A 56053-nucleotide genomic window follows, 5' to 3' on the forward strand; every position below is an offset into this window, starting at 1 on the left:
ACGGCCAGGGTTGAATTTGACCAGCCAGTTGCGGGTGAAGCTCGGGATGATGCGGCCGCCGATCAGCGAGATCATCAAAACGACCACGCCGATGCCGACGCGGATGCCGAGATCGGCCGCACCCGCATAATGCGCTTCGAGATGGAAGGCGACATTGCCGGCGAGCAGCACCAGTACCAGCACCACCACGGGAAGATTGCGCCAGTTGCCGCCGGCGATGATTTCACGGGTTGCTGCAGCGACGACCAGCGTCAGGAAGGCTGCATCGACGGCAAGCGCAAACGCCCAGCCGATATCGGCGGACACCGTCACCGCGACCCGGCCGGCGAGCCAGACCGCCAGCAGCGCGCCCAAGGACGTCCCCTGGATCGGCAGCCGCCCGGTCCAGTTCGGAATCGCCGTGAACAGGAATCCCGTGATCACCGCCGGCAGGAACCCGTAGAGCATCTCATGGACGTGCCAGTCGCGCGGTGCGAAAGCGGAGCTCACCGACAATTCGCCGTAGAACATCCGCAGCCAGGCCAGGATCGAAAGCCCTGCCTGGATGGCGGCGAGCAGGAAAAAGGGCCGAAAGCTGTTCGCAAACAGCGGCCAGCCCTCAAAGTTACGGGATCGGGCGCCAGCCATGGGTCAACTCCAGTCGATTCAAATCGTCGCCTGGAAAAATACTGCCGTCCGGCCGGCTCGTTTTTGAGCTATCGCAAACACCCTGACGATTGCAGGTGTCATCACACTTTCAGCGCCAAGGAGGCAGGATGGCCAAGGTCGACACATCGCTGGTTGCGCATTTGCCGCTGTTTGGGGGTGTCAAACCGGAGGACCTCGATGAGATCCTGCGCGAAGCCCGCTCGGCGCGCTATCCCAAGAACAGCGCCATTTTCGAGCAGGGCGCGGACGCGCAATCCTTCTTCCTGCTGCTGCACGGCCATGTTCGCGCGGCCAAGACCACACCGACCGGCGAGCAGATCGTGGTCCGCTATGTCGCGCCGGGCGAAACGTTCGGTCTCGCGATGGCGATCGGGGCCGCGCGCTATCCGGCCACGGCGATCGCGGTCGACGACAGCGTCGCCCTGATCTGGCCGACCTCGGCCTGGCCGCGACTGGTCGAGCGATTTCCCTCGCTCGCCGCCAACACGCTCCAGACTGTCGGCACGCGGCTCCAGGAGAGCCACACCCGAATCCTGGAAATGTCGACCCAGCAGGTCGAGCAGCGCGTCGCGCATGCGCTGCTGCGCCTCGCCAAACAATCCGGCAAGAAGCTCGACCGCGGCATCGAGATCGACTTCCCGATCAGCCGCCAGGACATCGCGCAGATGACCGGCACCACGCTGCACACCGTGAGCCGGATCCTGAGCGGCTGGGAACAGCAGGGGCTGGTCGAAAGCGGCCGTCAGCGCATTATCCTGCGCGATCCGCATGGGATCGTCGTGCTGGCGGAGCGAAGCCCGGACAGCGGCGCGGCTTAAGGCCAGGGGTGAGGGTCGCGTCCGCTTACGGCGAAAGCGCCCCTCACCCGGGAATCCGCGCGCGGCCCGCGCGAAGTCCAGACCGGTTCACGCCGGCACGCGGTCGCACAGCGCGGCGAGGAATTTGTCGCGATCGATGCCATGCTCGCGGCAGGCGTCATCGACCGTGTGAAAGGTTGCGATCGGACAGCCCACGCAGGCCATCCTGAAGGCGAGAAACACGCGGATCGTGTGCGGCGCCGTGCGCATGATGTCATCGACCAGATCGTCGGATCCAAAAGGCATGGACACCACCTCCGTTCCGAAACCACGATAGCGGAGCGGGCGGCGGTTTCTTTGTTGGAGCGCAAGCTGGTTGTCATTCCCGGGCGCGCGAAGCGCGAGCCCGGAATCCATCGGGCAGCAGACCAAGAGGTGAAATGGATTCCGGGCTCGCGCCAAGTGGCGCGCCCCGGAATGACGGGACTACACCGCCCGGCTATGCAACTGCTTCGCGGGATCGAGATGCGCGTCGAATGCGGCCGCGACGCTGCGCACGAGAAAGCGCGAGTCCTTGGCGACTGCGATGCGGTCGCCATCCAGTCTCACGACGCCGTCCGAAATCAGCGGCTTCAGACGCGATGCCGACTTCAGCATTGCCCCGGCCTCTGCGCCATGACGCGCGCAGATGTCGCCGAGATCGGCGCTGAACTCGCACATGATGCGTTCGATGATGTCGGCGCGCAGCCGGTCGTCGTCGGTGAGCCCATAGCCTTTCGCGGTGGCCAAATGACCCGCGGCAATGCTCTGCGCATAGGCGCCGATCTGCACCTCGTTCTGGACATAGCCCTGCGGCAAATGTCCGATCGCGCTCGCGCCGAAGCCGAGCAGAACTTCGCCCTTGTCGGTGGTGTAGCCCTGAAAATTGCGCCGCAGCGTGCGTTGCTCGAAGGCCACGGCCATGGCATCGTTGGGCCGCGCGAAATGATCAAGCCCGATCTGCACGTAACCGGCCTCCTTCAACGCATTGGCGATCGCGCAGGCCTGGTCGTGGCGCGCAAGGCCGTCGGGCAGCACCGCCTCGTTGATCATGCGCTGGTGCTTCTTGAAAGCAGGCACATGCGCGTAGCCGAACACCGAGAAGCGGTCGGGCCCAAGCTCGAGCGAACGTCGCACCGTAGCCAGGCATGAGGCAACGGTCTGGTGCGGCAGTCCGTAGATCAGATCGAAATTGATCCCGTTGATGCCGGCACGCTGGAGCATGTCGACCACGGAAGCCGTCTGCTCAAAACTCTGCACCCGGTTGATCGCGCGCTGCACGACAGGGTCGAAGCTCTGCACGCCCAGGCTCGTGCGATTGACGCCGGAGAGCCGCATGGCCTCGACCATGTCGGCGGTCAGCGTGCGAGGATCGATCTCGACTGCAATCTCGGCCGACGGGGCCACGAAGAACGATTGGCGCATCGCCGCCATCAACTCGGCAAAAGCCTCCGGCGCCATGATCGTTGGCGTGCCGCCGCCGAAATGGATGTGCTCGACCTTGATGCGCCGGCCGATGGTCTCGGACACCTGCGCGATCTCGCTGCGCAGCGTACGCAGATAGGCCGCGATGAGACCGTCTCGACGAACGATCTGGGTATGGCAGCCGCAATACCAGCACATCTCGCGGCAGAACGGCACGTGCAGATAAAGCGACGCGCTGGCCGACGACGGGAGCTCCGCCAGCCACCGGGCGTAGGCACCCGCGCCGATCGCCGGCGAGAAATGCGGTGCGGTCGGGTAGCTCGTGTAGCGCGGCAGTCGTTCCTCGCCGTAACTCACCGCAAGATCGGCCCTCATATCCTACCCATTCGTAAATCAATGCTGCGCAGCGGGGCGCATCCCGGATGGCACCAAATTACCCGTTTTCGGGTGCGAAACCTTGCGCTCGCTCAAAGTCCGAGCACGGGATCGGAGCCATGGTGACATTTGATGATTGCCCTCTGGAGACAGGTTATGGCGTCGTTCGCGCTCGATCTCGTTCTGTGGCTCACCGGCGTTCGCGGCCATATCCCGCGCTTCGACGATTTTCGTCCCGTCCCCTCTACGCCCACCATTGGCGCCGGCCACGTGGTCCGCGTGATGATCATCACGGCCGCCGTCTTCGCCGCGCTGTCGCTCGCGGTTTGGGGCACGGTCTGGATTGCGATCCAGCTGCTCTAGTCGACAACAATCCATTCACAATAAACGCAACTGAACATGCGAGCGATTTGCGGCCGATGCGGCTGACGTCGGGCGCCATCGCGTCTTTCGTATCGCCGGTGCGATCTTCAACAAACTGCCTAAGCATTTTACCGGAGGCGAATTCGGCAAAAGCTTGTCGCAGCACAAACACACTTGCCGCGATCGGCGCACACTGCATTCCGTCATCAAGACCATTTCAGATGAAGGATGCTTCCAATGTTCACCCGCCGAGCCGCATTGATCAGCGCCGCCGCAACCGCCCTGATGCTGGCGACCCCCGCCTTGGCTGCCGACGATCTCAAACTGCCGCGCCAGAAGGTCGAGCTGGTCGCTCCGCCCTTCGTGCATGCGCACGAGCAAGCGACCAAGCAGGGCCCCAAGATCGTGGAGTTCACGCTCACGATCGAGGAGAAGAAGGTCGTCATCGACGAGAAGGGCACCACATTCCAGGCGATGACCTTCAACGGCTCGATGCCGGGTCCGATGATGGTCGTGCACGAGGGCGACTACGTCGAAACGACGCTGGTCAATCCCGCAACCAACTCCATGCCGCACAACATCGACTTCCATTCCGCGACCGGTGCGCTCGGCGGCGGCGCGCTCACGCTGGTCAATCCCGGCGAGCAGGTCGTCTTGCGCTGGAAGGCGACCAAGACCGGCGTGTTCGTCTACCATTGCGCACCGGGCGGTCCGATGATCCCCTGGCACGTCGTCTCCGGAATGAACGGCGCCGTGATGGTGCTGCCCCGCGACGGACTGAACGACGGCAAGGGTCACGCGCTGAAATACGACAAGGTCTACTATGTCGGCGAGCAGGACATGTACGTGCCGCGCGACGACAAGGGCAATTTCAAGTCCTATGAATCGCCCGGCGAAGCCTTCACCGACACCGAAGAGGTGATGAGGAAGCTGATCCCCTCCCATGTCGTGTTCAACGGCAAGGTCGGCGCGCTCACCGGCAAGAACGCGCTCACCGCCAATGTCGGCGAGAACGTGCTGATCGTGCATTCGCAGGCCAATCGCGACAGCCGTCCGCATCTGATCGGCGGCCATGGCGACTATGTCTGGGAGACCGGCAAGTTCTCCAACGCGCCGGAGACCGGGCTCGAGACCTGGTTCATCCGCGGCGGCTCGGCGGGAGCTGCGCTGTACAAGTTCATGCAGCCCGGCATCTACGCCTATGTCACGCACAATCTGATCGAGGCCGCCGACCTCGGCGCCACCGCGCACTTCAAGGTCGAAGGCAGATGGAACGACGATCTGATGATGCAGGTGAAGGCCCCTGCCGATATCCCGGCCCCCAACACCAACTAGACGCGACGAGGGGCGGGTGATGACCGGCCCCTTTTTCCTTGGGGAACGACCATGCTGATCGCATTCAAGCTGAAACTGTTCCTCGCCTGCGCCGCCGGGCTCGCAGGGCCGATCGCGGTAGCGCCGCTGGTGTCGGACATCGGGCCTGGCGGCACCGTGACGGAGCCCGCCATCGTCAGGGTCGCACCAGGCAGCCTGTCCTATCGCGAGGCCGGCGATTTCACCCGTGGCGGGCAGCAGGCGGAAGCGCCGCTGAGCGCGATGCGCTTCGAGAGGCCGCTGCACATCATGCGGCATCAGGTCTCGTCATCCGACTACCAGATTTGCGTGCAGGAGGGAGCTTGTCGCGCGCTTGATCGCGACGTGGCAATCGCCTCCGATCGACCCGCGGTGCAGGTGAGCTGGCACGATGCCGAGGCTTATGCCGGTTGGCTCTCGCGCAAGTCCGGTCACAGTTACCGCCTGCCGAGCGACGCGGAATGGGCTTTTGCGGCCGGCTCAAGATTCAAGGATGACGGCCTTCCGGTGGACGCAGCAGATCCATCGAAGCGCTGGATCGGCCGCTACGAGCGTGAATCCGAGCGCGACCTCTTCGACACGACGGCCCATCAGTTCGGCAGGTTCGGTTCGAACGAGCACGGCATCGAGGATCTCGCCGGCAATGTCTGGGAGTGGACCTCGACCTGCTTCGTGCGCTCGCGGATCGACGAGGCCGGCAATGCCGGCCGCCCCACCGTGAATTGCGGCGTGCGTGTCGCCGAGGGTGCGCACCGCGCCTATGTCACCGATTTCATCCGCGACGCCCGCGCCGGCGGCTGCGCGCAAGGCGTCCCGCCCGCCAATCTCGGCTTCCGCCTGGTTCGCGAGGAAACGTCGTGGGTCGCCAGCGTGTCGGCGCGGTGGAGCAAGACGTGGGCAGCGAGGTCGTGAGGGATCGTAGCGTCATGGCCTTCGCCAGCACGACACCGGGAATTCACATCGCCCGCGCGAACATGCGAAAGCCCGGCGCACCGATGATCGCCTCGAAGGCCGGATCGCGCTTCTCCTCGGCAAGGACGAAGCCGGCCTTGGAATAAGCGCGCTCGGCCGGCTCGTTGCCGATCAGGAACGATATCGTCGCCCGGGTAAATCCAGCTGCCCGCCCCTTCTCCAGCGCATGCGCGATCAGTGACTGCACCAGGCCGCGGCCGCGATAGGCGGGATCGGTCGCGACATGCTCGATCATCCAATCGCCCTCGCCGCCCTGAACCCAGCAGGCGCGCGTGTAGCCGCCACGTTGACGAATGGCCTCCAGCTCTGCCGCGGCGAGCCCGGACGCGGCTGCGACTTCCTCGATCGCACGCCAAGCCGCTGGTCCCGTGCCGGCCGCCGGTAGCGCACACAAGGCGGCAGCAGGCTTGCCATCGATCTCGGCGACCAGAAATTGCGAGACGTGCCACATCGACACCGCTCGGGCGGCTGCGACGCGCGCGATGAATTCGCGGCACTGTGTTTCAGGCCAGCCGAGCGCAACGTCGAACCAGCCGCGCTGCCGGTAGCCGCGCTGCGATGACAGGATGGTTTGTGCGATGAAATCAGCGTCTTCGGGACGCGCAGACCGTATCGTCATGCGCGCCCCTTTTGCGAAAACCTTACGTATTCTTCAGCGCGACGCGGAATTCGGCTTCGGTCTTGGCCTTGACCTCGTCGAGCGAGACGCCGTCGGCGAGCTCGATCAGCGCCATGCCGCCGCTGCCGTGCTTGTCGATGGTGAAGACGGCCAAGTCAGTCACGACCATGTCGACCACGCGCTCGCCGGTCAGCGGCAAATTGCACTGCTTCAGGAGCTTTGGACCGTCCTTGGCCGAATGCTCCATCACCACGACCACGCGCTTGACGCCGGCGACGAGATCCATCGCGCCGCCCATGCCCTTGACCATCTTGCCGGGGATCATCCAGTTGGCGAGATCGCCGTTCTGGGCCACCTGCATGGCGCCGAGGATCGACAGATCCATGTGGCCGCCACGGATCATGCCGAAGGAATCCGCGCTAGAGAAATACGAGGTCGACGGCAGCTCGCTCACGGTCTGCTTGCCGGCGTTGATGAGATCGGCGTCCTCTTCACCCTCGTACGGGAACGGGCCCATGCCGAGCATGCCGTTCTCGCTCTGAAGGCTGACGTCCATGCCGTCCGGGATGTAGTTCGAGACCAGCGTCGGGATGCCGATGCCGAGATTGACGTAATAGCCGTCACGCAGTTCCTTCGCGGCGCGCGCAGCCATCTGTTCACGGGTCCAGGCCATGTGGTTCTCCTGATACGCTTAAGCGGCGGTGCGCGGGCGGGTGTTGCGGAATTCGATGCGCTTCTTGGCCGTTCCGACCTCGACGATGCGCTTTACGAAAAGACCGGGCGTGTGAATGTGGTCGGGATCGAGTTCGCCGGCCGGAACAAGATGCTCGACCTCGGCCACCGTGACCTTGGCGGCGGTCGCCATCATCGGGTTAAAATTGCGCGCGGTCTTGCGGTAGATGAGGTTGCCGGCGGTGTCGCCCTTCCAGGCGTGGACGATGGCGAGGTCGGCGAACAGGCCGCGCTCCATCAGGTATTTCTGTCCGTCGAATTCCTTCACTTCCTTGCCTTCGGCGATCAGCGTGCCGACGCCGGTCTTGGTGTAGAAGGCCGGAATGCCGGCGCCGCCCGCGCGGATGCGCTCGGCCAGCGTGCCCTGCGGATTGAATTCGAGTTCCAGCTCGCCGGCGAGGAATTGCTGGGCGAACAGCTTGTTCTCGCCGACATAGGACGAGATCATCTTCTTGATCTGGCGGGTTTCGAGCAGGCGGCTGAGGCCGATGCCGTCGACACCGGCATTGTTTGAGACCACCGTCAGGTCCTTGACGCCGGAGTCGCGGATCGCGTCCGACAGCGTCTCGGCGATGCCGCAGAGGCCGAAGCCGCCCGACATGATCATCATGCCGTCTTTCAGAACGCCCTCGAGAGCCGACTTGGCGTCGGGATAGACCTTGTTCATGCAAAAAACCTCGACTGAACCTTCGGCTTGCAGGCGTCGCGCCTTATTGGCGGCGATTATTAGGCGAAATCGTCCAAAGCCGTCAATGATACGGGGTTCTCCGCTCCGCCGCTGGGTGATAGAAGCGGCCCAAGCCGTGGGCGCAACCGTTCCCGCGGCCTTGAAAGCGACAAGAAAACCCATCAAGTTTCGGTACTTAACACAATAGGGCTTGGGCGTGGGGCGCGCAGGTTTCCCGGCCCCCCTTCTGGCTCCAGCGACCAACTCGATCAGGATATGCCATTGACCATGGCCCAAGGAATGAAGCGCCTCGGGACGCCGATCGCGGCGCTGCTCGGCGTGGCGCTGATCGCCCTGATCGCGACCTCATGGCTCATCAACCGCGACGCGCTGCGCAAGGCCGTGGAAACGCAGATCCGCGACGTCACCGGGCTCGAGGTCAATGTCGCAGGCGCGATCGACATTTCGGTGCTGCCGGCAAGCTACATCTCCTTCCATGACGTCGGCCTGAAGGGCGGCGGCACCAGCGACCCCGCGCTCCGTGTCGACGTGCTTACCGCGAACCTGCGGCTGCTGCCGCTGCTGCTGCAGCGGTTCGAGATCGCCGACCTGACGCTGTTGCGGCCGCGCATCCATGTCAGCCTGAAGCCGGACGGCGAAAGCAACTGGACGCCGTTCATCCAGACCATCGCGCGCACCATGAAGCCCGGCGCCGAGAATCAGGTGTCGTTCTCCGAGATCCGGATCCAGGACGGCGTGCTCAATTACGAGGACGCTGCCACGCACGGCACCGAGAAGTTCGAGGACATCGACCTGTCGCTGGCCTGGCCCTCGATCTCGCGCTCCTTCGCCGCGACCGGACAGTTCGACTGGCGCGGCGAACGGGTCGACGGTTCGATCAGCTTTTCCGATTTCGTCGCCGCGCTCTCCGGCGAGCGCTCGGGGTTGAAGGCGCGGATCGCGAGCGCGCCGCTCAAGCTCGCCTTCGACGGCAACGTCGCCAACCGCACCAGCCCGATGATGGAGGGCACGCTCACGATCGACAGCCCGTCCTTGCGCAACGCGCTGCGCTGGACCGGACAGCCGCAGCCCGCCAGCGGCGGCTTCGGCCGCTTCGCGCTGAGGGCGCGGGCCAATGTCGTCGGCGCCTCGATCGCGCTCACCAACGTCAATGTCGAGCTCGACGGCAACACCGCCGAGGGCGTGATGACCTACGCCAATAACGGCCGGCAGACGCTGCAGGCGACGCTCGCAGCCGACGCGCTCGACTTCACACCCTACATCTCGACCTTCCGCCTGCTCGCGAGCGGCGCGCGCGACTGGAACAGGCAGCTGTTCGACCTCAACGCCCTGTCGACCACCGACCTCGACATGCGCCTGTCGGCAGCCAAGCTGACGGTCGGGGCGTCGAAACTCGGCCGCACCGCCATCGGCGCGAATCTGCGCAACGGCACGCTGGCGCTCTCGGTCGGCGAGGCCCAGGTCTATGGCGGCATCGCCAAGGGCTCGTTCGGCATCGCGCGCTCCGACACCGTCGCCGACATCAAGGCGCAATTCCAGTTCACCGATGTCGACCTTCAGGCCTGCGCCTCCGAGCTGTTCGGTATCAACAAGCTGTCCGGCCGCGGCAACATCAACGTCTCGCTCCTCGCATCCGGCTCGAGCCCGTTCGGCCTCGTGCAGTCGCTCGACGGCAGCGCCACCGTGACCGGGCATGACGGCGCGATCTCGGGCTTCAATGCCGAGCAGCTCCTGAAGCGGCTCGAGCGGCGGCCGCTGTCCGGCGGCGGCAATTTCCGCAACGGCTCCACCCCTTACGACAATCTCACCATCGCGGTGAAGTTCTCCGATGGCGTCGCCACCGCCGAGGACATCCGCGTCGAAGGACCGGCGGCGAAGATCACGATGACCGGCACCGCCTCGGTGCCGACGCGCGAATACGACATGAAGGGCGTGGCCAGCCTCAACAGCGCGTCGGGGTTCGAATTGCCCTTCGTGGTGCAGGGCCCCTGGGACGACCCCCTCGTCTTCCCCGATCCGGAAAGCCTGATCCGCCGCTCGCCGGCCTCTGCGCCCCTGCTCGACATGCTGAAAGACCGCAAGCCGGGCGACGCGGTGCGCTCCGCGATCGAGCGCATCACCGGCACCGGAAAACGTCCCGCACCTGCCGAATCGCCGACGGCGCAGAACGCCAAGGAAGGCGCGAAGTCCAATTGAGGACGGCGATCAAGCGGCACCGGCCGATCGTGCGAATTGATCAGGGCGAATTGATGCAGCCTTTAGATCGATGCGCACATTAAGCATCTCCACAGGGCGATCCCCCACGACCTATGTCTGACAACAAGCCGCTAGATCGTATCACGGCCATGCGCTAGTGTTTTATACGACCGGTTAAAAACACCGGCCGTTTGAGGGAGAAAAACGTGAAATCCAAGGTTATTGGCGCAGTATCACTGGCGGTCGCTGCGGCCGGGCTGTTCGCAGCCGCTGCACCCGCATTTGCGCAGCAGAAGACGATTACGGTCTGGTGGGGCAAAGGCTTCTACCGCTCCGAAGACGACGCGCTGATCGAGACGATCAAGAAGTTCGAAGCCAAGACTGGAATCAAGGTCGAATTGTCGCAGTACGCGATCCAGGACATGATTCCGAAGACGGTCGCCGCGCTCGATGCCGGCACCGTGCCCGATGTCGCCTATTCCGATTCCTATGACGTGCAGGCGCAGGGCAAGTGGGCCTATGAGGGCAAGCTCGAGGACCTCTCGGAAGTCATGGAGCCGATCAAGGGCCGGTTCGTGCAGAACACGCTGGACGCCTCGATCCTTTATAACGACGTCACCAAGAAGAAGGCCTATTACGGCTTCCCGCTGAAGCAGCAGAGCATGCATGTCGAGATCTGGAACGACATGCTGGAGAAGGCCGGCTTCAAGCTCGCCGACATCCCGACCGACTGGGAAGGCTACTGGACGTTCTGGTGCGACAAGGTGCAACCGGGAATCCGCAAAGCCACCGGCCAGCGCATCTACGGCGTCGGCCAGCCGATGGGCGTGGAATCCACCGATGCCTTCCAGTCGTTCTACACCTTCATGGACGCCTACCACGTCAAGCTGGTCGACGACGACGGCAAGCTCACCGTCGACGATCCGAAGGTCCGCGAGAACCTGATCAAGGCGCTGAAGGACTACACCGACACCTATATCAAAGGCTGCACGCCGCCGTCCTCCACGACCTGGAAGGATCCGGACAACAACGTCGCCTTCCACAACAAGACAATCGTGATGACCCACAACTTCACGATCTCGATCGCGGCGAAATGGTTCGAGGATTCCCAGAACCAGGCACTCACGCAAGAGCAGCGCGACGCCGGCAAGAAGGCCTATGAACAGGACATCGTCACGGCGTCCTTCCCCAAGGCGCCGGACGGTTCGACCATCCGCTACCGCTCCGACGTCAAGACCGGGCTGGTCTTCACCGCGGCCAAGAACAAGGCTGAGGCCAAGCAGTTCATCAGCTTCCTGCTCCAGGAAGAGAACGTCCGGCCCTACATCGAGGGTGCGCTCGGCCGCTGGTTCCCGGTCACCAAGGCGAGCCAGGAAAGCCCGTTCTGGCAGGCCGACAAGCACCGCAAGGCGGTCTACGCCCAGTTCACCGGCGGCACCGCCGCGTTCGACTTCACCAAGAACTGGAAGTTCACGATTCTCAACAACGAGAACGTGTGGGCCAAGGCGATGAACCGGGTGGTCAGCGAGAAGGTTCCAGTCGACAAGGCCGTCGACGAACTGATCGCCCGCATCAAGCAGGTCGCGGGTTAAGTCATCATCCCCTCGCCCCGCCCTGCGGGTGAAGGTATAAGAACAGTACCGGCCGCGTTTCGCGGCCGGCAACTCTTTGAAGAGTCCAAAAAGAATGGCGATTACGCTCTCTGGTGATCAGTCGATCCCCGCACCGCCCTTGTCGTCGCGGCTGACCCCGGCGCAAATCTGGGGCATCGTGCTGCTCGCACCCTATTTGCTCGTTTTCCTCGCCTTCGTCGTCTACCCCGTCTGTTACGGGTTATGGCTGGCGCGGGCTCCGTCGAATTATGTCGCGCTCTATCACGACCCGATCTTTGCGCGCGCCGCCGTCAACACGCTGATCTTCCTGGTCATCGGCATCAACATCAAGATGCTGATCGCGCTGTTCCTGTCCGGCTTCTTCGCGCAGCAGCGCACCTGGATCAAATGGCTCTCGGTGGTCTTTATCCTGCCCTGGGCAGTGCCATCGATCCCGACCATCCTGTCGGTGCGGTTCATGTTCAACCCCGAATGGGGCATGGTCAACCACTTCATCTTCTCCTTGACGGGCGATGACGGTCCGAACTGGCTGAACGACCCAACGGTGGCGCTGACCATGGCGATCGGCGTCCACATCTGGAAGTCGCTGCCGTTCTGGACGCTGATTCTGATGACCGGACGGCTTGCGATCGCGCACGACCTGTTCGAGGCCGCAGAGGTCGACGGCGCGAGCTGGTGGCAGAAATTCCGTTACATCACCTGGCCGTCGCTGCAGACGCTCTACATCACCTGCACGCTGCTCTCGATGATCTGGACGCTCGGCGACTTCAACAGCGTCTATCTGCTCACCGGCGGCGGCCCGGCCGACCTCACGCACGTGTTGTCGACGCTCGGCATCCGCTATCTCCGGCTCGACCAGCTCTCGCTCGCGATGGCCTCCATCGTCTGCGCGATACCGTTCGTCCTGCCGCTGATGTACTTCATGATGAAACGGTTGTCGCGATGAAGCTTCCCTCTCTCCGTGACGTCGCGACCGAGGCGCGGCTGCTCCTGATCGGCATTCCCGTCCTGCTCTGGACGATGATACCGATCTATCACATGTTCCTGTTCGCGATCTCGCCGAAGGAGGACGCGTTCTCGGGCAAGCTGTGGCCGGATCATCCGACGCTGCACAACTTCGAAATCGTGTTCAAGCAGCAGCATTATTTCCTGCGCGACTTCTATGTGCAGTTCTGGAATTCGCTGGTGATCGCGGCGGCCGTCGGCGTGCTGACGCTGGTCATCGCGACCGCGGCGGCGTTCTCGATCTCGCGGCTGCGCGTGCCCGGCGGGCGCATCGTGATGAACCTCGCGCTGTTCACCTATTTCATCCCGGCGGCGTTCCTCGCGGTGCCGATGTATCGCACCATGGGCAATTACGGCCTGCTCAACAATCATTGGTCTCTGATCCTGGCCATGGTGACGATCGCCAGCCCTTATGCGATCTGGGTGCTCAAGCAGGCATCCGACAAGCTGCCGGTCGAGCTCGACGAGGCCGCCGTGATGGACGGCGCGACGACCCTCCAGATCTTCCGTCTGGTCTATTTGCCGCTGATGATGCCCTCGCTGGTCGCGATCGGCACCTATGCGGTGCTGCTGGCCTGGAACGAATACCTCTACGCGTTCCTGCTGCTCTCGAACGACCGCGAGATCACACTGCCCGTCGCGCTCGGCAACTTCCTCGCCGCCGACGACTCGCCGTGGGAGCTGCTGATGACGACCGGCTTCATCTACGCGCTACCGCCGGCGGCGATCTACTACGCTTTCCGCCGCTACATGGTGGGCGGGCTCACGGCAGGTGCGGTGAAGTCCTGACGCAACAGGACGGATCGGGTCGCCACAAGCAAGGCGCTTGAGCAGCCCAGCGGACAATTGCAAGTTGTTCGCGTCTGCTCTAACTTGCGTCCCGCAAAGCCGGCGGGGCGCTCATGCGCAGCAACGATGCACTCCATCTTGGCCTGATGCTCGGGGCGCTCGCGGCGTCCTATCTGGTGCCGTTCGAGCTGTTGCTGCTGGCCTATGTTGTGCTCGGCCCGGCGCATTATTTCACCGAGATCTCATGGCTGCACGATCGCAGCTACTATCTGCCTCACCGCGGGATTGCCGCTGTCCTGGCGGTTGTCGCCGTGGTCGCGGCCCTGATCGACAATGCGTCATGGTTCGGCTTTGCGATGTGGGGCGCGCTGATCGTCTGCGCCATGCTGGCGGCGACCACCTCGGCGATCGAGAGCATGCTGCTGTTCATGGCGGCAATCGCGCTGTCCGCCATCATGTATTCGAGCGGGTCGTCACTCGCGGTCATCGGCATCCTGATTCCGACCCTGATCCACGTCTGCCTGTTCACGCTGATTTTCATGGTGCTCGGTGCCTACCGATCCGGCAGCCGCGTGCAGGCCGCGCTGGTGGCTGTCTACCTCGTCGCGATCGCCACGATCCTGCTGCTGCCGCCGACGGCCGAAATCCGGATCACGAGCTTTGCCCGCGTCGGACAGGATTATTTCGGCAATGTCGGCCCGGCGCTCGGCCGGCTGTTCGGCATGCCAGGACTCGTCCTCGACGTCAGGCTGACCAGCCTGCTCGCCTTCATCTACACCTATCACTATCTCAACTGGTTCATCAAAGCCGACGTGATCCGCTGGACCGCTGTGCCAAAGGAGCGGCTGGTGGCGATGGCCGGCGCCAGCGCCGTCTCGACCGCGCTGTACTTCTACGATTACGCCTTCGGCTTCACCTTCCTGCTGGCGCTGAGCCTGATCCACATCCTGCTCGAATTTCCGCTCGACAGCCTTGCGCTGCGGCAGCTTGGAGCTGCGGCTCAGGACGCGTCTCGCGCATGGTTCACCGGACGAACGGCTACAGCGGCGCCGCGCTCTCGCCCTGCGAGCTCGACAATTTCGAGGCGAGCGAGGCGATCACGATGACGACCGCGATCAAGGCGATCACCAGCGTGCAGATCGCGTTGATCTCGGGCTTCACTCCCAGCCGCACCTCCGAATAGATCCGGATCGGCAGCGTCGCCGAGCCCGGGCCGGTGGTGAAGCTCGCGATCACGAGATCGTCCAGCGACAGCGTAAAGGCGAGCATCCAGCCCGCGACGATCGCGGGCGCGATCAGCGGCAGCGTGACGGCGACGAACGCTCGCATGGGATCGCAGCCTAGATCCATCGCGGCCTCTTCCAATGAACGGTCGAGCGAACCGAGGCGGGACTGCACGACGACGGCGACGAAGCACATCGTCAGCGTGGTGTGGGCGATCGTCACCGTCCAGAAGCCCCGCTCGGCATTAAGGGCCACGAACAGCAGCAGCAGCGACAATCCGGTAATCACCTCCGGCATGACCAGCGGCGCGTAGAGCATGCCGGAGAACAGGGTGCGGCCGCGGAACCGCTCGCCGCGCGACAGCGCCACGGCGGCGAGCGTGCCGATCAGGGTCGCAATTGTCGCCGACGAGACCGCGACACGCAGGCTCATCCAGGCCGCCTCGATCATGGCGCGGTCATTGAAGAACTCGTGATACCAGCGCAGCGACCAGCCGCCCCACACCGTCACCAGCCGCGAGGCGTTGAAGGAATAGATGACGAGGATCAAGATCGGCAGATAGAGGAAGGCCAGACCCAGCGCGAGCGAGGCGACGTTGAAGCGGGACAGGCGGGAGACCTTGCGCATCGTCTCACCGACCCTGTTCCAGCTGACGCTTTTGCAGCCGTTCATACAGCAGTAGCGGCACCAGCAGCACCACCAACAGCACGATGGCCGCGGCCGAGGCGACCGGCCAGTCCTTGTTAGTAAAGAATTCGAGCCACAGCGTCTGGCCGATCATCAGGGAATTGGAGCCGGCCAGGAGATCCGGAATGACGAACTCGCCGACGATGGGGATGAAGCACAGCAACACGCCGGCGCCGACGCCGGGCAGCGACAGCGGGAAGGTAACGAGCCAGAACACCTGCCAGCGCGGCGCGCCGAGATCGGAGGCCGCCTCCTCCAGCACCGGCTCCATTTTCGCGAGCGTAGCGTAGAGCGGCAGGATCATGAACGGCAGATAGGAATAAACGATGCCGATATACATCGCGCTGTCGGTCGAGAGCCACACCACCGGCTGGCTGACCAGATGCAGCGCCAGCAGGATCTGGTTGAGCAGGCCGTCGTGCTGGAGGATGTTGATCCAGGCATAGATGCGGATCAGGAACGAGGTCCAGAACGGCACGATCACCAGCACCATCGCCACGGCCTGCCAGCGCGCCGGCAGCCGCGCCATGCCGTAGGCGATGGGATAACCGATCAGGAGCAACAGCGCGGTCGCGGTGACGGCGACGATGAGGCTGCGCACATAGGCGAACACGTAGATGTCGTCGGAGGCGAGCAGCTTGAAATTGTCGATCGACAGCGCGGCAAAGGCGGCCTTCAGCGCCCCCCATCCCGCCATCAGGTCGAACACCGGCTCGTAAGGCGGCTGCGCGATCGCCGTCTGCGACAGGCTGATCTTCAGCACGAAGCCGAACGGCACCAGGAAGAACAGCACCATCCAGACATAGGGCGCGATCGCGGCAAGGCGAGCCGGTCGCGCAAAAATGCGGCGCGCGCTCATGACGGCAGCACCACGCAGTCGTCGGGCGTGAACCAGGCGACGACAGGCTGGTTCAGGCTGTAGGCATCGACGTCGAGGCGCGCGCTGTTGGCGACCGAAGCCTGCAGCATCCCGCCGGCGTCGAGCTTCACCTTGTAAGTGGTGGTGCCGCCGAGATAACAGATGTCGGCGATCACGCCGTCCAGCTGGTTGATCGCCGTTCCATGACCGGCTTCCCTCACCGGACCACGGCGCGACAGCTTGACCTTCTCGGGGCGGATCGCAACCGATAATCTGACCTCACCGAACGGCTCGCGCGGCTCCGCCACCACTAGCGGTCCCGCATCGCGCGTGCCGATGACCAGACGATGACCGTCGCGCAATTTGGACTCGGCGTCGAACAGGTTGACGTCGCCGACAAACTCCGCGATCCAGCGCGAGCGTGGCGCCTCGTAGAGTCCGCGGGGGCTCGCGACCTGCGCGAGCTTGCCGTCCCTCATCACGCCGATCCGGCTCGCCATCGTCATCGCCTCTTCCTGGTCGTGGGTGACGATGATGAAGGTCATGCCGAGCCGGCGCTGCAGCTCCATCAGCTCGCCTTGGGTGCTTTCGCGCAACTTCTTGTCCAGCGCTGCAAGCGGCTCATCGAGCAGAAGGAGCTGCGGGCGTCGCGCCAGTGCGCGCGCCAACGCCACGCGCTGGCGCTGACCGCCGGAGAGCTGGTCGGGCTTGCGCTTCTCGAGCCCGTCGAGCTTCACCAGCGCGACCATCTCCGCCACACGCGTGGCGATGTCGGCGCGTGCCATGCCGGCGCGCTTCAGGCCGAAGGCGATGTTGTCGCGCACCGACAGGTGCGGAAACAGCGCGTAGTTCTGGAACATCATGTTGATCGGCCGCTCATGCGGCAGCGCCTGCGCGATGTCCTTGCCGCCGAGCAGGATGCGCCCTTGATCCGGCGCCTCGAAACCGGCGAGCATGCGCAGCAGCGTGGTCTTGCCGCAGCCGCTCGGCCCGAGCAGTGCAAAGAACTCGCCGGCCTTGATGTCGAGCGACACGCCATCCACGGCACGGAACGTCCCGAACGTCTTGGCGACGCCGTCGATACGCAGCAGCGGCTCGCCGGCCGCGAACTGCCTCTCTCCGACCGCCTCCGCAATGGCGTCTGTTCCGGGCAACTCGTCAGTCATGGTCCCTGCCAACCCCGATCCCGCCGCACGCTAGCGGCCGATCGTTCCTCACTCAACCGGTTAGAGGCGGTTCGTTCACATCGGATTCGCCATGAACGCAGCCAGCACATCGCATTCCTCCGCCGACATCGTCAGGCCGAGCTTGGAGCGGCGCCACAGGATGTCCTCGGGAAAACGCGCCCATTCGTGGGTCATGAGATAGCGCACCTCCGCGCCGGTCAGTTCGGGGCCGAAGGCCGGCCCAAGTTCTTCGCGGGTCTTCGCTTCGCCCAGCAGGGCCGGCAAGCGCGAGCCATAGGCCGCGACGAAGCGTTGGGCCTGCGTTTCCGAGAGAAAGCGCCAGCGATCACGCGCAAGATCGACCTCGGTGTCGAAACGATCCCAGGCAAAATCTCCGCCCGGCAGCGCCGCGCCAGCCGTCCAGGGCGGCGACATCGGATAGAACGGCGTCAACTTCGCCACCGCGCGCTCCGCCCGCAGGCGCGAGGTGGTGACGTCACCGCCGAACATCGTGATCAGCGGCGCCTTGCGCCGCCGCGCGTGGACCAACGTCGTGCCGTCACGCCCGCGCGCGGACGCCAGCGTCAGGTTGACGCCGGAGACCGCGCGCACCACGTCGGTCGGCGCGACGCGCTCGCGGAAATAGCGACTGGCCGCTTCGCAGAGATAGTTGACGTCCGCTCCCGGCATCGCGACGATCGCGGGATCGCCGGTGAAATCGTGCGTGACTGTGCCGATCAGCGTGAAATCGCGCTCGACAGGGCTCGCGAAAATCAACCGGCCATCGCTGTTCTGGAAGACGTAGACGTTATCGGAATCAAAGAGCCGCGGGACGATGATCTGGCTCATCTGCATCGCCGCCATGGCGGGTTGCGGCTGCCGCAGCACGGTCTCGGCGACCATCGACGTCCAGCCGCCGGTGGCGTTGGCCAGTGCCCGGGCCGTGATCGTGCGGCGATGGCCGCGGTCGACCGCCGCGAGCCGCCATGTGTCGGTCCGATCGGCACGCACACAGCGCGCTCCAGTCCGAATCACGGCGCCGCGCTCGGCCGCATCAAGTGCCGTGAGCACCACCAGTCGGGAATCGTCGACGACGCAGTCCGAATATTCGAAGGCGGTGCCGAACGGTCGTTTCAGCGCGTTGCCGACCGGATGATGCGTGATGTCGAGGGTCGCCGTTGCAGGCAGGCCGCTCCGGCTGGTGAGGCTGTCGTAGAGGAATAGGCCAACGCGCAGCAGCCATGGTGGGCGCTCGTCGGAATGCGCCGGGATCACGAAGCGCATCGGCCGAACCAGATGCGGTGCGATCCGGAGCCAGGTCCGGCGTTCGGCGAGCGCCCGGCGCACCCGTCCGAAGCCGCGCCGTTCCAGGACCGAGAGATCGCCGTGGATCAGCCGCGGTGTTGCCGAGGACGCCGCGCCGCCCAGATCGCCCTGCTCCAACAGGATGACCCGCAGGCCGCGGCCGGCGGCATCGCGCGCGAGGCTGACACCGTTCAGGCCGCCGCCGATGATCGCAAGGTCGTAATCCGCCATGAAGCCGTCGAATGGGAGCGAAAGAAGCGCCCATCCTCACTAGCCGGTCTTGAGCGCAAGCTCCATGACTTCGGCGCGACCGACGAGGCCGGCATATTTCCCGATCGGCAGGGGCTTGCCGAGCAGATAGCCCTGCACGCCGTCACATCCTTCCGCGGCGAGGAAGGCGAGTTGTTCGAGCGTCTCGACGCCCTCGGCAACGATCGACATGTCCAGGCCATGGCCGAGATCGATCACCGCGCGTACGATCGCCGCCGATTGCGGGTTGCGGCCGAGATTAATGATGAAGGCGCGGTCGATCTTGATCTTGTCGAACGGGAACGCCTGGAGATAGCTCAGCGAGGAATAACCGCTGCCGAAATCGTCCATGGAAATGCGCACGCCGAGCGCCTTGAGCCGGCGCAACAGCGCAAGACCGCGATCAAAGTCCTCGATCAGCACGCCCTCGGTGATCTCGAGTTCCAGCCGGCCGGGTGCGAGACCCGTCTCGATCAGGATGGAATGGACGAGCCCGACCACGTCGCCGTGCATGAACTGCGCCGGCGACAGGTTGACCGCGATCTGAAGCGGCGTCGGCCAGGACGCGGCCTCGCGGCATGCCTCGCGCAGGATCCACTCGCCCATCTCGACGATCAGGCCGCTTTCCTCTGCGATCGGAATGAATTCGGCCGGGGAGACCTGGCCGCGCACCGGATGCTGCCAGCGTGCCAGCGCCTCGAAGCCGATGATCTCGCTCTCCGCGACGCTATTGCCGGCGGCTCCCTGCGGCTGGAAGGCGAGCGAGAGCTCGCCATTCTTGATCGCCATCGAGAGGTCCTGGTGCAGCACGCGGCGATCGCGAATCTGCTGGTCCATCTCCGGCTGGAACAGGCTGATCGTGCCGCGCGATTTCTGCTTGGCGCGGAACAGCGCCGCGCCGGCATTGGCGAGCAGCGAGGCGGCGTCGGCGCCGTTGTGCGGGAAGATCGACATGCCGGTGGTGACACCGGCGCGGACCGGGCGGCCGTCGATCTGGAATTCCTCGGCGATGGCTTTACCGATCTGCTGCGCCAGGGCGAGACCTGCGTCCGGCTGTTTGCCGTCGATGATCAGGCCGAACTCGTCTCCGGACAGGCGCGCCACCACGCCGCCGCGCGCGGAATCCTGGAGCCGCTGGGCCACCTCGACCAGGAGCTTGTCGCCGTGCGCATGACCGAAGACGTCGTTGACCTCCTTGAGGCCGTCGAGATCGACGCACAGAACCGCGAACTCTTCGCCGGTGCCCTCGCAGGCCTCGATCATCTGGGTCAAAGCCTGCAGGAAAGCGGCACGGTTCGGCAAATCTGTCAGGCCGTCGTGATAGGCCATGTGCGCCATGCGCGACTCGGTCTGCCGGCGATCGGTGACGTCCTCGTGGGTCTTGATCAGATATTGCGGCTCGCCGGTGTCGCTCAGCACGGTGGCACGGCGGGTGAGGAACAGCCGCAGCCCGTTCTTTGTGGAGATCGGGTGCTCTTCGGTGATCATCCCACGCTTCTTGATCGCGGCTTCGTCGCGCGCGATGATCAGCTTGGCTTCCTTGGGATTGAAGATGTCGGACGCGGTCAGGCCCGTGGCTTCCTCGCGCCTGCGGTTGAGGATCGTCTCCGCGCTGCGGTTGGCGAGCAGATAGCGGCCGTCCTTGACCTGCTCGACGATCAGGGCCACCGGGATGTTGTCGACCACGAGCTCCAGGAACTTCTTCGTGCTCTCCAGCTCCTGCGACAGCGAGCGGCGGTCGGTAATGTCCTCGAACACCACCAGCAGAAATTCAGGCTTGTTGCTCTCGTTGCGAACCACGATCCGGATCGAGGCTACCATGCGCTGGGTCGCGCCGCGCTCGACCTCGAATTCGTTGCGGTACTGGCCGGCGGGCGCGATGAGCGCCGCCCGATCGGTCGCCTCGATGGTGGCCGCCGAATTTGGCCCGAACAGCTCGCGCGCGTTCTTGCCGACAACCTGGTCCCGCGAAAATCCCCAGAAGCGCTCATAGGCGCTATTGGCGAAGATGTAGCGGCCATCATCGATGTTCTTCGCGGCCACGCAGGCCGGCACGTGGTCCAGCAATGTTTCCAGGAACTGCTTGGTGGAGGCGAGCTGCCGGGACAGCCTGCGCTGCTCGCTGACGTCCAGATGCGTCGCCACCGAGCCGCCATTGGGCAGCACGAAATACTTCACCAGGATGGCCCGGCCGTCCGGCAGTTCGGTGATCAGGCCGTTGGTGCTTGCCGCTTTCTCGTAGAACTCCTCGTCGGAGGCGCCGCCGAGCACTCCGCGCTTGCGTCGCAGCTCAAGGATGTCATGGCCGGTCATTCCGGCCCAGATGTCCGACCGCATTAAGCCGTAGATATCGAGATAGCGGTCGTTGCAGAAGATGATGCGCCGTTGCGCATCCGTCATCACCACGCCCTGGTTAAGGTTGTTCATCGCGGATGAGACGAAGGCATTGCGCCGCAGCTGCAGGCGCCTGGTCCGGCGCAGCGAGGAATGGATCCACAGCGCGACCGCGACGAGGAACGAGCAGATCACGACGCCCGCGATCAGGGCTTCCCAGATCACGTCGGGATCGAGGTGGCCGAGATAGCTCGGAGGAGTGAAGCTGTCGGAGAGGGCAAAGGCGCGCGCAGGCGCGGCCGCTGCGACCAGGCACACGACGGCCTGCACCGCAATCGGAAGCGCGCTGCCCGCGTGCCAGTTCTTCTCAGCCATCAGCCACCCGCGATTTCAACGTCGGATTGTCTGGCCTCGCGGGTTTGGATCGGGTAAACGCCTGTACGCGCAACGGAAAAATGTGGCATCAAATACGGCAATTGCCCTGACATGATAAATGCTTCCTTAACGGAAAACGCCCCCGCGCCGCCGTCCCCAGACGTGAGGCCATCGTCGCTTCGAACGGACGTCCTGCACAACCATGGATAGGGTCGACTGCGTCGTCATCGGAGCCGGCGTGATCGGGCTCGCGGTGGCTCGAAAGCTGGCGCAGGCCGGGCGCGAGGTGATCGTGCTCGAGGAAGCCGAGGCCATCGGCACCATCACTTCCTCGCGCAACAGCGAGGTGATCCATGCCGGCATCTACTACCGCGCCGGAAGCTGGATGGCGCGCATGTGCGTCGACGGCAAGCACGCGCTCTACCGCTACTGTTCCGAGCGCGGCATCCCGCACAGGAATTGCGGCAAGCTGATCGTCGCGACCAATCCGAAAGAGACCGAGAAGCTGCAATCGATCAAGGCGCATGCCGAGGCCAACGGCGTGCTCGACATGCAGTTGCTCACGGGCGATGCGGCATGTGCGCTGGAGCCGGCGCTCGCCTGCGACGCCGCGCTGCTGTCACCGTCGACCGGCATCATCGACAGCCACGCCTACATGCTCTCGCTGCGCGGCGAAGCCGAGGACGCGGGCGCGGCCTTCGCGTTTCACACCCCGCTGATCCGTGCCAAGGCAACCGCCGGCGTGATCGAGATCGAGGCGGGCGGCGAAGCGCCGATGACGCTGCAATGCAGCCTCCTCGTCAACGCCGCCGGGCTCTCGGCGACCGCGGTGGCGCGCAACATCGAGGGCATGCCGCTGGAACGGATTCCAACGGCCTACCTCGCCAAGGGAAACTACTTCAGCTGCAATGCCAGGGCACCGTTCGCGCACCTGATCTATCCGGTGCCAGAGCCCGGTGGCCTAGGGGTGCATCTGACGCTGGACATGGCAGGGCAGGCACGTTTCGGCCCCGACGTCGAGTGGATCGAAACGATCGACTATGAGGTCGACCCGTCGCGCGCCGAACGCTTCTACCCGGCCATCCGCAAATACTGGCCGACGCTGCCTGACGGCGCGCTCATGCCGAGCTATTCGGGTATCCGCCCGAAGATCGTGCCGCCAGCGGTGGCCACGCAGGATTTCTTGATGCAAGGTCCGCGCGATCACGGCGTCGAAGGCCTGATCAATCTGTTCGGCATCGAGTCGCCGGGATTGACGTCATCGCTCGCGATCGCGGATCACGTCGCCGAGCTCGCAAACATTTAGTGTTCTAAAGCGAAGTGGATTCCGGTTGCGCGTGAAGAACCGCGCCCAGACACGAATCTAGAGCCGCGCAAATCCTTGCACGATGCGCACCTCGCAGCAGGGATGAGCGCAAAGGCTCCCATCCCTGCCAGAAAGGGTACGTTCAACTCTACGCTGTTGCAGGGGTTACTAGTGGAGCGTGTCGCCGTGCCTGAGACGCTCGATCTGGTCCTTGACCATCAACTTCCGGCGCTTCAACTCAACAATTTGCAGGTCGTCTGTTGAAAGGTGCACGAGAGCTTCGTGCAATTCGTTTTCGAGAGTTTTATGCTTCCGTTCCAATTCAACCAGATGTGCCTGAATTGTCATTCGAAACCTCCTCGGTAGGGGGGAACCTTGGATTCGACCGGACAACGAAGTGTACATCACCGATTCGTTCTGTCGATGGGTATCCGTCGTCGCACTGTCATTTTTGAAAATTCATATGTAACGAAGCGTGAGTAAGGGAACCACGCGGGATAAATCCGTGATATCAATGCGCTTGCGCAACTCGGGAGCGACCGTAGAAATATCTCGCGGGAGATCGACGCGGGACAGCCCGAGATCGCTTGCGATCACGGCGCGCAAGGACGATAGTTTCCACAGGGCATCCACAGCCTTAATCTCACGCCTATCGGTTTTTCGGCCACCGCAGACATGACCAATGAAGATGCGCGCGAACTCGAATCCGAGCTCGCCCGGTTGCACCAGGAACACCGAGATCTCGATGCGGCGATCGATGCACTGCATCAATCGCCCGCCCCCGACCTGTTGCGGTTACAGCGCTTGAAGAAACGCAAACTGTTGTTGCGTGACCGTATCGCGTTCATCGAAGACCAGATCACGCCCGACATCATCGCCTGATCCACAGGTAGAACTTTAGGGCGGCCCCGCCGCACCTGAATCCGCTTGACTCGAAAGGAACAAAATAAGAACATTTGAGCACCAACGCCCCGGAAAACCGTCCAAGGAAAACGCAGATGTCGGCAACCGTCCTTCTCGACAACAGCCATTATGAACAGGCCTGCGATCAGGCGATCGCGATGTGCGACGGCAATCTGCGCAGCACCATCAAGGCGCTAATCATGGCGAACGAATATCTGGAGGCCGAGCTGGAGGAATTGCAGGCGGCGATTTCCGCCGGCTGCATTCCGGAGACCTCGCGCAGCAAGATGCGGAGCAAGAGCAGCGCCGCCTGAGCTGTCAACTATCGGAGCCGACCATGTCCGATGTCACCTACTACGTTGCATTACCCTTCCTCACCGACGAGGACGGATCGCCGGTCGCCGGTGCGGCCGAGGAATGCCAGAGCGTGGCGGCCGCGTTACGGCGCGCCGAGATTATGTCGCACGGCGTCGGCCACACCGGTGCGGTCGCGTTCAGCCGCAGCGGCGATCCCATGACCGGCGAATTCGGTGACGCCAAACTGCTCCGCAGCTTCGGCAACGTACCGAAAGACCTCGGCACGCTGTGATTAGCTGCTGACGAGCCTGATGCGCGGCTCGTGCCGCCGATGGGCCTTGCGCACATACATGGCAGCGTCGGCCTCCTCCAGGGCGCGCGCGGCGTCGGACTGCACTCCGAGCAGGGCGACCCCGGCGGAGGCGCCCGCGCTCACGTGCTGGCCGCGAAAGACAAAGGACAATTCGTCGATGGCCTGCTCGAAGGCCGCGGCCTTCGCCTTGGCGTCGGTCTCGCTGAGGTTCCAGAGCAGCAGCGCGAACTCGTCGCCGCCGAGCCGGCCGACCACATCCGAGGCGCGGATCTGCCGCGTCAGCGTGGTGGCAATCGCCTTCAGCACCTCGTCGCCAGCCGCATGGCCGAAGGAATCGTTGATCGGCTTCAGCCGATCGACGTCGAGCACGATAAGGGCGCCGCTGGCGCGGTAGCGCTTCATGTAGGCGACGGCGCGTGCGAGCTCGCGTTCGAAGCCGCGCCGGTTCGGAATTTCGAGCAGGAAGTCGGTGTTGGCGGCCGCCTCCAGCTCCGCGACCCGCCGCAGCGCCCCCTTGAGCTTGCTCCGGAGGTCGCGGATGGTCGCGTTGATGGCCGGCTTGGCGCCCTCACCGGCAGACGCTTCGCGCCGCGGCGGCCTGCTCGGACGCCGCGCTGGACTCTTGGCGGGACTCTTGGCCGGACTCTTGCCCTGACGCTTGAGAGCAACTTTGGAGCGACCGGCGCTGATTTTCGGGCTCTTTTTGGCCTTCGCAGCGCTCGCCCTTTTCGGTTTCTTCATGGGCATCCTGCTCAATGAAGGCTTGCGGGGATTCACCAAGACAGGATAGTGCATTCCCTTCTCCTTGCCACCGCCTTGCGAGCCACCGGCCGGAACCGCTAATCTGGCCTATCTTCCTGTTTTTCGAGCACAATTGACGTCATGACCGCGCCAATCGCCATCATCATGGGAAGCCAGTCGGACTGGGACACGATGCGGCATACCGCCGACACGCTTGCAGCGCTCGGCGTTGTCACCGACACCCGCATCGTTTCGGCACACCGCACCCCCGACCGGCTGTTTGCGTTCGCCAAGGGCGCCAAGGCGGCTGGTTACAAGGTCATCATCGCCGGCGCGGGCGGCGCAGCCCATCTGCCCGGCATGGCGGCGGCGCTGACGGAACTGCCCGTGTTCGGCGTTCCCATCGAATCCCGGACGCTCAAGGGCATCGATTCGCTCTATTCGATCGTCCAGATGCCCGCAGGCATCCCGGTTGGCACCCTCGCCATCGGCAAGGCCGGCGCCATCAATGCGGCGCTGCTGGCGGCAGCCGTGCTGGCCCTGTCCGACCCGGCCTTGTCCGACCGCCTCGCCGCCTGGCGCAAGGCGCAGACCGAGGCCGTTGCCGAGCGCCCGGAGGACAAGGCGTGACTGACGCAAAGCAGGTGAAGCTGAAACCTGGCGACACCATTGGCATCCTCGGCGGCGGACAATTGGGGCGGATGCTGGCGATGGCGGCGGCCCGGCTCGGCCTGCGCTGCCAAGTGTTCTCGCCCGATCCGGACTCACCGGCCTTCGACGTCGTCCTGAATGCGACCTGCGCCGAATATGCCGATGTCGAAGCGCTCGAGCTGTTCGCCAACGACGTGGACGTCATCACCTACGAATTCGAGAACGTGCCGTCCGCGGCCGCGATGGTGCTGGATGCTCGCCGCCCGGTGCTGCCCAACCGCAAGATCCTCGAGACCACCCAGGACCGGCTCGCCGAGAAGGATTTCGTGACGCGGCTGGGCATCGGCACCGCAGCCTATGCCGACGTCACCTCGGTACCCTCGTTGCGCGAGGCGATCGCCAGGATCGGCCTTCCGGCGGTGCTGAAGACCCGCCGCTTCGGCTATGACGGCAAGGGCCAGGCTATCATCCGCGAGGGCGATGACATCGCGAAAGTGTGGACCAGTCTCGCCACCAAATCGGCGATCCTGGAAGCCTTCGTGCCCTACGAACGTGAGATTTCCGTCATCGCCGCCCGCTCGGCCACAGGCCAGGTCGAGTGTTTCGACGTCACCGAAAACGAGCACCGCGACCACATCCTGAAGATCTCCCGTGCGCCCGCGCGGATCCCGGATGTGCTCGCCGAGGAAGCGCGCAGCATTGCCGGCAAGATCGCGGGCGCGCTCGATTATGTCGGCGTGCTTGCCGTCGAGATGTTTGTGCTCGCCAACGGCACCGGACCCAAGGTGCTGGTCAACGAGATCGCTCCGCGCGTGCACAATTCCGGACACTGGACGCTCGACGGTGCGTCCGTCTCGCAGTTCGAGCAGCACATCCGCGCCATTGCCGGCTGGCCTCTCGGCAAGCCCGTGCGGCACGGCGAAGTCGTCACCATGACCAATCTGATCGGCGACGAGATCAACGAGTATGACAAGTGGCTCAGCGTGCCGGGCGCGACCGTGCACATCTACGGCAAGGGCGCGCCGCGTCCCGGCCGCAAGATGGGGCATGTCACCGAAGTGCGACCCACGACCGGCAAGTAACGGGACCGCGGCGCATGCCGCGATCCCGCTTTGCGATTACGCCGTCTTCGCGCCCGCGACGACGCCGGTGGGTTCGTCGCTGAGCCAGCGATAGATCACCCCGCCCAGCGCGCCGCCGATCAGAGGCGCGACCCAGAACAGCCAGAGCTGCGACAACGCCCAGCCGCCGACGAACAGCGCGGGACCCGTGCTGCGGGCCGGGTTCACCGAGGTGTTGGTGACGGGGATGCTGACGAGATGGATCATCACCAGCGCGAGCCCGATCGCCAGCGGTGCAAAGCCCGCCGGCGCGCGGCCGTGAGTGGCGCCCATGATGATGAACAGGAACATCATGGTCATCACCACCTCGGTGAGGAAGCACACCATCATGCTGTACTGGCCGGGAGAATGGGCGTCGTAGCCATTCGACGCGAAGCCCTTGCTGACGTCGAAGCCGGGCGCTCCGCTTGCGATGACGTAGAGCAGCCACGCGGCCACGATCGCGCCGGCCACCTGTGCGATCACATAAGGCAGAATCTGCCCGGCCGGAAAGCGCCCGCCGGCGGCGAGACCGACGGTGACGGCCGGATTGAGATGGCAGCCTGAGATGTGGCCGATCGCATAGGCCATGGTGACCACGCTCAGCCCGAATGCCAGGGAGACACCGACCAGGCCGATGCCAACCTGTGGAAAGCCGGCTGCGATCACCGCACTTCCGCAACCTGCGAATGTGAGCCAAAAGGTGCCGATAGCTTCGGCTGCGTACTTCTTCATATCCATGTGTCGTCCCCTGCTTTCAAAGATTCCGGAACAAAGCTCCGAAAACGGCCCCACCCTTGGCGTCAAATCTCCCAAATCAGGGCCGCACAGAGGTATTTCGCCTCATTTAATGGCTGAACTTGGCCCGAAAACCCGCTTGGCCGGTGGACATCCCAGGTTTTGTCTGATACATCCGCGCCCTCAAGGTTAAGGGCTTGTGCGTTTCGCCATCCCCTTTGACTTACCAGAATTCAAATCCGATCCACTGAAGAGGATGCCGCGTGCAGGTTCTCGTTCGCGATAACAATGTCGATCAAGCTCTCAAGGCGCTGAAGAAGAAGATGCAGCGCGAGGGTATTTTCCGCGAGATGAAGCTCCGCGGTCACTACGAAAAGCCCTCCGAGAAGAAGGCCCGCGAAAAGGCCGAAGCCGTGCGTCGCGCACGCAAGCTGGCCCGCAAGAAGCTGCAGCGCGAAGGCCTGCTGCCGATGAAGCCGAAGCCGGTGTTCGGCGCTGGCCCCGGCGGTGATCGTGGCGGTCGCGGCGGCCCGGGTGCAGGTGCAGGTGCAAGTGCTGGTCCGCGCGGACCGCGCTGATTTACCGGACTTGAGAGACTTCAGTTTTCGATGACGCGGGCCCCTGGCCCGCGTTATTGTTTTGTGAGCGGTGCCTTCCTGGGATGGGGCACTACCGATGCGGCACTAGCGCGAGCGAACCGTAGATGGCTTCCCCTTTCCCCAAGCGCGGCTTGGAGCGGTTACGCCGGATCTTGCTGCAGCCATTTGCGCTGGCCTTGATGGGAATCTCGCTGTGCGGCTGCTCCTTCGACCTGGGATCGCTGACGCCGGATAAGGAGAAGCCGCAGGAGGCACCCAAGGCAGCTGCGATCGCCGAGAACGTGGTCAGCGCCGGCAATGTCAGCGAAGCCCAGGCCCATACGGCAAAGGCCCAGGCCCTGGCAAAGTCCGGCGACGCAGCTGCTGCGCTCGATGAATTCAATCACGCGGTCGGACTCGATCCCTACAATGCGCAGGCGCTCTATGGCCGCGCCCTGATCTACCAGGGCAAGAACCAGCACGACTTCGCCATCGCCGATTTCAGCGCCGCAAGCGGACTCAACCCGCAGAAGGTCGAGCCCCTGCTCGGCCGCGCCATCAGCTATCTCGCCCTCGGCAAGGTCAAGGAGGCCGCGGCCGATCTGGATGAGGCTTCCGAGGCCGATCCCCACAATGCCCAGGTCTGGACCATACGCGGGCAAGCCTATGAACGGCTGGGCGACAGGACCAAGGCGGCGGCGTCCTACACCAAGGCGGTCTCGCTTCGTCCACGCGACGACGCCGCCCGCAGCGGCCTTGCCCGCGTCGGCGGCTGACGATCCTGGCGCAGCGCAGGCGCCGTCTTAATCCGGGGTGACGCTCTTCGGCAGAACGGAGTGGAACATGGACTTGACGCCCGACAGCATGTCGTCGGCGACATTGGTCTTCGGCCGCGGCATGGACCCGCCGGCATCGGCGCGTAGATCGAGCGGGGGCGCAATCATCGGGACCGGAATATCAGCCGGAGGCGTCAGCCGACTCGGGTTCTCGTTGCCGACCGAGGCCGTGTAGGGCGGGCTCGCCTGCGAGGAGCCGCCATTGCCATAGGCCTCGGCGGCGGGCGTCGAGACCGTGATCGGTGGCGGCAACGGACGCACCGTTGACGGATCCAGAGGGATGATACGCGGGGCCTCCGGAGTGCGGGCGGCTTCGCGCACCGCAGGCTCCTGAGTCTTCTCGGGCGGCTTGGCCTCCGAAGACTTGGTCTCAACCGATTTGGTCTCAACCGACTTGGCTTCAACCGACTTGGCCTCAACCGCTTTGCCCTCAGGCGACTTGCGCAGGCGCTCGATCGCGGCGCGCACGAGATCGTTGGCGTCGGGGGTGGCAGCCGGCGCGGCAGCAGCCGGCGCCGAATTGGCCTCCACCACCGGGGTGGCGGGAGCGGGTGCAGTGACGGCCGGGGTGGACTTGGCGACTGCCTTGTCGCGCGCGGACGGCTTGCCGCGCGGCGAGGCCTCGGCCGGTGCCACGTCCGCCGTAGAAGTCTTCGACTCCGCGGCTGGCTGATCGGCAGCCTTCTCGGCCGCCGGCTTGTCCGCCACCTTCTTCTCGGAAATGCCCTTGGCCTTGACGCCGGGCGCGGGCAGGTTGGCCAGATCGGCGGGCTTGCCGTTCTTTCCAGCCTCGGCGGGCGCCATCACGGCCGCGGGTGCATCCGCCGCCGGCTTCGCGTTGATGTAATGATTAACGATGTATGCCCCGATGATCGTTGCGAGCACCGAGGGGAAGATGTCCATCGAGATTTTAGCGATGTATTTCAGCATTCCGGCCACTCCCCGCGCGATCTGATGCGGGAACTTTGAGGCATAGTGAGGGATCAACTGCGACAGATCAATGGCAAAGGGGTACGCCGGAATTACGGCTTCAGCTCGACCTCAAGGAACACGATCTCGGTTGCGGTTTCGTTAAGCACGTCGTGCTGGACGCCGGCCTTGCGAAAATAGGATTTTCCGGCCGCGAGCTGTGCCTTGGACCGCTCGCCACTGGGTGCCACGATGGTCATTTCCCCTGCGACCACGGGAACAATGACGTAGTCCATGCCGTGGGTGTGATGCCCGGTAGCGCTGTTTGGCGCGAGCCGCCACTCGGTCACCCGAACCTGCTCATTGTCGACCTGAACTTCGGACTTGGCGGCAAGCATCGGAACTCTCCTGGGCATATCCGGAAAACCGGTTCAGGGCACGAAAACCATGAACACGTAGACGGCAAATACCACCATATGGACCAGCCCGAACAGGACATTGGTCCTGCCCGTACCGAAGGTCAGCATGCTCAAAAAGAAGGTCAGGAGCAAAAGCACGCTGCCCTGGTCGCTGAGGCCGAGCGTGAGCTCCTTGTCGAGCGCATAGGTTGCGACACCGACGGCCGGGATGGTCAGCCCGATGGTGGCGAGCGACGAGCCGAGCGCGAGATTGATGCTCTTCTGGAGGTCGTTCTTGCGGGCGGCCGACACGGCCGCGACGCCTTCCGGCAGCAGGATCAGGAGCGCGACCAGAAGTCCGGCAAAGGCAGGCGGCGCACCGATCCTGGCCCCAACGGCATCGACGACCAGCGAGAATTTCTTAGACAGCAGCACGACCGCCAGCAGCGCAATCAGCAGCAGCACGACGCTGAGCACCATGGTCCGGCCCGACCGATGCCCCTCGCCGCTGCCGCCATCCGCCCGCTCGTGAACGAAGTAATCCTTGTGCAGCACGGTCTGGGTGTAGAGAAACACCCCATACAGCGCGAGCGTGACCACGTCGACGAAGCCGAGTTGAACCGCCGAATAAACCGGGCCCGGCGTGGTCGTCGTGTAGTTCGGCATGATCAGAGTGATGGTCGCGAGCGCGAACAGCACGCTGAGATAGACGTTGGCGCCGGAGAGCTGAAAGCCCTGCTCGCGATACCGCAGGCCGCCGATGAAGATGCAGAGCCCGACGAGGCCATTGCAGACGATCATGACAACGGCGAACACGGTGTCGCGCGCAAGTTCCGGGGCAGGCTTGTCGCCCAGCATGATCGTGGTGATCAGCGCCACCTCGATGATGGTCACCGCGAGCGTCAGCACCAGCGTGCCGTAGGGTTCGCCGACCCGCTCGGCGATCATTTCGGCATGATGGACCGCGGCAAACACCGTGCCGAACAGGATGACGAGGAGCAGGAGGGCGAAGACGAGCCCGCCGAACGACAGCGTGAACACATAGTCCGTCGCGCTGACGGCCACGAACAGCAGCACGGCCAGCGCCGGAAAGATCCAGGCCGACCGAGGCATCGGATTATGCGCGCTCATCCATCGGCTCCAATCGTCTCAGCCGAGCAGTAGCAAATCGGGCGGCAGATTCAATGCCAGCGCAGGATCGGCGCGAACGGTAGTAGCGTCAGCAGCAAGAATAGCGGGATCAGCACCGCGCTGGCACGCACGAAATAACCGAAGAAGCTCGGCATCTCGATGCCGTTCTCGCTCGCAATGCTGCTCACCATGAAGTTCGGCGCATTGCCGATATAGGTGAGCGCGCCCATGTAGACTGCTCCCATGGAGATGGAGGCGAGCGTGCCCGAAAGCTCGTGCATCAGCACCTGCGGGTCGCCGCCGGCGAGCTCGAAGAACAACAGATAGGTCGGCGCATTGTCGAGGAACGCCGACATCAGGCCGGTGAACCAGAAATAGGCAACCTCGCGCGGCGCGCCGTCCGGCCCGGTCACAGCCGACAACAGCCAGGCGAACGCGCCGTGATGGCCGGCATCGAGCATGGCAATGACCGGGATGATCGCGATAAAAATGCCGGCGAACAGCTTTGCGACTTCGCGGATCGGCTCCCAGGTGAAGCCGTTGGCCTGCCTGTGCTCGTCCGGCGTCAACCACACCGACAGGGCCGCTATCGCCAGCAGCGCCGCGTTGCGGGCAATGTCTTCCAGCTCCAGCCTGGTTCCGAGAATGTCGAAGGCGATGCCGGACTTCCACATCGCCGAGGCCAGCAGGCTCGCGACGATGGCTGCGATCAGCACCAGGTTGACGAGGCCGCGGATGCGGACCGGCTTCGCGGCGCCGGCGGCGCCGAGCAAGGGTTCGCTACGGAAGCGCCAGACGTCGATGACGACGAAGATCGCGAGCAGCAGTCCGGCAACGATCGCCGTCTGCAGCCAGATGGTCCTCGTGGTCCAGAAGAAGTCGACGCCATGCAGGAAGCCGACGAACAGGGGGGGATCGCCGAGCGGGCTCAGCGCGCCGCCGACATTGGCGACCAGGATGATGAAGAAGATGACGACATGGGCGTTGTAGCGCCGCGGCCGGTTGGCGCGGATCAGAGGGCGGATCAGGATCATGGCCGCCCCGGTGGTGCCGACGACGCTCGCCATCGCCGTACCGAGCGCGAGGATGCCGGCGTTGGCCGCCGGGGTCGCCTTGATGTCGCCCGTCACGAGAATGCCCCCCGCCACGACATAGAGCGAGAACAGCAGCACGATGAAGCCGAGATATTCGGCGAGCATGGCGTGAACCAGCGCAGCCAGCGTCGCCATGCTCCCGGCAAGGACGACCAGCGAAGCGAGTGCCAGCAGCGACCAGGCCGCGGCGATCTTGCCGTAATGATGGTGCCAGACTTTTGCAAACAGCAGCGGCCCGAGCGCGATCGACAGCAGGAGGCCGGCAAAGGGCAGCGCATAGGGCCAGCCCATCGCCGCGCCGTCGAGCCCGGTCGCAGCCCATGCGTGCTGTGGCAACAACACGACCAGGATCGCGGGGATGAACCCGCTCCCGCGCCGAACGACAAGCCGTCTAGAAAGCAATGAAGCGCCTCGCCGTTTCAATCGCACCGAACGCATCGAGATTGTCGTGTCCGCCGCCCGCAAAGCGAACGAACTGCTTCGGTTCATGCGCGAGCGCGAACAGACGCTCTCCGAACACGATCGAAATGGCAAGGTCATTGGTGCCATGCATCACCAATAGCGGCACAGTGACGCGCGGGATACGCTCGTCGGAATGAAATGGATCGCGCATCAGCAGGCGCACCGGAACGTACCAGAACGATGAAGCTGCAATGTCGGCCGTCGATGTGTAGGGAGCTTCCAAGATGAGTTTTCCAATACGATGCTCCGAGGCGATCGCGACCGCCACGCCGGTCCCGAGCGAAAAGCCCCAGGCGGCGATTCGTTCCGATGCGTAGCGCGCAGTCGTGAAGGCGTAGGCGGCTGCGGCATCGCGCAGCAGACCCGCCTCGCTCGGCGCCCCGCTCGAGCCGGCATAGCCGCGATAGGACAGCGCGACGAGACCGGTGCCGTCCGCCGTCATGGCCTTGAAACGGCTGATGCGACCGGCGAGATAATCGCCATTGCCCGGAAAATACAGGATCACGGGCCGGCCAAGCCTCGCCGGCACGTGCCAGACGATGACCTTCTCGCCATCGGAGGTGGTCAGGACGTGCTCTTCGGCCTCAGGGAGGCCTGCGGCGTCCGGCGTGGTGCGACCGACGGGCGGGATCGGAAACAGCATCTCGCGCTGCCTGACATACAGCACGAGGAGACCGGCGAAATAGACGGTCACGAGCAGGATGGCGATCCACTTGAAGATGGTCATGATGACGGGCCCGGTCCCCGTTCAGGGCTTGCGACAGCTCCGCAGCAATTTCATGACGTCGCCCGAGGCGCGCCGGAAAGGCGCGGCGGCCGCACGCCGCCTGCTGAGCGGCGTACCATGCGACGCGCTGCTCGCGCGTCGCCTTCGCAGTGGTCTGCTTGCCCCTGCGCTACATCGCCTTGACGATGTTCTCGGTGACCTTCTTGGCGTCGCCGAGCAGCATCATGGTGTTGTCGCGATAGAACAGCGGATTGTCGATGCCGGCATAGCCCGAAGCGAGCGAGCGCTTGATGAACATCACGGTGCCGGCCTTCCAGACCTGGAGCACCGGCATGCCGTAGATCGGCGAGGTCTTGTCCTCTTCGGCCGCCGGATTGGTGACGTCGTTGGCGCCGATCACGAAGGCAATGTCGGCCTGCGCGAATTCGGAGTTGATGTCCTCGAGCTCGAACACCTCGTCATAGGGCACGTTGGCTTCAGCCAGCAGCACGTTCATGTGGCCGGGCATGCGGCCGGCGACCGGGTGAATGGCGTATTTCACCTCGACGCCTTCCTTCTTCAGGATGTCGCCCATTTCGCGCAGCGCATGCTGAGCCTGCGCCACCGCCATGCCGTAACCGGGCACGATGATGACCTTCTGCGCGTTCTTCATGATGAAGGCCGCATCGTCGGCTGAGCCGAGCTTGGCCGGTTTCTGCTCGCCGCCGCCACCGCCCGCCGCCGCGGTCTCGCCACCGAAGCCGCCAAGGATGACGGAGATGAAGGAGCGGTTCATCGCGTGGCACATGATGTAGGACAGGATCGCGCCGCTCGATCCCACCAGCGCGCCGGTGATGATCAGCGCGGAATTGCCGAGAGTGAAACCGATGCCGGCCGCGGCCCAGCCCGAGTACGAGTTCAGCATCGAAATCACGACCGGCATGTCGGCGCCGCCGATCGGGATGATCATGAGGACGCCGAGCGCCAGCGCGATGATGACGATCAGCCAGAAGTCGAGCGCGCTGCCCGTCATGACCAGCCCGACGATGAAGACGACGAGCGCGATCGCGAGCGCGATGTTGATGATGTGACGGAACGGCAGGATGATCGGCGCACCGCTCATGCGCGCGGACAGCTTCAGGAACGCGATCACCGAACCGGTAAAGGTCAGCGCGCCGATGGCGACGCCGAGCGACATCTCGACCAGGCTCTGCGGATGGATGTTGCCGGGGCTGCCGATGTCGAAGGCTTCCGGCGCGTAGAACGCACCGGCGGCGACCAGCACCGCGGCCATACCGACCAGCGAGTGGAAGGCGGCGACCAGTTCCGGCATCGAGGTCATCGGCACGCGACGGGCGATCACCGCGCCGACGCTGCCGCCGATCGCGATGCCAAGGATCACGAGGATCCAGGCGAGGCCGTCCGCCGGCGGATGGCTGGCGAGCGTGGTGGCGACCGCGATCGCCATACCGATCATGCCAAAGAAATTGCCCTGCCGCGATGAGGCGGGGCTGGACAGCCCGCGCAGTGACAGGATGAACAGCACACCTGCCACGAGATACAGAACTGCAGCCAGATTGGCGTTCATCTCAGGTCCCCTTTGTCTTCGTCACCCCGAGGTGCACGCCGCTCACTTCACTTTCTTCTTGTACATCGCCAGCATGCGCTGGGTGACAAGGAAGCCGCCGAAGATATTCACGCAGGCGAAAATGAGCGCGATGAAGCCGAAGCCGCGCGCCCAGCCCGAACCGCTCGAGATCATGCCGACGCCGACCGCCAGCAGCGCGCCGACCACGATCACCGAGGAGATCGCATTGGTCACGCTCATCAGCGGCGTATGCAGCGCAGGGGTCACCGACCACACCACGAAATAGCCGACGAAGACGGCGAGAACGAAGATCGACAGCCGGAAGACGAAGGGGTCGACGACTTGTGCAATATGCTCCATGACGGCTCTCCTTACGCTTTCGGCTGGAAATTCGGGTGGATGACGGCGCCGTCCCGGGTCAGCGCAGTCGCCTTGACGAGTTCGTCGTCCCAGTTCACGGCCAGCGCCTTGCTGGTCTTGTCGACCATCGTTTCGATGAAGTTAAACAAATTGCGCGCGTAGAGGCTGGAGGCCGACGCCGCGACGCGGCCGGCGACGTTGGTGTAGCCGACGATCTTGATGCCATCGACCTCGGCGACCTGGCCCGCCTTGACGCCTTCGACATTGCCGCCGCGCTCGACGGCGAGATCGACCAGCACCGACCCCGGCTTCATCGACTTGACCATGTCGGCCGTGACGAGCTTCGGCGCCGGCCGTCCCGGAATCAGCGCGGTGGTGATCACGATGTCCTGCTTCTTGATGTGCTCGGCGGTGAGCGCGGCCTGCTTGGCCTGGTACTCCTTGGACATTTCCTTGGCGTAGCCGCCGGCGGTCTGCGCGTTCTTGAATTCCTCGTCCTCGACGGCGAGGAATTTCGCACCGAGCGATTCGACCTGCTCCTTGGTGGCGGGCCGGACGTCGGTCGCGGTGACGACGGCGCCGAGACGGCGCGCGGTCGCGATCGCCTGGAGGCCGGCGACGCCGACGCCCATCACGAACACTTTGGCGGCGGGTACCGTGCCGGCCGCGGTCATCATCATCGGGAAGGCGCGTCCGAAGGCCTCGGCGCCCTCGATGACGGCGCGGTAGCCGGCAAGGTTGGCCTGCGAGGACAGCACGTCCATCACCTGTGCGCGCGTGATGCGCGGCATCAATTCCATCGCGAAGGCGGAGACGCCGGCATCGGCTATCGTCTTCAGCGCGGCCTCGTTGCCGTAGGGGTCCATGATGGCAATGACGAGCGCCCCGCGCTTGTACTGCGCCAACTCGGAGGCTTCAGGGCGCTTCACCTTGATGATGATGTCGGCGTCCTCCAGCGCGTCGGCGCTGACGGTGGCGCCCACGGCGGTGAATTCGGAGTCCGGCAGGCCCGACTTGAGGCCGGCGCCCGGCTCGATGGCGATCTCGGCGCCCAACGCCTTGAACTTCTTCACCGTATCCGGCGAAGCGGCGACCCGCGGCTCCGACGGATCGATTTCCTTGGCAACGGCGATCTTCATAGGCCCTCCGGCGACGCGGGAAGAAGCGCGCACGCGAACTTAGCGTTACTCCCGCAACGTTGGATACCGGTTTTCAATCCGGCTTGATTGCAAATTTTATGGGCACCGACGACGCTGGCGGTGCTGCAGGGGATGGATCAGGTCAGGAAGATCGCCATCAGGATCACGATAAGCGCGACCGAGACCGTGCCGTACTTCACCAGCTTGATGAAGCCCTCGTAGGTCTGCTCGTGGGCAACGTAGTCGTTGCCGTCGGCGGTGCTGTACGCCACTTCGCTATGGTCGGCCATGAATTGTCCCCAGTCGAAAGTCGAATTTCATGGCTGGATACCGCAAACTTTCGGGCAGGGCAACGGCACGGGGGCGCGGTTTCCCGGCAAATCAGGTCATTTGGAATTCCGATTGGCGGGAAAGCCCCGCGCTACAGCCGCTCAGCCCTGATCAATCATCGTGGCGGTGATGTTCACGGCCGCTCGCTGGGGTACCGGGAGACTGAGCGCCTCGCGGACCGCGTCAACCGCCGGCTCGCCTGCTTCGGTGAATCGAGCCATCCGCGGGGCCGTCCCGGGGCCGACCGCCACCACGTGGTCCCCGGCCAAGAAGCCATGGGTCATGTGGAAACCAAGCGCGCGATAGACCTCGAACTGCTCCTCCGAGAAGAACTGATCGCCGGTGGTCTCGTGCGGGAACGTGTCGTTACGCCGCGCGTAGTCGCGGATGTAGTCGTTCTCGTCGTTGGAGAGCGAGGACTTAATGTAGACGAGATAGCCCCTGTCATCGCCACCATAGTCGATGGTGCCGATCGCCACATGAACGTGCTCGCCGGCCTCGTCCGGCGTCTCAGGAGAGGTTCGTGTGGACTTCTTGTCGGCGTTCGCCGCCATGATGGCGCGCGTGCGGTCGCGGATCGGCGTCCATGGCAAATCGATCCGGACGCCGAGATCGATGCGGGCGTAGCGCTGGAGCTTCATCAGCGAGGAGAAATTCATCGCCGCGTCGGCTTCCGCGTCGACCACAACGATCACCTTGCAGCGCCGGCGCAGCAGCTCGTAGACGCCGAGGTTTTCGATGTGGCCGCCGTCGGTGAGGTAGACGCCGTCGCTATTCTCGTAGAGACGGCCCGAGATTTCCGACCACAGGAAGAGCGGCGTGGAGCGGCGCTGCGGCCGGACAGTGGCCTCGACATAGCGCGGATTGCTCAGCCAGTAGCCCAGCCGCACGTTCAACAGCGCGAGCGTCGGCGTCAGCGCCCTGATCGAGTTCGAGCCCATGTTCGACGACGCCGCCGCCCCCGAGATCGACATTGCGGTGGCGAGGTCGAGGCTTTGCTCAAGATGCTCGACCGCCGGGGTCTTGGCGTAGCGCGTCGCCTCGCTGCCGACATAGAGCGGCGAGAACACAAAGAAGTCGGCATTGCGGCCGCGCCGGTTGGCGAAGTCCGACCCCTGGATGTTGAGCGCCGTGTTGATGAGATGATAGGGCGCCCCCAGCTTCCGCGCGGCAGGCCGGTCCCCCGTCGCGACCTGGTCACTCGGGGCCGCATAGAGCTCGCTCAACCTCATGCGATCGAGCGGCTTGAAATCGCGTCCCTGATCGAGGCTGGCCTCGGCGCGCGCGATATTGCCGTCTGCCGACCGGCCCGGATCGAACAGGAAAGCCTTGCTCAGCCGGTCGCGGTAAAGCCGGTGGAGCGAATTCGCGTTGGGCGTCAGCGACCATGAGATCGCAAACAGCAGCAGGCCGACGAGCGTATACAGGATCACCACGGGCAGGCTGTGCGCATAGCCGGAGCCTCTATCCAACCAGTCGAATTGTCGTGCGATATTGCTCGCGCCAGACCTGAGCCAGGCCGGAACGTGGGATACGGGCGTCAGCCAGTCCGTGGTCGCGGTGGTTGCGGCGGCCGTTGGCGTGATCTCGGCCGAGAAGGTGCCGGCGCTCGCGTCGAACTCGATCTTGCCCGACAGATTGCCCGACGCGGGCACGGTTGATTTGTTGGCCGCTAGGCAACCCTTCTGCGCCATGGCGGTCAGAGGCGCCTGGCATTTTTCGATCGGATCGTTGGCGATGCCCCAATAAGACAAGTAGAGAAAGGCGACCCAGATGATCAGTGGCAGCGCCAATCCGGCGGTCCACAACGCGACCTTGGCAATGATCGCGAGCATCATCGAGCCCCATTGCGAGGATACGCTGTCTCCCTTCAGGAATTCGGCGAATTGCTGCCTGAAAGCAGTAACGAAAACACCGATTGGCGCAGCAATTGCAGCCAGCGACTGAATCCAGGTGACCGCGACGCCGCGGACCGGCCCGCCGATCGCGTTGCTGTCGGCGACATCGAACATCTGCGACAGCATGAAGGGCTGGAATTCGAAGAACGCAATCGCGGCAAGCAGGACCAAGAAAGTCGCGCCGGCGGTCGGCCAATGCGAGCGGAACTCCTGACGCTTTTCGGGACTTGCAAATGACTGCTTGAGCGCCCAGCCGAAGAACAGGGCGACGCCGATGATCGCCGTTGCCAGCGTCAGCGCGAAATGCGCGATCTGAAGGACGCGCGCGAAGTCGCATGCGATGCCGAGCAGGAACGCGATGGCCGCAGCATAGGTCAGGAAGATGGTCGGGCCGATGCCCCGCTCCGTGCGCGAGCTCAGATAAGCGATCCCGCCGCAAGCAAGCAGCGCCAGCGCGACGATCGCCCCGATCGCAGTGAACCCGAAGCGGTCCGCGATCCAGCCGAAATGATGCAGCTCACACTGCGGCAAAGCGCCTTCGGCGATATCGACGCCGAAGAAATTTGCGACCGTGAGGCAGCTCCGCAGCGGCGTCGACCAGATCGTGACAGCTGCGAGCAGCAGCACGACGGGCAGGGTCAATCCGATATTGGCGATCAGGCCCCGCGCCACGATTGCAATCCCGGTCAAGAGATCGCGGAAGCCGGCCGGGATCAGATAGTTGGAATAATTCCTGATATGTCCGACCGATGGCGTATCGCTGATCTCGCTGGCGGTCGCAGCTCTCCCGGCGGACCGCTGGCCGAACACAAACCGCCCTGTCACCGTCATGGTCGTGCTGAGCGAGGTGCCGATGTAGCCGCCGCCCGACACGGTGGACAGATAATCGATCCGTCCGATCAAATCGTGGTGGTTCAGCGCCTGGAGCACGCCGAGGCACATGGCCGAGGAGCGGATGCCGCCGCCGGAGAGCGCGAGCCCGACCACGTCGAGCATCTGGCACGCCTCTGTGCCCTCTGGATCGACTTGCCGCGCCTCTTCGCGGCGCGTGTTGATCGCCTCGATCTCGTCGCGGACGATCTGCTGGTGCTTCTCGCACCAGGGCGTTTCTTCTTCGAAGGCAGCGGCGTTCCGCGCGCCAGGTAGGGGGACCTGTCCTTGATCGGGCATGCGAGCCTCCCGAGCGGCAAGAGGGTGATCTGCAATCAATAATTGTAAAAATAAAGCGGGTATCTACGGGGTTAGTCTCGCCTCGGGCTCGGACGTTCAAAACCCCCTACCAGGATCTCGAGGCCGTCTCGAACGTCGCGGCGAAATGCGCTGGCTGAAAATATGGCGCCGCCGCCGGCGCCTGCTCGTTCGAGACCGGTCCGCCGGGGGCGGACCGCTCGCGGAGCCGGCCGGCTCGTCCCGTGCCGCTCCGGTAATAGCCGGCTCGTGCCTGCCTCAGCCCATCGCTTCCAGCTCGTCGATCATTCCGGCGATGACGCTCAGGCCGCCGTCCCAGAACTTTGGATCCTTGGCATCGAGCCCGAACGGCCGCAGCAGTTCGGAATAATGCTTGGTGCCGCCGGCGGCGAGCATGTCGAGATAGCGCTCGGCAAAGCCTTCGGCCGCGTTCTCGTAGACGGCGTAGAGCGAGTTCACGAGACAATCGCCGAACGCATAGGCGTAGACGTAGAACGGCGAATGGATGAAGTGGGGGATGTACATCCAGTAGTTCTCGTAGCCCGCTTTGATCTCGATTGCCGGACCAAGGCTCTCGCCCTGCACCGAGAGCCAGATCTCGCCGAGCCGCGTCGCGGTGAGTTCGCCGTTCTTGCGTTCCGTGTGGACCGCGCGCTCGAAGGAATAGAACGCGATCTGCCGCACCACGGTGTTGATCATGTCCTCGACCTTGCCGGCGAGCAGCGCCTGGCGCTGCTTTGCGCTCTTGGTCTGCGCCAGCAGCCGCCGGAAGGTCAGCATCTCGCCGAACACGCTCGCGGTCTCCGCCAGGGTCAGCGGCGTCGGCGCCATCAACGCGCCGTTCCCGGCCGCCAGCACCTGGTGCACGCCGTGGCCGAGCTCGTGGGCGAGCGTCATCACGTCGCGCGGCTTGCCCTGGTAGTTCATCAGCACGTAGGGGTGCGCGGACGGCGTGGTCGGATGCGAGAAGGCACCCGGCGCCTTGCCCGGGCGCACCGGTGCGTCGATCCAGCGGTCGGTGAAGAAGCGCTCGGCGATGTCAGCCATCTTTGGCGAGAAGCCGCGATAGGCGGTGAGCACCATGCTTCGCGCATCGGGCCAGCCGATCACGTCGGTCGCCGCAAAAGGCAGCGGCGCGTTGCGGTCCCAATAGGCCAGGCGCTTCCTGCCGAACCAGCGCGCCTTCAGCGCGTAGTAGCGATGCGACAATTTTGGATAGGCCGCGCGGACCGAGGCGACCAGCGCATCCACTACCTCGCGCTCGACGCGGTTGTTCAAATGCCGGGAATCCGCGACGTCCTTGAAGCCGCGCCAGCTGTCGGAGATGTCCTTGTCCTTGGCCAGGGTGTTGGTGATCAGCGCAAAGGTGCGCTCATTGGCCTTGAAGGTCTTTGCGAGCGCCTCTGCCGCGGCCTTGCGCTTGGCGCCGTCGCGGTCCTGTAGAAGATTGAGCGTCGGCTCGATCGCGAGCTCCTTGGGCCCGACCTTGAAACGTAGGCTCGAGATGGTCTGGTCGAACAACCGGTTGAAGGCTGAATAGCCGGTCTGCGACTTCTCCAGGAAGAGCTGCTCGAGCTTGTCGTCGAGCTGGTACGGCTTCTCCTTGCGAAGATCCTCGATCCAGGGACGGTAGTGCGCAAGCTCGCTGGCCTGCATCGCGCGGTTCAAAATATCGTCATCGACTCGATTGAGCTCGAGCGCGAAGAACAGCAGATGCGTCGATGCCGCCGTCAGGCGCTCGGAAACGTCGCCGTAAAACTTTGAAATCTTGGGATCCACGCTGTCGCCGGCATGAACGAGGCCGGCGTACGAGCCGAGCCGGCCGGCGAGGTCGTCGACCGCCTCATAGCGTCGCACGGCTTCAGCGAGCCATTTTCCGCCATCTTCCTTTGCTGTTCCTGTGGCGAGCTTGCCCTTGTAGTCCGTCTCGAACGCGACGCAATCGGCATCCATCTTTGCGAGATCGCGCGCCACTTCCGGCGCATCGATCCCGGAATAGAGGTCGGCGAGGTTCCACTCCGGAAGCTTGCCGGTCTTGCTCGCAGGCTTGGCAGGCGAAGACTTGGCGCGAGAAGACTTGGCGAGTGAAGGCTTGGTGGGTGAACGCTTGGTGGGTGAACGCTTGGAGGGTTTTGCCTTGGCTGCGGATGTCTTGGTGTTCGGCTTGCGAAGAGCGGGCTTGCTGATGGCGGACTTCTTAACTGCAGACTTGGAGCGCGAATTCATTGTGTGGGAAACCTGTGTTCAACAATCGCGACGGCGGGCGGGGGCATCAGGGTTTAACAGTGCGTTAATCGGCTTCGGCCAGAGTGCCCCGATTCGATACAGATAGTAGTAGCGTGCGGGGAACACCATGGCTGCCAGTATTTTGATCGCCGACGACGACGCTGTAGCCCGCCGGCTGGTCGAAAACATGGTGCAGAAATGCGGCTATGAGACGATCGTGGTGGACTCCGGCGACGCGGCGATCGCCGCCCTCACCGCCCCTGACGCGGCCATCGACGGCGTCATCCTCGATCTCGTGATGCCCGGCCTCGACGGCATGGGCGTGCTGGCGAAAATCCGCGAAGCGGGCCGCAGCATCCCGGTCATCGTGCAGACGGCCCATGGCGGCATCGACAATGTTATCTCGGCGATGCGCGCGGGCGCGGCCGATTTCGTGGTCAAGCCGGTCGGCCTCGAGCGGCTCCAGGTCTCTCTTCGCAACGCGCTCAATTCGTCCGCGCTCAAGGGCGAATTGCAGCGCATCCGTCACAGCCGCGAGGGTCGGCTGACCTTCTCCGATATCATCACCCGCGCCGAGGCGATGGCGGGCGTGATGCGCGCGGCGCAGAAAGCAACAAACTCCTCGATCCCCGTGCTGATCGAGGGCGAGTCCGGCGTCGGCAAGGAGATGTTCGCGCGTGCCATTCATGGCAGCGGCGAGCGCAAGGCAAAGCCGTTCGTCGCGGTCAATTGCGGCGCGATCCCCGACAACCTCGTCGAGTCCATCCTGTTCGGTCACGAGAAGGGTGCCTTCACCGGCGCTACCGAACGCCACACCGGTAAGTTCGTCGAAGCCCATGGCGGCACGCTGTTCCTGGACGAGGTCAGCGAGCTGCCGCTGAGCGCGCAGGTCAAGCTGCTTCGCGCGCTTCAGGAAGGCGCGGTCGAGGCGGTCGGCGGCCGCAAACCCGTGAAGGTCGACGTCCGCATCATCTCGGCGACCAACCGCAGGCTGCTCGAGCGGGTCAAGCAGGGCCACTTCCGGGAAGATTTGTTCTATCGGCTGCACGTGCTGCCGCTGACGATCCCATCGCTGCGCGCCCGGCGCGAGGACATTCCACATCTGCTCAGGCATTTCCTGGCCCGCTTTGCCGCCGAGGAGAACCGCCCCATCACCGGCATCAGCGGCGAGGCTGTTGCGCATCTCGCCCAGCTCGATTGGCCCGGCAACATCCGCCAGCTCGAAAACGCGGTCTACCGCGCCGTGGTGATGAGCGACGGCGACCAGCTTGGCCTTGACGACTTCCCCCTGATCGCCTCGCAGCCGCACCCGGGAACAGACATTCCGACCGCGCCGCTGATGCTGGAGCCGATCGCGGCCCCCTCTGTCGTATCGGGTAATGAAATACCGATCGCGCCGTTGCCCCAAGCTGGTGCTCTCTCCATGCTGACCGCGACCGGCGACGTCCGACCGCTGGAGGAGATCGAAAACGAGATCATCCGTTTCGCGATCTCGCATTACCGCGGGCAGATGTCCGAGGTCGCCCGCCGCCTCAAAATCGGCCGCTCCACCCTCTACCGCAAACTCGATGAAGCCGGGGTTCCCGGCCATGGCGGCAAAAGCGGTGAGGAGACGCACTGAGCCTGACGCGAACAGAGGTTCGTCCGGGCGGTGCGATACGACTGTAAGCCGTTCGCATGACGACGGAATTCGACTGCGATTTGAACCGTGACATGTAAGTGACAGACACAGGGGAAAGCGCGTGGCAGAAGCGCACAATCCGTTGCCAAGAGGCCTCCTTGAAGTCAGTTTGTCGTGAGTTGTCCCGGGTAGCGCTGGCCGCGAAATCGGGGCCTGTATATCGTCTGCGTAGGAATCGTTGCGTGCAGGCGTGCAACTTTCGAGAGGCCGGCGCGGTTTAGCCGAAGCTCAATAGGCGATAACGAAGCTGTTCCATGGGGGACAGTTCACCCGAGGGGTGCGACACAATGCGTGACTGTTTGAATCACCGTGCAGGCTTTGACCGTGTCTTGATGACGGTCGCGGCGACCTTCCTCACGGTATCGGCCAGCTCGGCCCTGGCGCAGGATCAGGCGCGCAGCAGCGCTGCCGAGCTTGCGATCGAAGCCGCGATCCCGCGCCCCGAACCCGCAAACGTCCCGCCCCCGACCGCATCCGATATCAAGCTCGACACCACCGCCACGGTTCAGGACTCGGCAAAGGAGCCGGTCAAGGAACCCGCGAATGCGGAAGCCGCTCCCGCGCCAAACAAGGTCGAGACCAAGCCTTCCGACGTCGCCACCACGCCCGCCGCCGAGGCGCCGAAGAGCGAGACGGCGAAGACCGAACCTGCCAAGGCCGACACGCCGGCCGCGCCCGCCACCGCTGCTGCTCCGGCCTCGGAGCCGGTGAAGGCCGCGAGCAACGTTCCCGCGGCCGACCAGCCGGTCGCCGACAAGCTCAAGGACATCGTCGGCGCCAAGACTGCGCGCTATTTCGACCGCAAGAACGAGCGCGCGGCGATCGAGAAGTTTTACGGCGCACGCGATTTCGCACCAGTTTGGACCCAAGGCGGCAGCCTGACCGCTGCGGCCAAGGGCGTGATCACCCGGCTCAAGGATGCAGCCTCCGACGGTCTCAATCCCGCCGATTACCCGCTGCCGGACTTCGCCGCCGCCACGACGCCCGATGCGCTCGCCGATGCCGAGCTCAAGCTCACCGCCAGCATGTTCGACTATGCGCGCCAGGCCCAGAGCGGCCGCATGCACTGGTCGCAGGTCAGCGGCGACATCCTCTATCCCGAGCATCCGGTCGATCCGAGCGAGGTGCTCGCCAAGATCACGACCGCGGCGGACGCCTCCGCGGCGCTCGACAGCTACAATCCGCCGCACAAGCTCTATAAGGAGCTGAAGGCGAAGCTCGCGGAGCTCCGCGGCCAGGGCAACGGCCCGATGATCGAGATCGCCGATGGTCCGACGCTGAAATACACCCCGGCTGGCAAGAAGCAGGCTGAAATCGTCGTTGAAGATCCGCGCGTGCCGCAGCTGCGCGCGAAGCTCGGCATCGCCGAGAACGCCAGCGACACCCGCTATGACGCGGCGGTCGCCGAAGCCGTGCGCAAATTCCAGAACAGCGCCGAGCTCAAGGCGACCGGCATCCTCGACGACAAGACGGTCAAGGCGATCAACACCCCGAAGCGCGACAAGCAGATCGACGTGGTGCTGGTGAACATGGAGCGCTGGCGCTGGCTGCCGCGCGACCTGGGCGTGCCCGCGCTCGGCGATGCCTACGTCATCCTCAACATTCCCGACTACACGCTGAAGGTGATGCAGCGCGGCCAGCAGGTCTGGACCACCCGCGTCGTCACCGGCAAGCCCGGCACGCATGCGACCCCGCTGCTCACCGAAACGATGAAGTACATCACGGTCAATCCGACCTGGAACGTGCCGCCGTCGATCGTCTACAACGAATATCTGCCGGCGCTTCAGCAGGACCCGACCGTGCTCCAGCGCATGGGGCTCAAGCTCGAACAGAACCGCGACGGCTCGGTGCACATCTCGCAGCCGCCCGGTGAAGCCAATGCGCTCGGCCGCATCCGCTTCAATTTCCCGAACAAGTTCCTGGTCTATCAGCACGACACGCCGGACAAGAACCTGTTCGCCCGGGACGAACGCGCCTTTAGCCACGGCTGCATGCGCGTACAGAACCCGGATCAGTACGCCTCGGTCCTGCTCAACATCGCGCTGCCGAACGAGAAGTACACGCCGGAGCGCGTGCGCAGCATGTACGGCAAGAGCGAGATCGACCTGAAATTCCCGACCCCGATCCCGGTCAACATCACCTATCAGACCGCGTTCGTGGATGATGGCGGCAAGCTGCAATTCCGCAAGGACGTCTATGGCCGCGACGCGACCATGATCAACATCCTGAAGAACGGCCGCGGCAGGGATCTCGAGAACGTCGTGGCGCACTCCCAGCCGAGCTATTCACGCCCGGCAACGACGCTGCCGAACGGCGTGTTGGCGGCTAACAATGGCGGCTCGTCCGGCCCGAATTTCTTCGAGCGGCTGTTCGGCGCCCCGACCCCGCCGCCGGCTCCGGTCGGCCGCCGTCCCCAGCAGCAGCGGGTGTTCACCCGCTGAGCTAGGCCCGCCCCGGCGCCTAATTTCCTGAAATTCGGCAATAAAATCAGCGACCTCATCCTCTGGATGGGGTCGCTTAACGTTAACCATTCTCCACCTGACCTCGGGCAGCGGGCGTTTTTTCGCCACACTCACCCGGTTAGGTTCGCAATCTGACTTGGTTTGGGGGCGGGAAGGTCAACCTCGAATTAACCTTCTCGCTTTAACAAAGCGTTCATCCTCTTTCGCGCGCTTAGGGGTTAGCGGGAGAGTCCATTTTGAACGCTCGTCGACTGGGTGGGCTCTAACGTGCTGACTGGTATCGCACGCCAATTCGCTGTGCTGTCGTTGTCCCATGCGGGAGTGAAGGCCGGATCCAGGATCGGCCTCGCTGCCGTATTGCTGTTTGCTGCCGCGGGTTCAGTTCATGACGCTGCCGCGCTGAACGAGACCAAGACGCTCTCCTTCCACCACACCCATTCCGGCGAAGACCTCACCGTCACCTTCAAGCGCGACGGGCGCTACGACGAAGCGGCGCTGAAGCAGCTCAACCACTTCCTGCGCGACTGGCGCAGCCAGGACGAGACGGTCATGGACCGTCACCTCTTCGACATCCTGTGGGAAGTCTATCGCGACGTCGACGGCAAGCAGCCGATCCAGATCATCTCCGCCTACCGCTCGCCCGCCACCAACTCCATGCTCCGCCGCCGCTCCTCCGGCGTGGCGCGCTTCAGCCAGCACATGCTGGGGCATGCGATGGACTTCTACATCCCGAACGTGCCGCTGGAGCAGATCCGCTTCGCCGGCCTGCGCCTCCAGCGCGGCGGCGTCGGCTTCTACCCGACCTCAGGCTCGCCGTTCGTGCATCTGGACACCGGCAGCATCCGGCACTGGCCGCGCATGACGCATGACCAGCTCGCCCGGGTCTTCCCGGACGGACGCACCGTCCACGTCCCGACCGACGGCACGCCGCTGAAGGGCTATGAGCTGGCCAAGGCCGAGATCGAGCGGCGCGGCAGCGGCGAGGATTCCGGCAGCAAATCGAATTTCTTTGCCAACCTGTTCAAGGGCAAGCCGGCTCCGGCCGCCGCGAGCAACGACGAGGATGACGAGGGCGCGCCCGCGCCGGCCGCGAAGACTGTCGCGCCGACCTTGGTCGCCGCCGCGACCAAGCCAGCCGATCCGGTGCCGACGCCGCGCGCCAAACCGTCAGTCGCGGCGACCATTCAGCTCGCCTCGGCCGATGCGCAGATCGTCGCGTTGCCCAAGTCGAAGCCCGCGCCCGTGGCTGACAAGCCGGCCGCCGGCAAATCTGCTGATGCCAAGCCCGAGACCCCCGCCGACATAATCAATGCCCGTGGCTTCTGGGACGCCCCGGCTACGCCGCAGCAGGCGACGCCTGCTCAAGTGGCTGCGCTGAAGGCGCGCCAGGCGCTTGCGGCCGCCACCGATCCGCAGCCGACCGCGAGCGGGTCCAGTGCCGCCTATCAGGCGCTGGCCTACGCGCCGGCGTCCGCCTCTCCGGTCGACCGCGCCAACGTCGTCGCCGCCTCCGCGCCGATCCCGCGCTCCGCCCGTCCCGCCTCCGCGTCGCGCAACGTTGCGCCCGCGACCGAGATCAACACGGTGGTCGGCAAGCGCGTCGACGGCATGGTCGCAACCGCGACCCGGCTCTCCGCAGCCAAGGGCGAAAGCATCTGGCTCAAGATCGTGATGCTATCGCCGAGCGCCAGCCGCGCGATGTCGGTGACGCTGATGGGCGAGCTCGACACGGCCGCAATGCGCGCCTACTTCGTCAAGCCGCAGTCCGTGATCGCGATGGGTTTTGCCGACGACCCGATGCAGGGCCTGTCCTGCGACAGTTTCTCGGGCACCGCGACCGCCAAGCTCGAGACGACATCGTTCGTCATGCGGACGGCTTCGCTGCGCTGAGGCGCGGGCCTTCAAGAACCTCCGCAGCCGTCCTGGCTTTCGCCAGGACGACCGCGATAGCTCAGATCATCCCCAGAGCTTGCATGTAGGTCTCGAGAATCGTCTCGGCCTCGGCGCGCTCGTTCGGGTCCTGCTTGCGCATGCGCACGATGGTGCGCAGCGCCTTGACGTCGTAGCCGTTGCCCTTGGCCTCGGCGAAGACGTCGCGGATGTCGTCGGAGATCGCCTTCTTCTCTTCCTCCAGCCGCTCGATGCGCTCGATGATGGACTTGAGCTGGTCCTTGGCAAATTTCGTCGCGGGCTCGTCGTCGCGGACGGCGGCGGAGGTGGCCATCTTGGTACTCCCAATGGAACTGGCAAAACGAGGTGACGCCGGCATCCTCACCGCGCGTGCTGGTTAGACCCTTAGGGTTCGGACCTCTCGCGTTCAAGGCAGCATCGCGCTCGTCCACAGCGCGCCCACACCTTCCTGCGGCGTTTCGAAGAAAGCTGTTGTGTGATGCGACTCAAGGGCACCGCATATCAGGCTGCCAGCGAGGCCGTTCAGTGCCCGGGATGAACCTTCTTCATGGCATCGAGCTGCTCAGGCGTGGCCGCGCCCTGGTATTTCGACTTCCAGGCCTCGTAGGGCATGCCATAGACGGCTTCCCGGCTCTCGTCCTTGCTCAAGGCGACGCCTTGGGCGTCGGCGGCGTCCTTGAGCCAGTTGGACAGGCAGTTGCGGCAGAAGCCCGCGAGATTCATCAGGTCGATGTTCTGGACGTCTGTCCGCGTCTTCAAATGATCGACCAGGCGCCGGAAAGCGGCAGCCTCGAGTTCCGTTCTGGTTTTGTCGTCGATTGCCATGGCTGGATCCCTCGGCTTACGAATTGGCTGTGACCTGGATGGGTCACCCTTACGAGATCAGGTGGGGCCTGTCACAGATTTTGCCATATCGCGGCGCAAACGGGCGCCAAGCCGGGCAGTTCCGGGCCCTACGCCAAATCGTCAATGATCTGATATAGCTTCCGCGACAATGATCGCCGAATCTCCCCGCTCCCCCCTTCGCCTGCTCGCCCGGTTGGTCCCGGTGCTGGTGGTTGGCCTGCTGTGCCTCTGGGCCAGCCCGGCCTCCGCCGATTTCCGGCTTTGCAACAACACATCGAGCCGGGTCGGCATCGCGCTCGGCTACAAGGATGCCGAGGGCTGGACCACCGAGGGCTGGTGGAACATCTCGTCCCGCTCCTGCGAGACCCTGCTGCGCGGAACGTTGGTGGCCCGCTTCTATTACATCTACGCCATCGACTATGACCGCGGCGGCGAATGGTCGGGCCAGGCCTTCATGTGCTCGCGCGACAAGGAGTTCACCATCCGCGGCACCGAGGACTGCCTTGCGCGGGGCTATGACCGGACCGGCTATTTCGAGGTCGATACCGGCGAGCAGCGGGCGTGGACGGTGCAGCTCACCGATGCCAACGAGCAGCCGTCAAAACAGCAGCGCGTGCCCGGTCTACCCGGCCCGGTTGGCCCGGGGGTTCCCGGTTTGCCCAATGGCCCGCCCGGTGGTACGCCCCCCGCCGCGCCTGGCCTCCCGCCAGCTCCCTCGCCCCCGTCTGGAAGTAAGCCATGAGGCGTCTTCGCCGTATCAAGATTCTCGCGACCCTTGGACCCGCCTCTTCGGACCTCGCGATGATCCGCCGCCTGTTCGAGGCCGGCGCCGACCTGTTCCGCATCAACATGAGCCACACCCCGCATGACAAGATGCGGGAGCTGGTGGCGACGATCCGCAACGTCGAGAGCAGCTATGGAAGGCCGATCGGCATTCTGGTCGATCTCCAAGGACCAAAGCTCAGGCTTGGCGCGTTCGCCGAAGGCGCGGTCCAGCTCCAGAATGGCCAGACTTTCACGCTGGATTCCGACAAGGCGCCGGGTGACACCACCCGCGTTCAGCTCCCGCATCCGGAGATCCTGGCCGCGCTGCGGCCGGGCCATTCGCTGCTGCTCGACGACGGCAAGGTGCGGCTGATCGCCGAGGAGACCTCGAAGGAGCACGCGGTGACGCGCATCGTGGTCGGCGGCCGGATGTCCGATCGCAAGGGCGTCAGCCTGCCGGACACCGACCTGCCGGTCTCGGCAATGACGCCGAAGGACCGCGCCGACCTCGAGGCGGCGCTGGTCACCGGCGTCGACTGGATCGCGCTGTCCTTCGTGCAGCGCGCGGACGACGTGCTCGAGGCCAAGAAGATGATCCGCGGCCGCGCCGCGGTGATGGCGAAGATCGAGAAGCCGCAGGCGATCGATCGCCTGGCCGACATCATCGACGCCTCCGACGCCCTGATGGTGGCGCGCGGCGACCTCGGCGTCGAGCTGCCGCTGGAACGCGTGCCGAGCCTGCAGAAGCAGATGACGCGCATGGCGCGGCGCGCCGGCAAGCCGGTGGTGATCGCGACCCAGATGCTGGAATCGATGATCCAATCGCCGGTGCCGACCCGCGCCGAAGTCTCCGACGTCGCCACCGCCGTCTACGAAGGCGCCGACGCCATCATGCTGTCGGCGGAATCGGCGGCCGGCAAATTCCCCGTCGAGGCCGTCTCGACCATGAATCGCATCGGCGAGGAGGTCGAGCGCGACCCGATCTATCGCTCTGTCATCACCGCACAGCGGCCCGCCCCGGAGGCCACCGCCGGCGATGCCATCGCGGACGCCGCGCGGCAGATCGCCGAGACGCTCGACCTGCCGGCCCTGATCTGCTGGACCAGCTCGGGATCGACCGCCGTGCGCGTGGCGCGCGAGCGGCCGAAGCCGCCGATCGTCGCGATCACGCCGAACGTCGCGGCGGGACGCCGGCTGTCGGTCGTCTGGGGCATACATTGCGTGGTGGCGGAAGATGCGCGCGACCAGGACGACATGGTGAGCCGCGCCGGCCAGATCGCGTTCCGCGACGGCTTCGTCCGGGCCGGCCAGCGCGTGATCATCGTCGCCGGCGTGCCGCTCGGCATCCCCGGCACCACCAACATGGTGCGCATCGCCTCGGTCGGCCCCGAGGGCGAAGCGAATATCTAGGTCCGCCAGCACGCGGCAAACAAAAAACGTCGAAAACAACCCCATGCACAGTAGCCGGCGGGTTCGGCGCATGTGCTGGGGTTTGTCGCAAAGGCGAGCTGGGGCAATGGCCTGGGCGCGATCAGGTCCCCCGGTCGATCAGGCGGACGTTTTAGACCCCAACCAGCGCTTTCGCCGTCGGCAGCAGCGTCTGCTGCACGACGAGACCCCTGGCGCGGGCGTCCATGACGCCGACCGCGCGGAGCGCCAGCAGCGTCACAGTCTGCACCGCATCGCGCATCCTGGCGGGATCGTCGAGATTGTCCGGCGCGAGCGGTCCGACCAAGGCCTCGTGCAGGGCGCCGAGCAGCGCGGTTGCGGCGAGCGCGGTGTCCTGCGCCGGCAGGTGGCCGGCGCGCACTGCGGCGTCGATCCGCGAGGCCATCTCGCCCGCGATCTCGCGCCGGCTGGCGAGGCGTGAAGCGCTGACATCGACATCGACCGGCTCGGCCAGGATGCCCCAGGCGAGCCTGCGCTGCGACAGGGTATGGACCGCCACGGTGGTCACGGCCGCCGCCAGCGCCGACGACGGCCCCGGTGCGGCATCGGCGGCTCGCCGGATCGCCGTGAGCTCGTCGCGGGAGACTTCGGCGATCAATTCGGAAATCAAATCGGCCTTGGAGGGGAAGTAGCGGTAGACCGTACCCGCCGCGACGCTGGCGCGAACCGCGACCGGCGCAATCTGCACCGCCGCCATCCCGCCTTCCGCCGCTGCCTCCCGCGCCGCCGCCAGTATCGCACTGCGCCGAGCCGCAAGGCGCTTCACCACTTGATGCGTCCGCCGATAAACCATGGCGCGCTTCCTGTCCCACACGCCAGCCGCACGCCCTGCGGCCGAACGCTTCGTCACTGATGTCGCAAATCGCCCCGCAAGGACTGAACAACTATTCAGAGTGGATGACAAGGTGCAAATGCATGAAGCGTCACGCCAAAAATAAGTGCGAGCTCAAACAGCTGAAAACCTCGCGAACTGCTTTGGTGAAGGGGTAACCACGATCGTTACCGCCATCTTAAACCTGCCCCGCGACTGTGCTGCGGTATTGCGATCCCACCTCGGTGCAGCATGGTCGACACGGACGCCCGGACCGCCTGGCAGCTCTTCCACCTGAACTGGCTTCCCATCGCAGCCATGGGCACCCCGCTGGCGCTCGGTCTCTCCTTCACCGGCCTGAGCCTCGAACCGGTCGCCTACGGCGTGACGCTGGCAGTCGCTGCACTCCTGCTCGCGGTGGCCTATGGCCACCGCATCGTCAAAGGCGAGCTTGCCGACCCGAAGCTGCTGTTTTCGCTCGGCACGATCGGACAGATCATTCTCACCTGCGCAATCGTCGGACCGCTCAGCTATGTGGCGGCCAAGCTGAACTGGCCACTGCAGGACCAGGCGCTGCTTGCGATCGACCGTGCTCTCGGCCTCGATCCCGAACCGATCGCGCGATACGTCAACGACCATCCCTGGCTCGCGGACTGTCTGGCTCGCGGATACGGGCTGATCAAATTGCCGCTGCTGGGCATCCCCGTCGTGCTGGCACTGACGGCGCACTATATGCGGCTGCAATTGTTCATGCTCGCGATGAGCCTCGCGCTCGCGGTCACCATCGCGATCTCCGCCGTCGTGCCCGCGATCGGCACCTATTGGGGGCTGCAGCTGTCCGCCGCGCATTTTCCCGAAATCAACACCGCGATCTATGCCGGGCAGTTGCGCGACATTCTCGCGCTTCGCGACGGTAGCCTGCACGAGCTCCGGTTGTTCTTCCTCGCCGGCATTGTCTCGTTTCCGAGCTTCCACGCCGCGTCCGCCGTGCTCTACATGTGGGCGCTGTGGCCGGTGCGCGGCCTCGGCGGCATCGCGGCCGCGCTCAATCTGCTGATGATCGCGGCGACTCCGGTGATCGGCGCGCATTACGTCATCGACGTCGCCGGCGGCATCGCAGTCGCCGCAGCGTCGATCTGGGCGGCGAAATTTTATCTCGAATGGCACCGCCGCGCGCAGCAAACGTCTGCCGCGCCTGCACCGTCGGCGGTCTGGCAGACCGGCCTCGCGGAATGACGGGCGGCAAGTTGCCCTAGGGTCCGCGTAGCGCTGTCCCACCAGCAACTTTCAACCTTCAATCTTCTCAACGGTGCGAGCACTTCCGTCTGCGCTCTTGGAGCTGCGGCAGACGTTTTGCCGCCGCACAAGCTTGCTGCAGCTTCACGACCTCCGAGATTCGGAAATCGTCGGCCAAAAAGCAGAGAGCCCCGTCAAGGACGGGGCTCTCAAATTCGCGATCTGTCCGGCCTTATTTGAGGCTGGTCGAGATCGAGGTGAACTTGGCGTTCAACGTGGTGCCCAGGTTATTGACGACAGTGATGATCGCCAGCGCGATGCCGGCGGCGATCAGACCGTATTCAATGGCGGTGGCGCCGGATTCATCCTTCGCGAAACGCGCAACGAGGTTCTTCATAAAGAGCTCCAAATGAGTACACGAGGCTACAACTGATCTGGTCTTTTTGGCTTCCCAGCGCCGCTTGACCATGGAACCGAACGTAGTGGCAAAGAATTGCGCCGCAGTTAATTCGACTGCGGAAACACAGAGCGGTTTGCGTGTATTCGCCGATGGTAAACCGAAATCTAAAACGATCCGTTAAATGTTGAGACATTCAAGCCGCCCGGCACGACCGGTTTACCCGGAATTATGACCGCCGTGGTCCAATGTCGACCGCTCGGCACCCCGACAGAAACAACAGGACGACGAGGCGGCATGTCCCTTTCCTTTGCCAACAGCATCACGGTGCAGGTTCGTGCGCGAACCCTGGTGCCGCTGTGCGTCGGTGCGGGTGCCTATCTCTTCTTCGTGTATGTCGGCGACACGCTGCTTCAGGACTCTGACTCGTTCTGGCAGATCAAGATCGGACAATGGATCCTGGATCACGGCGCCATGCCGTACACGGACATCTTTTCCTTCACGCGGACGGGCGCGCCGTGGATTTCAACGTCGTGGCTGTCGCAGGTGCTGTTCGCTTTCGCTCATGCGCAAGGGGGCTGGGCAGGTCCCGTCATCATCACCGCGATGGGAGTCGCGCTCACGGCCGCGATCTTCGTCCATCTGCTCGAGGCGCAGATCGAGGCGCCCCGCGCAGTGCTGTTTGCGATGCTGGCCCTGCTGCTGTCGCTGCATCACGTCCTGGCGCGTCCCCACATCCTGGCGCTGCCTGTCATGGTGGCGTGGGTCGGCCTATTGATGGCGGCTGCCGACCGCAGGAGCGCACCGTCCTGGTACTGGCTGCCGCTGATGGCGCTGTGGGCGAACTTGCATGGCGGCTTCGTGCTCGGTCTGGCGCTGATCGGTCCGATCTCACTCGAGGCCATCGAGCACGCCGAGAAAGGACGGCGGCTGCAGCTGTTCCTGCGCTGGGTGCTGTTCGGGATCGGTGCACTGGTCGCGAGTTGCTGTACGCCGTACGGCTGGAGAACGCTGCTGGGCGCGACCAACATCCTGAGCCTGGGCGAGCTGCTCTCGCTGATCTACGAATGGATGCCGGCGAACTTTGCCACCTTCTCCTCGTTCGAGGGCGCCCTGCTCGGTCTGATCGCATTCGGCTATTATCGCGGCCTCGTGCTCTCGGCGCCCAGGATATTCCTGATCCTGTTCCTGACCTGGAGCGCGCTGACCCACGTCAGGAGCATCGAGGCGTTCGCGTTCCTGGTGCCGCTGGTGCTGGCGAAGCCGCTGGGCCAGCTGGCCTCGCGCACGCAGCCGGACGCAACCGGTGCCGACCGCTGGCCGGCCCGCTATGTCACCGCGCTTGGCGCGCTGATGATCGTGGCCGCGAGCTGGACCTCGACCTCGCTTTACATGCGGCATCACCACTTCACCTTCACCATGACGCAGACCCCGGTCGCGGCAGTCGACTTGCTCGAACAACGCAAGGTCCAGCGCGTCTTCAACGCCTACCAGTTCGGCGGCTATCTGATCTCGCGCGACGTCCCTGTTTACGTCGACGGCCGCGCCGAGCTCTATGGCGAGAAATTCGTCATGGACTTCTTCAAGGCGACCGAGGGCAGGAAGCCCGAGCTGCTTCCGCGCCTGCTCGACGAATACAAGATCGACGCAACGCTATTGACCGCCGATGCGCCCGGACCGCAGATCCTGGACATGCTCAAGGGTTGGAAGCGGATCTATACGGACGACATCGCAGTGATCCATGTTCGGGACGATGCGGCTGCGACGCCGCCGAAGTGAAAACGTAGCTC

General features: G+C 64.4%; 53 protein-coding genes (1 of these 53 running past the window's edge). 24 read left to right on the forward strand and 29 right to left on the reverse strand.

The features are described from left to right. Nucleotides 1-627, reverse strand: the 5' portion of a protein-coding gene (locus GWG67_RS12110; RefSeq protein ID WP_275169557.1) for an NnrS family protein. Its footprint begins 585 nt before the window's first position; only the first 627 of its 1212 coding nucleotides appear in the window; the start codon lies at nt 625-627; its stop codon lies off the left edge, out of view. A gap of 128 nt (nt 628-755) precedes the next feature. Here GWG67_RS12110 and GWG67_RS12115 point away from each other — a divergent pair, with 128 nt between their 5' ends. Beyond that, the gene (locus GWG67_RS12115) at nt 756-1466 is read left to right on the forward strand and encodes a Crp/Fnr family transcriptional regulator (protein WP_275169558.1); all 711 of its coding nucleotides are present in this window, start codon (nt 756-758) and stop codon (nt 1464-1466) included. A gap of 87 nt (nt 1467-1553) precedes the next feature. Here GWG67_RS12115 and GWG67_RS12120 read toward each other — a convergent pair whose 3' ends face one another. Together GWG67_RS12120 and hemN are read right to left on the reverse strand one after the other, a co-directional pair. Next, entirely contained in the window at nt 1554-1751 is a 198-nt protein-coding gene (locus tag GWG67_RS12120) for a DUF1858 domain-containing protein (RefSeq protein ID WP_007596228.1), read from the reverse strand. Nucleotides 1752-1931: 180 nt separating this feature from the next. Beyond that, complete coding sequence (hemN, locus tag GWG67_RS12125; protein ID WP_275169559.1) at nt 1932-3284, reverse strand: oxygen-independent coproporphyrinogen III oxidase; 1353 nt, start codon at nt 3282-3284, stop codon at nt 1932-1934. Between the two features lie 156 nt (nt 3285-3440). On the opposite strand from hemN, the gene GWG67_RS12130 reads away from it, so the two are divergent. The 3 genes from GWG67_RS12130 to GWG67_RS12140 all read left to right on the forward strand — a co-directional run bounded on the left by GWG67_RS12130 (nt 3441) and on the right by GWG67_RS12140 (nt 5912). Continuing rightward, nucleotides 3441-3647, forward strand: coding sequence for a hypothetical protein (locus tag GWG67_RS12130; RefSeq protein WP_275169560.1), 207 nt, complete (start codon nt 3441-3443; stop codon nt 3645-3647). Between the two features lie 237 nt (nt 3648-3884). Beyond that, nucleotides 3885-4982: a copper-containing nitrite reductase gene (gene nirK, locus GWG67_RS12135; protein ID WP_275169561.1), complete on the forward strand. Its 1098-nt coding sequence runs from the start codon at nt 3885-3887 to the stop codon at nt 4980-4982. A 51-nt stretch (nt 4983-5033) separates the two neighbouring features. Then, nucleotides 5034-5912, forward strand: a complete 879-nt coding sequence (locus GWG67_RS12140) for an SUMF1/EgtB/PvdO family nonheme iron enzyme (protein WP_275169562.1) — start codon at nt 5034-5036, stop codon at nt 5910-5912. 43 nt (nt 5913-5955) lie between these two features. On the opposite strand, the gene GWG67_RS12145 is transcribed toward GWG67_RS12140, so the two are convergent. Genes GWG67_RS12145 through GWG67_RS12155 form a run of 3 tightly spaced genes read right to left on the reverse strand, consistent with a single transcriptional unit; the run spans nt 5956 to nt 7990 of the window. Beyond that, entirely contained in the window at nt 5956-6591 is a 636-nt protein-coding gene (locus tag GWG67_RS12145; protein ID WP_275169563.1) for a GNAT family N-acetyltransferase, read from the reverse strand. Between the two features lie 22 nt (nt 6592-6613). Beyond that, complete coding sequence (locus GWG67_RS12150) at nt 6614-7264, reverse strand: CoA transferase subunit B (RefSeq protein ID WP_007596236.1); 651 nt, start codon at nt 7262-7264, stop codon at nt 6614-6616. A gap of 18 nt (nt 7265-7282) precedes the next feature. Further along, nucleotides 7283-7990 (reverse strand): CoA transferase subunit A, encoded by a 708-nt coding sequence (locus tag GWG67_RS12155; protein WP_007596238.1) that lies wholly within the window; start codon nt 7988-7990, stop codon nt 7283-7285. A 288-nt stretch (nt 7991-8278) separates the two neighbouring features. On the opposite strand from GWG67_RS12155, the gene GWG67_RS12160 reads away from it, so the two are divergent. The 5 genes from GWG67_RS12160 to GWG67_RS12180 all read left to right on the forward strand — a co-directional run bounded on the left by GWG67_RS12160 (nt 8279) and on the right by GWG67_RS12180 (nt 14720). Continuing rightward, on the forward strand, nt 8279-10207 hold the full coding sequence (locus GWG67_RS12160; protein WP_275169702.1) for an AsmA family protein: 1929 nt from the start codon (nt 8279-8281) through the stop codon (nt 10205-10207). A gap of 206 nt (nt 10208-10413) precedes the next feature. Continuing rightward, on the forward strand, nt 10414-11799 hold the full coding sequence (locus GWG67_RS12165) for an ABC transporter substrate-binding protein (protein WP_275169564.1): 1386 nt from the start codon (nt 10414-10416) through the stop codon (nt 11797-11799). A 94-nt stretch (nt 11800-11893) separates the two neighbouring features. Further along, complete coding sequence (locus GWG67_RS12170; RefSeq protein WP_275169565.1) at nt 11894-12766, forward strand: carbohydrate ABC transporter permease; 873 nt, start codon at nt 11894-11896, stop codon at nt 12764-12766. Next, on the forward strand, nt 12763-13614 hold the full coding sequence (locus tag GWG67_RS12175; protein ID WP_007596245.1) for a carbohydrate ABC transporter permease: 852 nt from the start codon (nt 12763-12765) through the stop codon (nt 13612-13614). The genes GWG67_RS12170 and GWG67_RS12175 overlap by 4 nt, the downstream gene beginning before the upstream one ends. A gap of 113 nt (nt 13615-13727) precedes the next feature. Then, nucleotides 13728-14720 (forward strand): hypothetical protein, encoded by a 993-nt coding sequence (locus GWG67_RS12180; RefSeq protein WP_275169566.1) that lies wholly within the window; start codon nt 13728-13730, stop codon nt 14718-14720. Here GWG67_RS12180 and GWG67_RS12185 read toward each other — a convergent pair. From GWG67_RS12185 to GWG67_RS12205, 5 genes are all read right to left on the reverse strand, one after another. Beyond that, a complete protein-coding gene (locus GWG67_RS12185; protein ID WP_275169567.1) occupies nt 14653-15465 on the reverse strand; it encodes an ABC transporter permease in 813 nt (270 codons plus the stop codon). The two genes, GWG67_RS12180 and GWG67_RS12185, sit on opposite strands and share 68 nt — an antisense overlap. A 4-nt stretch (nt 15466-15469) precedes the next feature. Beyond that, the gene (locus GWG67_RS12190; RefSeq protein ID WP_275169568.1) at nt 15470-16384 is read right to left on the reverse strand and encodes an ABC transporter permease; all 915 of its coding nucleotides are present in this window, start codon (nt 16382-16384) and stop codon (nt 15470-15472) included. Beyond that, nucleotides 16381-17550 carry an ABC transporter ATP-binding protein gene (locus GWG67_RS12195; RefSeq protein ID WP_275169569.1) on the reverse strand — a complete coding sequence of 390 codons (1170 nt, stop codon included), beginning with the start codon at nt 17548-17550 and terminating at the stop codon, nt 16381-16383. The genes GWG67_RS12190 and GWG67_RS12195 overlap by 4 nt, the downstream gene beginning before the upstream one ends. A gap of 75 nt (nt 17551-17625) precedes the next feature. Next, the gene (locus GWG67_RS12200) at nt 17626-19086 is read right to left on the reverse strand and encodes a glycerol-3-phosphate dehydrogenase (protein ID WP_275169570.1); all 1461 of its coding nucleotides are present in this window, start codon (nt 19084-19086) and stop codon (nt 17626-17628) included. A 39-nt stretch (nt 19087-19125) separates the two neighbouring features. Then, nucleotides 19126-21813 carry an EAL domain-containing protein gene (locus tag GWG67_RS12205; RefSeq protein ID WP_275169571.1) on the reverse strand — a complete coding sequence of 896 codons (2688 nt, stop codon included), beginning with the start codon at nt 21811-21813 and terminating at the stop codon, nt 19126-19128. 202 nt (nt 21814-22015) lie between these two features. Here GWG67_RS12205 and GWG67_RS12210 point away from each other — a divergent pair, with 202 nt between their 5' ends. Beyond that, nucleotides 22016-23119, forward strand: a complete 1104-nt coding sequence (locus tag GWG67_RS12210; protein ID WP_275169572.1) for an NAD(P)/FAD-dependent oxidoreductase — start codon at nt 22016-22018, stop codon at nt 23117-23119. A gap of 168 nt (nt 23120-23287) precedes the next feature. Here the strand turns inward: GWG67_RS12210 and GWG67_RS12215 are convergent, their stop codons facing one another. After that, entirely contained in the window at nt 23288-23467 is a 180-nt protein-coding gene (locus GWG67_RS12215; RefSeq protein WP_007596254.1) for a YdcH family protein, read from the reverse strand. Between the two features lie 327 nt (nt 23468-23794). Between GWG67_RS12215 and GWG67_RS12220 the strand changes: the two genes are divergently transcribed. The 3 genes from GWG67_RS12220 to GWG67_RS12230 all read left to right on the forward strand — a co-directional run bounded on the left by GWG67_RS12220 (nt 23795) and on the right by GWG67_RS12230 (nt 24611). Next, entirely contained in the window at nt 23795-24001 is a 207-nt protein-coding gene (locus tag GWG67_RS12220) for a YdcH family protein (RefSeq protein WP_027519980.1), read from the forward strand. Nucleotides 24002-24117: 116 nt separating this feature from the next. After that, complete coding sequence (locus GWG67_RS12225) at nt 24118-24336, forward strand: hypothetical protein (protein WP_275169573.1); 219 nt, start codon at nt 24118-24120, stop codon at nt 24334-24336. Between the two features lie 23 nt (nt 24337-24359). Continuing rightward, a complete protein-coding gene (locus GWG67_RS12230; protein ID WP_275169574.1) occupies nt 24360-24611 on the forward strand; it encodes a hypothetical protein in 252 nt (83 codons plus the stop codon). Here the strand turns inward: GWG67_RS12230 and GWG67_RS12235 are convergent, their stop codons facing one another. Further along, complete coding sequence (locus GWG67_RS12235) at nt 24612-25373, reverse strand: GGDEF domain-containing protein (protein ID WP_275169575.1); 762 nt, start codon at nt 25371-25373, stop codon at nt 24612-24614. A gap of 141 nt (nt 25374-25514) precedes the next feature. Between GWG67_RS12235 and purE the strand changes: the two genes are divergently transcribed. Then, the gene (purE, locus tag GWG67_RS12240; protein WP_275169576.1) at nt 25515-26003 is read left to right on the forward strand and encodes a 5-(carboxyamino)imidazole ribonucleotide mutase; all 489 of its coding nucleotides are present in this window, start codon (nt 25515-25517) and stop codon (nt 26001-26003) included. Then, a complete protein-coding gene (locus GWG67_RS12245; RefSeq protein WP_275169577.1) occupies nt 26000-27106 on the forward strand; it encodes a 5-(carboxyamino)imidazole ribonucleotide synthase in 1107 nt (368 codons plus the stop codon). Before purE ends, GWG67_RS12245 begins: the two co-directional genes overlap by 4 nt. 36 nt (nt 27107-27142) lie before the next feature. Here the strand turns inward: GWG67_RS12245 and aqpZ are convergent, their stop codons facing one another. Continuing rightward, nucleotides 27143-27865, reverse strand: a complete 723-nt coding sequence (gene aqpZ, locus GWG67_RS12250) for an aquaporin Z (RefSeq protein WP_275169578.1) — start codon at nt 27863-27865, stop codon at nt 27143-27145. Between the two features lie 260 nt (nt 27866-28125). On the opposite strand from aqpZ, the gene rpsU reads away from it, so the two are divergent. Both rpsU and GWG67_RS12260 read left to right on the forward strand, forming a co-directional pair. After that, a complete protein-coding gene (gene rpsU / locus GWG67_RS12255) occupies nt 28126-28440 on the forward strand; it encodes a 30S ribosomal protein S21 (protein WP_007614218.1) in 315 nt (104 codons plus the stop codon). Nucleotides 28441-28565: 125 nt separating this feature from the next. Next, a complete protein-coding gene (locus GWG67_RS12260) occupies nt 28566-29216 on the forward strand; it encodes a tetratricopeptide repeat protein (protein ID WP_275169579.1) in 651 nt (216 codons plus the stop codon). A 27-nt stretch (nt 29217-29243) separates the two neighbouring features. Here GWG67_RS12260 and GWG67_RS12265 read toward each other — a convergent pair whose 3' ends face one another. From GWG67_RS12265 to GWG67_RS12315, 11 genes are all read right to left on the reverse strand, one after another. Then, complete coding sequence (locus tag GWG67_RS12265) at nt 29244-30206, reverse strand: hypothetical protein (RefSeq protein ID WP_275169580.1); 963 nt, start codon at nt 30204-30206, stop codon at nt 29244-29246. Between the two features lie 92 nt (nt 30207-30298). Next, complete coding sequence (locus GWG67_RS12270) at nt 30299-30583, reverse strand: cupin domain-containing protein (protein ID WP_275169581.1); 285 nt, start codon at nt 30581-30583, stop codon at nt 30299-30301. Between the two features lie 33 nt (nt 30584-30616). After that, the gene (locus GWG67_RS12275; RefSeq protein ID WP_275169582.1) at nt 30617-31714 is read right to left on the reverse strand and encodes a calcium:proton antiporter; all 1098 of its coding nucleotides are present in this window, start codon (nt 31712-31714) and stop codon (nt 30617-30619) included. Nucleotides 31715-31764: 50 nt separating this feature from the next. Next, nucleotides 31765-33246 (reverse strand): sodium:proton antiporter, encoded by a 1482-nt coding sequence (locus GWG67_RS12280; RefSeq protein WP_275169583.1) that lies wholly within the window; start codon nt 33244-33246, stop codon nt 31765-31767. Next, nucleotides 33200-33997, reverse strand: a complete 798-nt coding sequence (locus GWG67_RS12285) for an alpha/beta hydrolase (protein WP_275169584.1) — start codon at nt 33995-33997, stop codon at nt 33200-33202. Before GWG67_RS12285 ends, GWG67_RS12280 begins: the two co-directional genes overlap by 47 nt. A 169-nt stretch (nt 33998-34166) precedes the next feature. Beyond that, on the reverse strand, nt 34167-35564 hold the full coding sequence (locus GWG67_RS12290) for an NAD(P)(+) transhydrogenase (Re/Si-specific) subunit beta (RefSeq protein ID WP_085349147.1): 1398 nt from the start codon (nt 35562-35564) through the stop codon (nt 34167-34169). Between the two features lie 42 nt (nt 35565-35606). Further along, a complete protein-coding gene (locus GWG67_RS12295) occupies nt 35607-35924 on the reverse strand; it encodes a proton-translocating transhydrogenase family protein (RefSeq protein WP_007596278.1) in 318 nt (105 codons plus the stop codon). An 11-nt stretch (nt 35925-35935) separates the two neighbouring features. Next, entirely contained in the window at nt 35936-37063 is a 1128-nt protein-coding gene (locus tag GWG67_RS12300) for a Re/Si-specific NAD(P)(+) transhydrogenase subunit alpha (RefSeq protein WP_275169585.1), read from the reverse strand. Between the two features lie 137 nt (nt 37064-37200). Next, the gene (locus GWG67_RS12305) at nt 37201-37353 is read right to left on the reverse strand and encodes an aa3-type cytochrome c oxidase subunit IV (protein WP_007596280.1); all 153 of its coding nucleotides are present in this window, start codon (nt 37351-37353) and stop codon (nt 37201-37203) included. 141 nt (nt 37354-37494) lie between these two features. Beyond that, the gene (locus GWG67_RS12310) at nt 37495-40461 is read right to left on the reverse strand and encodes a cell division protein (RefSeq protein ID WP_275169586.1); all 2967 of its coding nucleotides are present in this window, start codon (nt 40459-40461) and stop codon (nt 37495-37497) included. Between the two features lie 276 nt (nt 40462-40737). Beyond that, entirely contained in the window at nt 40738-42705 is a 1968-nt protein-coding gene (locus GWG67_RS12315; protein WP_275169587.1) for a M3 family oligoendopeptidase, read from the reverse strand. A gap of 127 nt (nt 42706-42832) precedes the next feature. Here GWG67_RS12315 and GWG67_RS12320 point away from each other — a divergent pair, with 127 nt between their 5' ends. From GWG67_RS12320 to GWG67_RS12330, 3 genes are all read left to right on the forward strand, one after another. Then, nucleotides 42833-44326 carry a sigma-54 dependent transcriptional regulator gene (locus GWG67_RS12320; RefSeq protein ID WP_275169588.1) on the forward strand — a complete coding sequence of 498 codons (1494 nt, stop codon included), beginning with the start codon at nt 42833-42835 and terminating at the stop codon, nt 44324-44326. A gap of 347 nt (nt 44327-44673) precedes the next feature. Continuing rightward, nucleotides 44674-46827, forward strand: coding sequence for a murein L,D-transpeptidase (locus GWG67_RS12325; RefSeq protein WP_275169589.1), 2154 nt, complete (start codon nt 44674-44676; stop codon nt 46825-46827). 288 nt (nt 46828-47115) lie between these two features. Continuing rightward, on the forward strand, nt 47116-48738 hold the full coding sequence (locus GWG67_RS12330; RefSeq protein WP_275169590.1) for a DUF882 domain-containing protein: 1623 nt from the start codon (nt 47116-47118) through the stop codon (nt 48736-48738). A gap of 61 nt (nt 48739-48799) precedes the next feature. Here the strand turns inward: GWG67_RS12330 and GWG67_RS12335 are convergent, their stop codons facing one another. After that, complete coding sequence (locus GWG67_RS12335; RefSeq protein ID WP_007596286.1) at nt 48800-49072, reverse strand: DUF2312 domain-containing protein; 273 nt, start codon at nt 49070-49072, stop codon at nt 48800-48802. A 209-nt stretch (nt 49073-49281) separates the two neighbouring features. Continuing rightward, entirely contained in the window at nt 49282-49584 is a 303-nt protein-coding gene (locus GWG67_RS12340) for a DUF1244 domain-containing protein (RefSeq protein WP_007596287.1), read from the reverse strand. Between the two features lie 169 nt (nt 49585-49753). On the opposite strand from GWG67_RS12340, the gene GWG67_RS12345 reads away from it, so the two are divergent. Continuing rightward, entirely contained in the window at nt 49754-50347 is a 594-nt protein-coding gene (locus GWG67_RS12345) for a DUF1036 domain-containing protein (protein WP_275169591.1), read from the forward strand. Then, the gene (gene pyk / locus GWG67_RS12350) at nt 50344-51780 is read left to right on the forward strand and encodes a pyruvate kinase (RefSeq protein ID WP_275169592.1); all 1437 of its coding nucleotides are present in this window, start codon (nt 50344-50346) and stop codon (nt 51778-51780) included. The genes GWG67_RS12345 and pyk overlap by 4 nt, the downstream gene beginning before the upstream one ends. A gap of 151 nt (nt 51781-51931) precedes the next feature. Here pyk and GWG67_RS12355 read toward each other — a convergent pair whose 3' ends face one another. After that, nucleotides 51932-52612 carry a TetR/AcrR family transcriptional regulator gene (locus tag GWG67_RS12355; protein ID WP_275169593.1) on the reverse strand — a complete coding sequence of 227 codons (681 nt, stop codon included), beginning with the start codon at nt 52610-52612 and terminating at the stop codon, nt 51932-51934. Between the two features lie 270 nt (nt 52613-52882). Between GWG67_RS12355 and GWG67_RS12360 the strand changes: the two genes are divergently transcribed. Next, nucleotides 52883-53866, forward strand: a complete 984-nt coding sequence (locus tag GWG67_RS12360; protein WP_275169594.1) for a phosphatase PAP2 family protein — start codon at nt 52883-52885, stop codon at nt 53864-53866. A 232-nt stretch (nt 53867-54098) separates the two neighbouring features. Here the strand turns inward: GWG67_RS12360 and GWG67_RS12365 are convergent, their stop codons facing one another. Then, a complete protein-coding gene (locus tag GWG67_RS12365; RefSeq protein ID WP_106941974.1) occupies nt 54099-54263 on the reverse strand; it encodes a Flp family type IVb pilin in 165 nt (54 codons plus the stop codon). A 297-nt stretch (nt 54264-54560) separates the two neighbouring features. Between GWG67_RS12365 and GWG67_RS12370 the strand changes: the two genes are divergently transcribed. Next, a complete protein-coding gene (locus GWG67_RS12370) occupies nt 54561-56042 on the forward strand; it encodes a hypothetical protein (RefSeq protein ID WP_275169595.1) in 1482 nt (493 codons plus the stop codon). Nucleotides 56043-56053 lie beyond the last annotated feature (11 nt).

The sequence above is a fragment of the Bradyrhizobium sp. CSS354 genome, assembly GCF_029051725.1.
Taxonomy (GTDB): domain Bacteria; phylum Pseudomonadota; class Alphaproteobacteria; order Rhizobiales; family Xanthobacteraceae; genus Bradyrhizobium.

Excerpts from the sequence above, each read along its gene's own strand:
- GWG67_RS12115 (WP_275169558.1), top strand. The coding sequence starts at position 756 with ATGGCCAAGGTCGACACATCGCTGGTTGCGCATTTGCCGCTGTTTGGG.
- GWG67_RS12120 (WP_007596228.1), bottom strand. The coding sequence starts at position 1,751 with ATGCCTTTTGGATCCGACGATCTGGTCGATGACATCATGCGCACGGCG.
- hemN (WP_275169559.1), bottom strand. The coding sequence starts at position 3,284 with ATGAGGGCCGATCTTGCGGTGAGTTACGGCGAGGAACGACTGCCGCGC.
- GWG67_RS12130 (WP_275169560.1), top strand. The coding sequence starts at position 3,441 with ATGGCGTCGTTCGCGCTCGATCTCGTTCTGTGGCTCACCGGCGTTCGC.
- nirK (WP_275169561.1), top strand. The coding sequence starts at position 3,885 with ATGTTCACCCGCCGAGCCGCATTGATCAGCGCCGCCGCAACCGCCCTG.
- GWG67_RS12140 (WP_275169562.1), top strand. The coding sequence starts at position 5,034 with ATGCTGATCGCATTCAAGCTGAAACTGTTCCTCGCCTGCGCCGCCGGG.
- GWG67_RS12145 (WP_275169563.1), bottom strand. The coding sequence starts at position 6,591 with ATGACGATACGGTCTGCGCGTCCCGAAGACGCTGATTTCATCGCACAA.
- GWG67_RS12150 (WP_007596236.1), bottom strand. The coding sequence starts at position 7,264 with ATGGCCTGGACCCGTGAACAGATGGCTGCGCGCGCCGCGAAGGAACTG.
- GWG67_RS12155 (WP_007596238.1), bottom strand. The coding sequence starts at position 7,990 with ATGAACAAGGTCTATCCCGACGCCAAGTCGGCTCTCGAGGGCGTTCTG.
- GWG67_RS12160 (WP_275169702.1), top strand. The coding sequence starts at position 8,279 with ATGGCCCAAGGAATGAAGCGCCTCGGGACGCCGATCGCGGCGCTGCTC.
- GWG67_RS12170 (WP_275169565.1), top strand. The coding sequence starts at position 11,894 with ATGGCGATTACGCTCTCTGGTGATCAGTCGATCCCCGCACCGCCCTTG.
- GWG67_RS12175 (WP_007596245.1), top strand. The coding sequence starts at position 12,763 with ATGAAGCTTCCCTCTCTCCGTGACGTCGCGACCGAGGCGCGGCTGCTC.
- GWG67_RS12180 (WP_275169566.1), top strand. The coding sequence starts at position 13,728 with ATGCGCAGCAACGATGCACTCCATCTTGGCCTGATGCTCGGGGCGCTC.
- GWG67_RS12185 (WP_275169567.1), bottom strand. The coding sequence starts at position 15,465 with ATGCGCAAGGTCTCCCGCCTGTCCCGCTTCAACGTCGCCTCGCTCGCG.
- GWG67_RS12190 (WP_275169568.1), bottom strand. The coding sequence starts at position 16,384 with ATGAGCGCGCGCCGCATTTTTGCGCGACCGGCTCGCCTTGCCGCGATC.
- GWG67_RS12195 (WP_275169569.1), bottom strand. The coding sequence starts at position 17,550 with ATGACTGACGAGTTGCCCGGAACAGACGCCATTGCGGAGGCGGTCGGA.
- GWG67_RS12200 (WP_275169570.1), bottom strand. The coding sequence starts at position 19,086 with ATGGCGGATTACGACCTTGCGATCATCGGCGGCGGCCTGAACGGTGTC.
- GWG67_RS12205 (WP_275169571.1), bottom strand. The coding sequence starts at position 21,813 with ATGGCTGAGAAGAACTGGCACGCGGGCAGCGCGCTTCCGATTGCGGTG.
- GWG67_RS12210 (WP_275169572.1), top strand. The coding sequence starts at position 22,016 with ATGGATAGGGTCGACTGCGTCGTCATCGGAGCCGGCGTGATCGGGCTC.
- GWG67_RS12215 (WP_007596254.1), bottom strand. The coding sequence starts at position 23,467 with ATGACAATTCAGGCACATCTGGTTGAATTGGAACGGAAGCATAAAACT.
- GWG67_RS12220 (WP_027519980.1), top strand. The coding sequence starts at position 23,795 with ATGACCAATGAAGATGCGCGCGAACTCGAATCCGAGCTCGCCCGGTTG.
- GWG67_RS12225 (WP_275169573.1), top strand. The coding sequence starts at position 24,118 with ATGTCGGCAACCGTCCTTCTCGACAACAGCCATTATGAACAGGCCTGC.
- GWG67_RS12230 (WP_275169574.1), top strand. The coding sequence starts at position 24,360 with ATGTCCGATGTCACCTACTACGTTGCATTACCCTTCCTCACCGACGAG.
- GWG67_RS12235 (WP_275169575.1), bottom strand. The coding sequence starts at position 25,373 with ATGAAGAAACCGAAAAGGGCGAGCGCTGCGAAGGCCAAAAAGAGCCCG.
- purE (WP_275169576.1), top strand. The coding sequence starts at position 25,515 with ATGACCGCGCCAATCGCCATCATCATGGGAAGCCAGTCGGACTGGGAC.
- aqpZ (WP_275169578.1), bottom strand. The coding sequence starts at position 27,865 with ATGGATATGAAGAAGTACGCAGCCGAAGCTATCGGCACCTTTTGGCTC.
- GWG67_RS12260 (WP_275169579.1), top strand. The coding sequence starts at position 28,566 with ATGGCTTCCCCTTTCCCCAAGCGCGGCTTGGAGCGGTTACGCCGGATC.
- GWG67_RS12265 (WP_275169580.1), bottom strand. The coding sequence starts at position 30,206 with ATGCTGAAATACATCGCTAAAATCTCGATGGACATCTTCCCCTCGGTG.
- GWG67_RS12270 (WP_275169581.1), bottom strand. The coding sequence starts at position 30,583 with ATGCTTGCCGCCAAGTCCGAAGTTCAGGTCGACAATGAGCAGGTTCGG.
- GWG67_RS12275 (WP_275169582.1), bottom strand. The coding sequence starts at position 31,714 with ATGAGCGCGCATAATCCGATGCCTCGGTCGGCCTGGATCTTTCCGGCG.
- GWG67_RS12280 (WP_275169583.1), bottom strand. The coding sequence starts at position 33,246 with ATGCGTTCGGTGCGATTGAAACGGCGAGGCGCTTCATTGCTTTCTAGA.
- GWG67_RS12285 (WP_275169584.1), bottom strand. The coding sequence starts at position 33,997 with ATGACCATCTTCAAGTGGATCGCCATCCTGCTCGTGACCGTCTATTTC.
- GWG67_RS12290 (WP_085349147.1), bottom strand. The coding sequence starts at position 35,564 with ATGAACGCCAATCTGGCTGCAGTTCTGTATCTCGTGGCAGGTGTGCTG.
- GWG67_RS12295 (WP_007596278.1), bottom strand. The coding sequence starts at position 35,924 with ATGGAGCATATTGCACAAGTCGTCGACCCCTTCGTCTTCCGGCTGTCG.
- GWG67_RS12300 (WP_275169585.1), bottom strand. The coding sequence starts at position 37,063 with ATGAAGATCGCCGTTGCCAAGGAAATCGATCCGTCGGAGCCGCGGGTC.
- GWG67_RS12305 (WP_007596280.1), bottom strand. The coding sequence starts at position 37,353 with ATGGCCGACCATAGCGAAGTGGCGTACAGCACCGCCGACGGCAACGAC.
- GWG67_RS12310 (WP_275169586.1), bottom strand. The coding sequence starts at position 40,461 with ATGCCCGATCAAGGACAGGTCCCCCTACCTGGCGCGCGGAACGCCGCT.
- GWG67_RS12315 (WP_275169587.1), bottom strand. The coding sequence starts at position 42,705 with ATGAATTCGCGCTCCAAGTCTGCAGTTAAGAAGTCCGCCATCAGCAAG.
- GWG67_RS12320 (WP_275169588.1), top strand. The coding sequence starts at position 42,833 with ATGGCTGCCAGTATTTTGATCGCCGACGACGACGCTGTAGCCCGCCGG.
- GWG67_RS12325 (WP_275169589.1), top strand. The coding sequence starts at position 44,674 with ATGCGTGACTGTTTGAATCACCGTGCAGGCTTTGACCGTGTCTTGATG.
- GWG67_RS12335 (WP_007596286.1), bottom strand. The coding sequence starts at position 49,072 with ATGGCCACCTCCGCCGCCGTCCGCGACGACGAGCCCGCGACGAAATTT.
- GWG67_RS12340 (WP_007596287.1), bottom strand. The coding sequence starts at position 49,584 with ATGGCAATCGACGACAAAACCAGAACGGAACTCGAGGCTGCCGCTTTC.
- GWG67_RS12345 (WP_275169591.1), top strand. The coding sequence starts at position 49,754 with ATGATCGCCGAATCTCCCCGCTCCCCCCTTCGCCTGCTCGCCCGGTTG.
- pyk (WP_275169592.1), top strand. The coding sequence starts at position 50,344 with ATGAGGCGTCTTCGCCGTATCAAGATTCTCGCGACCCTTGGACCCGCC.
- GWG67_RS12355 (WP_275169593.1), bottom strand. The coding sequence starts at position 52,612 with ATGGTTTATCGGCGGACGCATCAAGTGGTGAAGCGCCTTGCGGCTCGG.
- GWG67_RS12360 (WP_275169594.1), top strand. The coding sequence starts at position 52,883 with ATGGTCGACACGGACGCCCGGACCGCCTGGCAGCTCTTCCACCTGAAC.
- GWG67_RS12365 (WP_106941974.1), bottom strand. The coding sequence starts at position 54,263 with ATGAAGAACCTCGTTGCGCGTTTCGCGAAGGATGAATCCGGCGCCACC.
- GWG67_RS12370 (WP_275169595.1), top strand. The coding sequence starts at position 54,561 with ATGTCCCTTTCCTTTGCCAACAGCATCACGGTGCAGGTTCGTGCGCGA.